Consider the following 56914-nt stretch of genomic DNA (forward strand, 5'->3'; position numbering starts at 1 on the left):
GGTGACGTTGACCTTGTCGCCAGCGACTTCGACCTTGGAGGCGAAGGTGCCCTGGGCGTAGCCGGTCAGCGCCGCCAGCATCTGGCCGGTCTGGTTGTTGTCGCTGTCGATGGCCTGCTTGCCGAGGATGACCAGCTGCGGCTGCTCTTTGTCGACCAGAGCCTTCAGGGCCTTGGCGATGGCCAGGGAGCTCAGTTCTTCATTGGTTTCAACCAGGATGGCGCGATCAGCACCCAGAGCCAGCGCGGTACGCAGTTGCTCCTGGGCAGCGGTCGGGCCGACGGAGACCGCAACGATCTCACTGGCGACGCCTTTCTCTTTCAGGCGCACGGCTTCTTCCACGGCGATTTCGCAGAAGGGGTTCATGGACATCTTGACGTTGGCCAGATCGACGCCGGAGTGGTCCGCCTTGACGCGGACCTTGACGTTGTAATCGACCACGCGTTTTACCGCGACCAGTACTTTCATTCGGTTGTTTCCTTGGCTGGCGCCGGTTTACATCGGCGCGGCGGTTGGGGAGGTTCGCGAGCAAGCTCGCTCCTACAGACAGCCGGCCTGCTCAGGCGCGCTTTTCGTAGGAGCGAGCTTGCTCGCGAACGGACTCATGCCAGGCCGTAGGGCGCATAACCGCTTGCGGTTATCCGCCGTCATTCGGGCCATCGGCGGATAACGCTGGCGCGTTATGCGCCCTACGATCTGGCGGAGATTGCGCCCATCAGGGTTTGCCCAGCTGCTCGATCACACCCTCGGCCTTGAGCGCGGCCAGGCGCGCGTCGTCGAGCCCCAGGCGGCGCTTGAGCACCTCGTCGGTGTGTTCGCCGAGCATCGGCGCCGGGCGCTGGTACTCCACCGGAGTGTCGGACAGCTTCAGCGGGCTGCCGACCATGCGGAACGCGGGGTTCTGCGCGTGGGGAATCTCCACCAGCATGTCGCGGGCGACCACCTGCGGCTCATCCAGCGCACGGCCGATGTCGTTGATCACGCCGACCGGCACCTTCATCGCGTGGATGCGCTTCACCCAGTTGTCAGCGGTGTCGCCCTGGAAGTGCTCGGCCAGCTTGCCGACGATCACGTCGCGGTTGCGCACGCGGTCGGCATTGCGGGTGAAGCGCGCATCCTTCGGCAGTTCGGGCAGGCCGATGGCGTCGCACAGCGAGACGAACTGGCTGTCGTTGCCGCAGGCGATGATGAAGTCCATGTCCTGCGCGCTGAACACCTGGTACGGCACGATGTTGACGTGGGCGTTGCCCTGGCGGCCCGGCGAGCGGCCGGTGGCGAGGTAGTTCTGGCTCTGGTTGCCGAGCATGGCGACCTGCACGTCGAGCAGCGCCATGTCGCAGTGCTGGCCGCGGCCGGTCTTCTCCCGTGCCAGCAGCGCGGCCTGGATGGCGACCACCGAGTACAGGCCGGTCATCACGTCGGACACGGCGACACCGACCTTCTGCGGGCTGGCGCCGGGCACGCCGTCCTTCTCGCCGGTGATGCTCATCAGCCCGCCCATGCCCTGGATGATGAAGTCGTAGCCGGGCTCCTCGGCACGCGGGCCGGTCTGGCCGAAGCCGGTGATGGAGCAGTAGACCAGGCGCGGATTCACCTTCGACAGGCTCTCGTAGTCCAGCCCGTACTTGGCCAGCGAGCCGGCCTTGTAGTTCTCGATCAGCACGTCGCACTCGCAGGCCAGCGCACGCACCAGCGCCTGGCCTTCGGGCGTTGCCAGGTTCAGCGCCACCGACAGCTTGTTGCGGTTGGTCGACTGGTAGTACGCCGCCTCGCTGCTGTCCGAGCCGTCGGCAGACTTCATGTAGGGCGGGCCCCAGCCGCGGGTGTCGTCACCCACGCCGGGCCGTTCGATCTTGATCACTTCCGCGCCCAGGTCAGCCAGTATCTGGCCGCACCAGGGGCCGGCCAGCACGCGGCTGAGGTCGAGTACGCGGTATCCGCTCAAAGCACCCATCTTCAATTCCTCGCAGGCGCGCTCACGCGCGTTCGATAACCATGGCGAGCCCCTGGCCCACGCCGATGCACAGGCTGATCACCGCATAGCGTTGACCACTGCGCTGCAGTTGTCGCGCCACGCTCAGTGCCAGCCGCGCGCCGGAAGCGCCCAGCGGATGGCCGACGGCAATGGCGCCGCCATTGGGGTTGACCCGCGCATCGTCGAAGTCCACGCCCAGGCCGTGCAGGCAGCCGAGCACCTGGGAGGCGAAGGCTTCGTTGATCTCGATGATGTCCATGTCGGCCAGGGTCAGTTCGGCGCGGGCGAGCGCCTTGTTGATCGCCTCCACCGGGCCGACGCCCATGATGCGCGGCTCCACGCCGACCGCCGCGGCCGAGAGAATCCGCGCCAGCGGCCTGAGGCCGTGGCGTTCGCCCGCCGCTGCGGAGCCGATCAGCAAGGCGGCTGCGCCGTCGTTGACGCCGGAAGCATTGCCGGCGGTGACCACGCCGCCTTCGGACAGCGGCTTCAGGCGCGCCAGCGCAGCCTCGTCGGACGACGGACGCGGATGTTCATCCTGCTCGACGATGTTCGGCGGGGTCTTGCGGCCAGTGGGCACGCTGACCGCAAGGATTTCCCCGGCGAAGAAACCGGCCTGGCGGGCGGCTTCATAGTTGGCCTGGGAACGGGCGGCGAAACGGTCGGCCTGCTCGCGGCTGATGCCGAACTCGCGGGCTACGTTGTCGCCGGTCTCCGGCATGCTGTCGTTGCCGAACCCGGCGACGATCTTCGGGTTGGGGAAGCGCGCGCCGATGGTGCTGTCGAACACCGTCAGGTCGCGACTGTAGGCGGCTTCGGCCTTGGCCATGACGAAGGGTGCGCGGGACATGCTTTCCACGCCGCCAGCGACGAACAGCTCGCCTTCGCCGCAGGTCACGGCGCGCGCCGCGTCGATGACGGCCGCCAGGCCGCTGGCGCACAGGCGGTTCACCGTCTGGCCCGGTACGGTCACCGGCAGGCCGGCGAGCAGCGCGGCATGGCGGGCGACGTTGCGGCTGTCTTCACCGGCCTGGTTGGTGTTGCCGAGGATCACGTCCTCGATGGCCTCGCCCGGCACGCTGGTGCGGGCCAGCAGTTCGCGGATCACCTGGGCGATCAGGTCGTCCGGGCGCACCGGGGCCAGGGCGCCGCCGTGGCGTCCGAAGGGGGTGCGCAGGCCGGCGTAGATAAAGGCATTGAGCATGAATGTCTCCTTGAATCGATTGAGCGCCGGGCCTCAGCCCAGCGCGGGCTCGGCATGGCGCAGCGACAACCCCAGCGCGGCGCGGCGGCGCAGCCAGGGGCCGGGGCGGTAGCGGGCGTCGCCGGTCAGTTCGGTCATGCGTTCGAGAATACTCAGCAGGCGCGCCGGGCCGACACTGTCGCCCCAGGCCAACGGGCCTTGCGGATAGCCCAGGCCACGGCGTACGCCTTCATCGAGGTCGTCGACGCTGGCGATGCGCTGCTGGACGATGTCGCCGGCCAGGTTGACGACCAGCGCGAGTACACGCTGGGCGACGAAGCCGACGCTGTCATTGATCACGGTGACGCCTACGCCATCAGCCGCCAGCAGCGCATGGGCGGCGTCGCGCATGGCGCTGGAAGTCGCCGGGTTCTGCATCAGGCAGCGGTGACGTTGCAGGTCCAGTAGCAGGTCGATGCACAGGGTGCGCACCGGGTCGGTGCCGAAGTTCTGGCAGGCCGTGGTGGCGTCAACGCCATAGGGAGCCAGCAGGCACAGCGCCTCGCTGCTCGGCTGGGCGCCCTGCTCCAGGTTCGCGCCGAGCTTCTTCAGCAGTTCGCCGAGCAGCTCGCGATCCTGGTCGCTCTCCACACCGATCCACACCGGCGGCAAAGCGGCCACACTGGGCACCGTTTGCGGCGCGGGCGGGTCGATCATCTTGCCGTCGGCATAGTGATAGAAACCGCGCCCGACCTTGCGACCGACGAAACCGGCCTCGAGCATCTGCCGGGTCAGCGCCGCCGGGCGATAGCGCGGCTCCTGGTAGAACTGGTTGTAGATGGACTCGATCACCGGGTGGGAAACGTCCAGCGCGGTGAGGTCGAACAGCTCCAGCGGCCCCATGCGGAAGCCCAGGCCCTCGCGCAGGATGCGGTCGATGTCGGCCGGCTCGGCGATGGCTTCCTTGAGCATCTGCAAGGCTTCGGTGCTGTAGGCGCGGCCGGCGTGGTTGATGATGAAGCCGGGGGTGTCCTTGGCGCGGATGCCGCGATGGCCCATGCGCGCGGCCAGCTCTACCAAGCTGTCGCCGACCTGCGGATCACCGGCCAGGCCGTCGATCACCTCGACCACCTTCATCAGCGGCACCGGGTTGAAGAAGTGGAAGCCCGCTACCCGCTGTGGGTGCTGGCAGCCACGGGCGATGCTGGTGACCGACAGCGACGAGGTGTTGGTGGCGAGGATGCAGCCGGCGCTGACCACCGCTTCCAGCTCGGCCAGCAGCGCCTGCTTGGCGTCCAGCCGCTCGATGATCGCTTCGACCACCAGGTCGGAATCCGACAGCTCGCTCAGGGAGCCAGCGACCAGCAGGCGCGCCAGAGTGGCGTCGGCCTCGGCGGCGGTGATCTTGCCCTTCTCCGCCAGCTTGGCGAGGGTCCGGCCGAGGTTGTCGCGTGCGGCTTGCGCAGCACCGTCGCGGGTGTCGAAGAGTTTTACCTGGATGCCGGCCTGGGCGGCGATCTGGGCGATGCCGCTGCCCATGACGCCGGTGCCGACGATGGCCATGCGCTCAATGCGCTCGATGCCGAAAGAAAGGGTCATGCTCATTCCCCCAGGAAGCTGGCTTGGCGTTTTTCGAGGAAGGCGGCGGCGCCCTCCTTCTGGTCCTGCGAATCGAACAGCAACTGGAACGCCTTGCGCTCCAGAACCAACGCGCTGTCCAACGGCAGGTCGGCACCGGCGAGCATGACTTCCTTGATCTGCGCCACCGCCAGCGGCGGCAGCGCGGCGATCTCGGCGGCCAACTCCAGCGCGCGGGGCAGCGTGCGCGCGTCTTCCACCACTTCGCTGAGCATGCCGATGGCCAAGGCTTCCGGCGCCTTGATCAGGCAGCCGGTCAGGGCGATGCGCATGGCCTGGAACTTGCCCACGGCGCGGATCAGCCGTTGGGTGCCACCAGCGCCAGGCATCAGGCCGAGCTTCACTTCCGGCTGGCCAAAGCGCGCCGATTCACCGGCGACGATGATGTCGCAGTGCATCGCCAGCTCGCAGCCGCCGCCCAGGGCGAAGCCATTCACGGCAGCGATCACCGGCTTCGGGCAGCGGGAGATGGCTTCCCACAGCAGTTCGGTATGCCGGCGGTACATTTCGATGGGGCTGGCCTGGGCGAACTCGCGGATGTCCGCCCCGGCGACGAAGCACGCCTCTCCCCCGGTCAGCACCACCGCGCGAACGTCGCGGTTGTCGCTCAGGGCACGAAAGTGCTCGGCCAGTTGCTGGCGCACGGCGGCGTTCAGGGCATTCCTGGCTTCCGGACGGTCGATGCGGACGACCGCCACACCATCGGCCTGGATATCGAGATGAACCACGCGGGTATTCATGGGAGCTTTGACCTCATACTTGTTTCGTCTGACGAAACTACATTCCGTATTTCGATTTCATCATAGTGATACCGAATCCGGCCTGTAAACGGTGAAGATCGAGATACCCACTCAAAGCCTTTAAATACGAGGCTTTGAATATTTTTAAGGGCACTCCTGTACTAACTGATCCAGACCCATTACAATTTCGCCTGACGAAACTGTATTTTATTTTATTGATTTTCCGTGAATAGGGGTTCTACCATGCGCCGCAACAAGACGGAGATGGACTCGGCTGCGTCGAGCAAAAACGAAGGCGAAATCGGCCTGCTGGAACGGGGACTGTATGACCCCGCCACGGCGCTGAGCGAAGAGGAGAACAGCGGCCAGTTCGTGACGGCCCTGGCTCGCGGCCTGGAGATCCTGCGTTGCTTCACGCCACGGGAAAACGTGCTGAGCAACCAGGACCTGGCGCGCAAGACCGACCTGCCCAAGCCGACCGTGACGCGCCTGACCAACACCCTGATGCGCCTGGGTTGCCTCAAGCGCGAGGTGCACTCGGGCAAGTACCAGCTGGACGTCGGCGTGCTGGGTTTCGGCTACGCGATGCTGTCGAACCTGTCGATCCGCGCGGTGGCCCATCCGCTGATGGAGGAGCTGGCCAACCACGCCCAGGCGGCGGTGGCCATGGCCGCACGCGACCGCCTGCAGATGGTCTATGTGGACGTCGTGCAGGGCCAGGGAAACATGACGATGCGCCGGCAGATCGGCAGTTATCTGCCGCTGGCGGCGAGTTCGGTAGGCCGCGCGTGCCTCGCGGCGATGCCGGAGAACGAGCGGGAATTCCTGCTCGACCACGTTCGCCAACGCGAACCGGAAAACTGGCCGGCCATCCGCAAGGGTCTGGACCGCGCCTTCAGGGACTTCACCGATTACGGCTACTGCCTGTCGATCGGCGAATGGCACCGCGACGTCAACTCCGTCGCCGTGCCCTTGGTACATCCGCAGTACGGGCTGCTGGCCTTCAACTGCGGCGGCCCGAGCTTCCAGCTGACACGCGAGAAGCTCGAGGACGACATCGGGCCCCGCCTGATCAACATGGTCAACAACATAGGTGCCGCCGCTCGCTGAATCTCGGGTGACGGTGCCTCGCCAGACAGGCCCGCTCGCGGGCCTTTTGAGGAGTGCACATGATCCGAGACCCAGAAACGCTGCAGATACTTCTGGATTCCATCCACCAGTTCGTCGGCGAAGTACTGATCCCGCGGGAAAACGAGGTCGCCGAGACCGACGCCATCCCGCAGGACATCGTCTCGCAGATGCGCGAGATGGGCCTGTTCGGCCTGACCATCCCCGAAGAGTTCGGCGGCCTGGGCGTGACCATGGAAGAAGAGGTGAACATCACCTTCGAACTCGGCCGCACCTCCCCCGCCTTCCGCTCCTATATCGGCACCAACAACGGCATCGGCTCGATCGGCATCCTCATCGACGGCACGCCGGAGCAGAAAGCTCACTACCTGCCCAAGCTTGCCAGCGGCGAACTGCTCAGCGCCTTCTGCCTGACCGAGCCGGACTCGGGCTCCGATGCCGCCTCGCTGAAGACCACCGCCGTGCGCGATGGCGACTTCTATGTGCTCAACGGCACCAAGCGCTTCATCACCAACGCCCCGCACGCCGGCATCTATACCGTGATGGCCCGCACCAACCCGGCGATCAAGGGTTCCGGCGGCATCAGTGCATTCATCGTCGAGCGCGGCACTCCGGGTATTTCCCTGGGCAAGCCGGACCACAAGATGGGCCAGAAAGGCGCGCACACCAGCGACGTGATCTTCGACAACGTGCGCATCCCGGCCAGCCAACTGATCGGCGGCGTCGAGGGCGTGGGCTTCAAGACCGCCATGAAGGTGCTCGACAAGGGTCGCCTGCACATTGCCGCACTGAGTGTCGGCGCCGCCGAGCGCATGCTCGATGACGCACTGCACTACGCCCTGGAGCGCAAGCAGTTCGGCCAGCCGATCGCCGAGTTCCAGCTGATCCAGGCGATGCTCGCCGACAGCAAGGCCGAGATTTACGCCGCCCGCTGCATGGTGCTGGACGCCGCACGCAAGCGCGATGAGGGCCGCAACGTCAGCACCGAAGCCTCCTGCGCGAAGATGTTCGCCACCGAGATGTGCGGCCGCGTTGCCGACCGCTGTGTGCAGATTCACGGCGGCGCCGGCTACGTCAGCGAATACGCCATCGAGCGCTTCTACCGCGACGTCCGCCTGTTCCGACTCTACGAGGGCACCACCCAGATCCAGCAGGTGATCATCGCCCGCAACATGATCCGCGAAGCCCAGTCCTGACCTCTCCAGACGGCAGGCGCGTGGCCACGCACCACGCGCCCGCCGGCAGGATTCGCACGCACGCTTACCGAGGGTCGGCACGCCGCCCCGCCAACAACTACAACAGGTAATTCGTTCATGGAAAACACTGCTTCCGCACCGGCTGCAACCGCCGCCGCCCAGGACAAGACCTGGGTTCTGGTCTTCGCCTTCTGCTTCATCGGCCTGCTGATCGATGGCGCCGACCTGATGCTTCTTTCCTACAGCCTCACCAGCCTCAAGGCCGAGTTCGGCCTGAGCAATCTCCAGGCCGGCAGCCTGGGCAGCGTCACCCTGGCCGGCATGGCCGTGGGCGGTATCTACGGTGGCTGGGCCTGCGACCGTTTCGGCCGGGTCAAGACGGTGGTCTGGACCATCGTGCTGTTCTCCGTCGGCACTGCCATCCTGGGGCTGACCCACAACTACTGGCAGTTCGCCGCCGCGCGCTTCGTCGCCTCGCTCGGCCTCGGCGCCCTGTACGTGGCCTGCAACACGCTGATGGCCGAATACGTGCCGACCAAGTACCGCACCACCGTGCTCGGCACCTTGCAGGCCGGCTGGTCGGTCGGCTACATCGTCGCCACGCTGCTGGCCGGCTGGATCCTGCCGGACCACGGCTGGCGCTACCTGTTCTACATCGCCATCATCCCAGTGGTGCTGGCCGTGGCGATGCGCAAGCTGATCCCCGAGCCCGCCGCCTGGGTCCAGGCCCAGGCCGAACGCCAGCAGCGCAAGGCCGAAGGTTCCTCCAGCCGCGCGGCTACCGCCCCTCGGCAGAATGCCTTCAAGCAGATTTTCAGCGACCCGCAAGCCAGCCGCATGTTTATGTTCTGGGCGCTGACTGCCGGCTTCCTGCAGTTCGGCTACTACGGCGTGAACAACTGGATGCCGTCGTACCTGGAAACCGAGATGGGCATGAACTTCAAGGCCATGACCGCCTACCTCGTCGGCACCTATGCGGCGATGATTCTCGGCAAGGTGCTGGCCGGCGTTGCTGCCGACTGGCTGGGCCGCCGCGTGGTGTTCTCCTTCGGCGCCCTGGGTACTGCGGTGTTCCTGCCGGTGATCGTGCTGTTCCACAGCCCCGAGAACATTCTCTGGATGCTGGTGGTGTTCGGCTTCCTCTACGGCATCCCCTACGGCGTCAACGCGACCTACATGACCGAGAGCTTCGCCGCCGTCTTCCGCGGCACGGCAGTGGGCGGTGCGTACAACATCGGCCGTATTGGCGCGGCCATCGCCCCGGCGGTGATCGGCTTCCTCGCCACCCAGATGTCCATCGGCGTGGGCTTCCTGGTGATGGGCGCCGCGTACTTCATCTGCGGTGTGATTCCCGCCCTGCTGATCCGCGACAAGCAGTTCGATCCCCAGCAGGAATGACCTGAGCGCACAGCGCCACCCCATGAAAAACGCCCGGTGCAGTGCACCGGGCGTTTTTTATTGCGCGACCGCTAATGCCACAACGCCACGAATCCGGGCGCCGGGCAAAACCGGCAGGCAAAAAAAAAGCCCCGCCGAAGCGGGGCTTTCTCGTCAGCGATGTCGATTAGACAGCGCGAACTTGTTCAGCTTGCGGGCCTTTCTGGCCGGCAGTCACAACGAAGCTGACCTTCTGGCCTTCGTCGAGGGACTTGTAGCCGTTGCCTTCGATCTGACGGAAGTGAACGAATACGTCCGGGCCGCTTTCCGGGGTGATGAAGCCGAAGCCCTTCTCAGCGTTGAACCACTTGACGATGCCGTTTTGACGATCGGACATGATGTTGTCTCCAAAAATAATGCTAAAGGCCGGCCGAATGCCGACCGGCGATGAGCTGAATGCGTAGTGAAGAGGTGCCGAGGAGATGGAACATCGTGTAGAAGAACATCAAGTCGCGGAACTCGTTACTGGGCAGGCAGCCCATGCAGAATACAGACTCTGGCGACGATTCATAGCTTTTTTTCACGACCAGTGGTGATTTTGACAAATGGTCGAGCTATCCCGGCGCGATCCGGAAAAGACGTGTAGTCTGGCCGGGCCGGTTTGGCGCCCCCACGCATAGGTGACTTCATGACTGATTCACAGCTGGTTCGCGAACGTTCGGAGCTCGATGAGAAGATTGCCGCCTTCCTCTCCCAGGGTGGCGAAATCCAGGAAATTCCCGTTGGCCAGTTGGCGGTGAAGATCGAGAAAAAGTCGCAGTGGGCGAAGTCCGAAGGCAGGAAACCGGCGCCCGAGTCCGGGCCAACCTCTTGAACAGTCACAGAAAACCCCGCCTCGGCGGGGTTTTTTGTTTGTCCCTCAGTGACTGAGGTAATGATTCGACAGCCAGTTCAGCGCCCTCCCCGGCCGCGTCAGCGCATCGATGAAACTCGGCCCCCAGAAACGGATGTCATTGGCCTCCAGCACCGCATACATGTCGCGGTGCCGGGCCTGGCGCTCCTTGAGCGGCATGCGCAGGGCCTGCTGCATGGCTTCGGCCAGGGCGTCGCGGTCGTGGGGGTTGATGATCAGCGCGCCACCCAGCTCGGCGGCAGCGCCGGCGAACTGGGAGAGGATCAGCACGCCGGGATCGTCCGGGTCCTGCGCGGCGACGAACTCCTTGGCGACCAGGTTCATCCCGTCCCGCAGCGGCGTGACCAGGCCGATCCGCGCGTGGCGCATGACCATGGCGATGTCCGCCCGCTGGTGGTTGCGCGCCACGTAGCGCAGGGGCACCCAGGACACCGCGCCGAAGCGTCCGTTGATATGGCCGACGCGAGCGCTGACGGCGGCATCGATGTCGGCGTATTCGGGGATGTCCTGGCGGCTGCCGGGTGATATCTGCAGGCAGGTCACCCGGTTGTGCCAGTCCGGATTGCGCTCGAGGAAACGCTCGTAGCCATCCAGGCGATTGACGATGCCCTTGGAGTAATCGAGCCGGTCCACTCCCACCATCAGCGCGCGGCCGCCCAGGCTTTCGCGCAGGTCCTCGGCAGCCTGGCTCTGCGCGGCCTCCTCGGCCAGGCGGCGAAAACCAGCGGCATCCACCCCCACCGGGAACACGCCGACGCGGAAATGCTGGTTCTCCAGGTGATAGCGACGGCCATCAGGAGTCGCCGCGCCCACCACACGGGTGAGGTAGCGGGCGAAGTTGCTGGCGTCATTCTCGGTCTGGAAGCCGATCAGGTTGTATTCGGTCAGCGCGCGAAACAGTTCGGCGTGGTGCGGCAGCGCAGTGATGAGGTCCGCCGGTGGCATCGGGATGTGCAGGAAGAAGCCGATGCGATTGCCGTGCCCGCGCTGCCTCAGCGCCATGGCCAGGGGAATCAGATGGTAGTCGTGGACCCAGAGGACGTCGTCGTCCTCCAGCAACGGGCTCAGGCGCTCGGCAAAGAACTCGTTGACCCGCAGGTAACCACCGAACTCGGCCTCGTTGAACTCGGCCAGGTCCACCCGGTAATGCAGGATTGGCCAGAGCACCCGGTTGGCGAAGCCGTTGTAGTACTCGTCGAAATCCTGCGGGTGCAGGTCGGTGAGGACGTACTGCAGGTTGTCGCGCTGGGCCGTGGTCGGCGGGCCCGGCTCCTCGGCCTTCTCACCGCTCCAGCCGAACCAGATGCCCTCGCGGTTGCGCATGGCCGCGTCCACCGCCACCGCCAGCCCTCCCGGCGCGGGCCCGTTCTCGCCGGGTATGCCCACCCGGTTGGAGATCACCACGAGGCGCGACATAGACCCTCCTCCCAGCCGATGGAGAGACGCATGGCCGAGTTGATCAGCCCGGCCATGGAGTAGGTCTGCGGGATGTTGCCCCACAGTTCGCCGGTATGCGGATGCAAATCTTCGGAGAGCAGCCCGTAGCGGTTGCGCGCGGCGATCAGTTGCTCGAACAGTTGGCGAGCCTCGTCCGTGCGGCCGATGGCGGCGAGCGCATCGAGGTACCAGAACTTGACCACCAGGAAGGCGGTTTCCGGCACGCCGAAATCATCCGCCGCGGCGTAGCGCAGCATCTGCCCGTTGACATTGAGTTCACGGCCGATGCACTCGACGGTGGCGATGAAGCGCGGATCGTCAGCCTCGATGATCCCCAGCTCGTTCATCAACAGCACGCTGGCATCGAGGTCATCATGGCCAAAGGCGCCGCTGAAGCACTGCGTCTTCTCGCTCCAGGCCTGGACGAGGATGCGTTCGCGCAAGCGGTCGGCCTTCGCCATCCAGTCATTGGCCTGCTCTGTCCGCCCGAGCCGCCGGGCGATGCGCCCGACCCGGTCGCAGGCGACCCAGCAGAGCAGCGCCGAGTGGGTATGGATGCGCGTACGCCCCCGGTATTCCCAGATGCCGGCGTCCGGCTCAAAAGCGGCGTGCACGGCCTTGGCGGCAAGACTCTCCAGCAGGTGCAGCATGCCTTCACTGCTGGGATTGGGCAGGCGCTCATCGACGAAGCTCTGCAGCACCGCCAGGGCCACGGAGCCGAACACGTCGTGCTGGTTCTGCTCCACCGCCTGGTTGCCGACCCGCACCGGAGCGTGGTTGAGGAAGCCGGCGAGGTCCGGCTCGATGCGCTCGGTAAGATCCTGGTTGGGGATGATTCCGTACAGCGGCTTGAGCTCGGCATCACCGCTGGCCACGGTGGTGATGAAGTCAATGAAGCCCTCCATGGTCCGCGTGGCGCCCAAGCGGTTGAGGGCGAGGATCACGAAGTAGGCGTCGCGCAGCCAGCAATAGCGATAATCCCAGTTGCGCTGGGAGCCCGGCGCCTCGGGCACCGAGGTAGTGGCGGCGGCGATGATCGCGCCGGTGTCCTCGAAGTTGCACAGTTTCAGGGTAATGGCCGAGCGGATCACCACCGCCTGCCATTCGAAGCAGATGGCCAGGCCGCGCACCCAATCGTGCCAGTGGTTCTGGGTGCGCTTGAGGTAGTCGCGGATGACTTCGCCGGGAGCGTTGTCCAACGGCTCGTCGAGGCCTATCACCAGACTGACCGGGTGACGCAGGGCGAACGGCGTTTCGTGCTGGATGTAGGCCAGCGGCGCGTCAGTGGTCAGGCGCAGCGGCTCGTCACCCTCCAGGTAGCGGATATGGCTGGAGCCGGCCACGCCGATGCTGGGCTTGCCGTAGCCATGGGTCGGACGCACTCGCAAGGTGATCTTCGGCACACCTTCGATGGGTTCGATCAAGCGGCATAGCTGCGCCGGACGATAGATATGCCCGTGTTGCAGGAAGCGCGGGGCAAAGTCGGTGATGCGCACCGCACCTCCCCTGTCGTCGCGCAGCACAGTGGTGATGATCGCCGTGTTGCGCTGGTAATCGGACGTACTGCTGGTCTGGTGCTCCAGCACCACGTCGGCAAAGCCTTTCTCGTCGTCGCCGGCCAGTAGCCGGGAGAACGCCGGATCGCTGTCGAAATTCGGATAGCACCACCAGACCAGGCGCGCTTGCGGGTTGACCAGTGCAGCCACCCGGCAGTTGCCGATCAGGCCCAGTTCCAGTGCACCTTCGTGCCGATTCGTCATCGGTGATGTCCTCCTGCTGCTTGCATGAGCGCGTCACGGACTTGCTCCGCGTCGCTGAACACCGCACTGGCACCGGGCATCGCCCGCCCGACGGACAAGCCGAGGCCGCCCAGGGTGCGCATCAGTGCGATGGCGGGTTCGTCGGTGACGTCGTCGCCGATGTACAGCGGCAGGCGCCCGGTAAAGCCCGGCGTGGCCATCAGCCGCTGGACCGCCCGGGCCTTGTCGACTCCTTCGCCGATGACTTCGTAGACCTGCTTGCCCTTGAGCAATTGCAGGCCGGCGCCTTCGGGTGCACGCAGCAATGCCTGCAATTCGACACGCAGTTCGGCAGCGAGCGAGGGCGCGCAGCGGTAATGCAGCGCGTAGCTGCTGCCCTTGTCCTCGGCGAGGATGCCGACATGCCGGTTCGCCAGGGCGTTCAACTGCACCCGCACACAGGCGGGCAGATCCCTGGTAGCGCGGCGCAACGGGCTGTCGCCGGTCTCGCGCCAGTGGGCGCCGTGGCCGCCGCTGGCGGCAAGGCGCAAGGGTTGCAAGAGCCGGTCGAGTTCTTCGACCGGGCGGCCGCTGATCAGGGCCAGGGCACCGTCGAGTCTGCGATGCAGTTGCTTGAGCGCATCGAGCAACCCGGGCGGCACGATGACCGCGTCGGGGGATTCGGCGATGTCCAGGAGGGTTCCGTCGACATCCAGGAACACTGCGGTCTGCTGAGGACGGCTGAGCCAGAGGTTCAGCAGTGCAGTGGCTGAGACCTCGCTATGCGGGGCCATGGCTGTGTCGACAGGTCCTCGTGGTACGGGACGTGACATGAGCCATTCTCCATGTTCAGGGCGTGCCGCGCGGCCGTGGAGAGCTGGCGCGAACGTGAAAGGGAGCTCAAGGACCCTAACATGTGGGACCACAAGGGTCGACCCTGGGTTTCACCGGGTTGTTCCACCGGGAAGACGCAGGCCAGAGCGGGCGGGGCTTGGCGCGGGGGCTGAAGCTGGCAACAGGGCGACCGGAAAAACCGGCGGGAGAGAAAGCACTGCGCCCGCCGGGTCAGGGCGGGCGCAGTGCGGAACGAAGGCCTTACAGCACCAGATGGCCCGTCCACAGGCCGAGCAGGCCGGCCAGGGCCATGGCAATCACGGCGAGGCAGACGATCCATTCCACCGCACTGAGTTTCGCCCGCTGCTCGCGTTTGCCGAGGATGAACAGGGGCAGGCCGACAGCCCAGACCACTGCGGCCAGCAGCACGTATTTCAGCCCTGCGCCGTAGAGCATGAACAGCACGAAGCTGACGGCGAAGGCCGACAAGGCCATTTCGCGGTAACGCCCGCGGGCGTTGGCCCCTTCGTAGCCCCGCCCGTTGCAGGCGCATTTGAAGGAATACATCGACGACAGCAGATAGGGAATCAGCGCCAGCGAGGTCGAGAACGACAGCAGCGCAAGGTAGCCGGCATGACTCAGGCCGGCCACCAACATCATGGCCTGGGCGATACCGGTGGTCAGCCACATGGCATTACGCGGCGCACCGTTGGCGTTGAGACGGCCAAGCCAGCTGCTGGAGCTATGACCACGTCCGGAAAGCATCACTTCCTCGGCGCTCAGGGCGACCCAGGCGATCAGCGCACCCACCACCGAGACGATCAGGCACAGGTTGATCAGCGTGCCGCCCCACGGACCGACCATCGCGGCCATCAGTCCGGCCATGGACGGCTGGTGCAGCTGGGTGATCTGCGCGGCGGGCAGGATGCCCAGCGCCAGCACCGAAGTCCCCACCAGCAGCAGCGAAACGATGATCGCCCCAAGGGTGGACGCCTTGGCGACGTCCGACAATTTGCGCGCACGAGTGGCATAGATGGTCCCGGACTCCAGGCCGATCAGCGTCCACATGGCTGCCAGCAGGACCGTCTTGCTCTGCTCGAAGATCGAGGCGCCGTGGCTCTGGCCACGGAAATCGGTCATGAACACGCGGCTGTCGAAGTGATAGACCGCCAGCCCGAGGAACAGCACGATGGGCACCACCTTGGCGACGGTGGCGATGTTGTTCACCGTGGTGCTGGTTTTCACCCCGCGCAGCACCAGCGCATTGATGATCCAGAGCAATGCCGACGCGGCGAAGATGGCCGGCCAGGTGGTGCCATCGCCGAACCAGGAGAAGATCCCGAAGGCGCCCAGCGCACTGAAGATCACCACCAGGTAGGAAGCGTTGCCGATGGCATCGCCGGCGCCATGACCGTATGCGCCGATGAAGCCGCCGATGTGCCCGAAGCCGGCCTTGGACCAGCCGTAGATACCATCGTCGATGCCCGGCTGGCGCAGGGTGAGGTTACGGTAGACCGACACCAGCGAGAGCATACCGAAGGCGACGATGGTCCACCCGCAGAGGATGCCGAGAGCGCCGGCGCCGCCGGTGAGCGTGGCGGGCAAGGCGAAGATGCCCGAGCCGATGGCGCTGCCGACGATGAGCGAGGTCAGGCCGAACAGGCCGACCTTGCCGTCGCCTGCTGCGCCCTCCACGTGACGAAGATGTTTCATGATCAGACTCCTTCCTAAGTGGCCCTGGCGGGTCGGTGATTCCGTTGTAGTTCCGCAGTGCCGACGTGAACCTGACCTGAGGCAGGCACGAACCTGTCCAACCCTCGTACTTGTTCGAGGTTTGTCGCTGCCCTGTTGACTCGCCCTGCAACCACGCGCGGAAGGTCACGCCCCCCGGAAAAGGACGCATTGCCTAAGAGTCCGATTTGTCTGACAGAGGAACTGGAATCTTCCGCCTCACAGCGGCGGCAAGGTTTTCGAAAATGCGCCTGGCCAACTTCCCATGAGAACTCGCCATGCCCCCCCTTTCCGCGCTGGTGCTCCAGGCTTCCGGTCTACACCGTTCGACTGCCGTCACCGCGCTGCACCACCTGGGTTACAGCTTCCTGTCGGAAGTCTCCAGCAATGCCTTCGCGCTGGACCGGCTGCGTAGCCAGGGCGGCGTCCATCTGCTGATCTGCGATGTACGCATCGACCCGGTGCCTCGCCTGGAGTTTCTCCAGACCGTGGCCCGCGAGCGGCTGGCCGGTGGCGTGGTGGTCAGCGGGGAAATGGCGCCGGGTACCTGGAGCGCCCTTTCCCACCTGCTGCAATTGCAGGGCATGAAGGTGTTCTGGCTGGGCAACGAGGCGGCGACCCTGGAGCGCCTGCGGGCACTGCTGGCCGACTTCCAGCCGGTGAGCGGGAAAAACGGCCCGCCCTTGGCCGAGACCGGTACGGGCGATGACGGTGAAAGCGCAGCCCTGCCCGCGCACGGCCAGTTGCGCGCCTACCTGCAACCCAAGGTGCACGTCGCCACGGCGCAGGTGTATGGGTTCGAGGTACTCGCACGCTGGCAACTGGAAGACGGCTCGGTGCTGCTGCCCAGTGAATTCATCCCGGCGATGCGCCGCGCAGGCAAGCTCGACAGGATGCTGTTCGAGCTGATGCCCCAGGCTGTTGAAGCACTGCGCGCCCATGGCAAGGACGAGCTGAAGCTCTCGTTCAACCTGGAAGCCGAGCAGATTGCCCAGACCGACTTCGCCGCCAGTGTGGAACGCAACCTGCGCGGGCTGAACGTAGACCCCGGACGCATCACCTTCGAGCTGACCGAATCCTCGCCACTGCATGCGCCGGCGCTGAGCCTGGAGAACGTACTGCGCCTGCGCCTGCTGGGTTGCGGCCTGGCCATCGACGATTTCGGATGTGGCCACTCCACCCTGCAGCGCCTGGTGGAATTACCCTTTACCGAAATGAAGCTGGACCGCCATCTCGTCGCCGACGTGAACAACGGCGACCCACGCCGCCTCATCGTGCTGCGCAATGCCCTGGCACTGGCCCGTGAACTGGGGCTGAAGGTGATTGCCGAGGGCGTGAAAAACGCCGCCCAGCTTCGTCAGTTGCAGCAACTGGACTGCGACTGTGCGCAAGGCTATCTGTTCGGCAGGCCGATGGATGCCGGCCAGGTCGCCAGCTTCCTGCGCGGCGCACCGATGCGCCTGCAGAAGCTGGAAGCCATTCCCGCCGTTCGCCCGGCGCAATGACGGGCGGAAAAGAAAACGGCTGTTGCGGGCTTCCTGCCCGCAACAGCCGTCTGGATTGTCCTCAGCAAAGGACCCAGAGATTGTAGGCCAATTGCCATCAGCATTTCTTCCCATTTATCCCGCATGCATGACGAAATGTCTCAAACACGGCAAACAGTTGCGACTTACTCGGTCGATCCAGGCAATTTCGCGGCACATTCGCCCCTATAGCGTCAGTTGTACAGCGCGATTCCGGTGCCTGTCCCAGCTCGACCAACTGCCACAACGTGAAGCCGTTCCTGAGTCTTTTCCTAGCCCGGCAGTAACCGTCTGGTTAACATCGTCGGTCGTACGCCGGACGCCAGGAACAGGCGCCTGCGCCAATCCATCTCCTGTTTTGGCTGCCGACACATGCCCTCGACGCCCGCCCCTTCGCTCCGCCGCTCTGCGCTTGGCCTGATCCTGAAGACCACCAGCCTCGTCGTAGTCGCTGCCATCGGCTTCTTCGTCTGGCAGGGCTTCTACCCGGTGCAGAGCGCCGATGGCTGGTCCTGCGCGGTGCTCCACCGTGACGTGGAGAAAGCGGCTTCGTTGGTGCCGCTGCCTGATGGCGGCCTGCTGGTCAGCCAGGAGCTGAAGGACGACAAGGGCAACATCCTGCACATCGCCGCCGACGGCAAACGCCGGGTGATGATCGATGGCCTGTCCAAGCCCGACGGCATGATCGCCGCGCAAGGCGGCTGGGTGTTCAGCCAGGAAAACGACGGCAAGCCGGTGCAACTGCTCAAGGACGGCAAGGTCAGCACGCTGTTCATGGGCAACTCGGTGCAAGGCCTGTGGAATGACGGCGACGACCTCTATGCCATCGAGGACAGCCACCAGAACGGCCGCCTGCTGCGCTACCGCTGGAGCGATGGCCAACTGACCGTACTGCGCGAGCACCTGCAGGAAACCGAATCCATCACCCGCTGCACCGACGGCAGCCTTCTCTACTCCGAGAAGGAAAAAGGCCTGGTGCACCGCTTCACCGAAGACGGCAAGGACCCGGTGCTGCTCGCCGGGCTGAACAAGCCCACCTTCCTGATGTGCGACGAGCGCGGCCTGTGGATCAGCGAAGACTCCACCCATCGCGCCCGCCTGCTGCTGTGGAACGGCCAGGGCGAGCCGCGCACCATCCTGTCGTTCCTCAAGGCACCGCAGTCCATCGTGCCCGACGGCAAGGGCGGCTACCTGCTCGCCGAAGGCGGCCGCGACCGCGTACTGCAACTGACCCCGACGCACTGACATCGCCGGGCGGCCGCAGGGCCGCCCTACTCCTGCTCCCCCGGCATCATCAGGCCGGGCATCACCTCGACCAGCGCATCGATCGCCAGGCGCACCTTGCGCGGCAACTGGGTGGTCTGCAGCCAAGTCGCATGGACGTCGTAGAGGAAGCCCGGCTGCTGCGGCAGCAACTCCTCCAGCGCCCCACCCTCGATGACTTCGCGCACCAGCCAGTAAGGCAACCATGCCAGCCCCATGCCGCGTACCACCGCGTCGGCAATGGCGGCGAGGTCGTCGAAACGCAGCCGGGAGCTCGGCGCGAACTCCGCCGGCTCCTGTCCTTCGCGGGGGAACAACCAGGGATTGATTCGCCCGGAGCGGTGGTAGACCAGAGCCCGGTGCGCGGTCAGTTCCTCGATGCTCTCCGGCCGCCCGTGCTCCTCCAGGTACGCTGGCGCAGCGCAGACCACCATGCGCTGCCGGCCGATGCGCCGGGCGATGATGCCGTCCCTGGGCTGCGGCTCTCCGGTACGAATCGCCAGGTCGATCTGTTCTTCCGCCAGGTCCGTCAGACGGTCGCTGAAGCGCAGGTCCAGCTCCAGTTGCGGATAGCGCTGTGCCAGTTCCAGCAGGACCGGCGCCACGCAGCGCCGACCAAAATGCACCGGCATCGCCACCCGCAGCCGGCCGCGGGGCTCGGCGACCTCGCCAGCGGCAAGGATGTCCGCCGCTTCCGCATCGGCCAGCAACGCGCGACAGCGTTCGTAGTAGATCCGCCCGGCTTCGGTCAGGCTCTGCCGGCGCGTGCTGCGCATCAGCAATTGGGCACCCAGGCGTTCTTCGAGAAAACGCACGTGCTTGCCCACCATGGGTGCGGACATTTCCAGGGCATCTGCCGCTGCCGCGAAGGACCCGAGGTCCACCGCGCGGACAAAGACTTCCATGCTGGTCAGACGATCCATTCGAAACTCCTGATTTCGACTAACCGCTTCTATACGCCATTTATTGGATGAATCCCATGACTGATAGTCGCTTTACGTCAAATCAATTTCGTATGGGAGCATCACATGGAAAGCACCAAGACCCGCGCCGTTCGTTTCCACCAGTTCGGCGGCCCGGAAGTCCTGCGCATCGAGCCGGTGGACGTTCGCCAACCCGGCGCGGATGAAGTGAGCATCCGGGTCAAGGCCCTGGGGTTGAATCGCGCCGAATCGCTGCTGCGCACCGATCGCTACATCGAAAGCCCGCAGTTCCCCTCCGGGCTGGGGCTGGAAGCCACGGGCGTGGTCGAGACCGTGGGCAGCGCGGTGCGCGGGTTCGCTCCGGGGGATGCGGTGAGCGTCCTGCCACCGACCTCGATGCACGAGGCCCCGACCCACGCCGAGCGCCTGGTGGTCCCGCAAGCTCGCCTGGTGAAGAACCCGCCGGGGCAGGCCTGGAACGACGCCGCCGCCACCTGGATGCAGTACCTGACCGCCTATGGCGCGCTGGTTCAGGTCGCCGGGCTGCGCGAAGGGGACTTCGTCGTCATCACCGCCGCGTCGAGCAGCGTCGGCCTGGCCGCCATCCAGATTGCCCGCCATGTGGGCGCGGTGCCCATCGCAGTGACCCGCACCTCGGCCAAACGCGAAGCCCTGCTGCGGGCCGGAGCCGCCGAAGTGATCGCCAGCGAAGAGGAGAACCTGCGCTCGCGCCTGCTCGAGATCACCGGCAAGGCCGGCGCACGGGTGGTGTTCGATCCGGTGGGCGGCCCGATCTTCGAAGCGCTGACCGCCGCCATGGGCGAAGGCGCAATCCTCATCGAGTACGGCGGCCTGAGCCCCGAGCCCACGCCCTTCCCGCTGTTCGAGGTACTGAGCCGTTCGCTGATCCTGCGGGGCTATCGCGTCTACGAAGTGCTGGAAGATCCGAAGCGCCTGCGCGAAGCCGCGGAGTTCATTTACGCAGGCCTCGCAGACGGCTCGCTGCGCCCAGTGATCGCCCGCACCTTCGCCTTCGAGGACGTCGTGGAGGCGTACCGCTACCTGGAGTCGAACCAGCAGTTCGGCAAAGTCGTGGTCACCCTGTAGCCATCGGATACAATGCCCCGGCGCGGCTCCCCGCCGCGCTGGATGCAGCGGAGCCGAGATGCCAAGGGAAAACTTCAACGACCTGATCGCCTTCGTCACTGTGGCGCGCGAAGGCAGTTTCACCAAGGCAGCGGCGCAGCTGGGGGTTTCCCAGTCGGCGCTGAGCCACACCATCCGCGCCCTGGAAACCCGCCTGGGCCTGCGTCTGCTCAGCCGCACCACCCGCAGCGTCTCCCCCACCGAAGCCGGCGAACGCCTGATGCTGACTCTGGCGCCGCGCTTCGAGGAGATCGAAGCGGAGCTGGCGGCCCTCAGCGACTTCCGCGACAAGCCGGTCGGCACCCTGCGCATCACCGCCGCCGAGCACGCGGCCAGCACCGTGCTCTGGCCGAAGCTGGCGAAAGTGCTGCCGGATTACCCGGACATCAAGGTCGAGGTGAGCATCGACTACGGCCTGACCGACATCGCCGCCGAACGTTTCGACGCCGGCGTGCGCCTGGGCGACCAGGTGGCCAAGGACATGATCGCCGTGCGCATTGCCCCGGACCTGCGCATGGCGGTGGTGGCCAGCCCCGCCTACCTCGCCCGAAAGGACCGCCCGCTGGACGTACCGGCACTGGCCCAACACGACTGCCTGAACCTGCGCTTGCCAACCTACGGCGGGCTGATGGCCTGGGAGTTCGCCAAGGACGGGCATGAAGTGAAGGCGCGAGTCGAAGGCCAGCTGACCTTCAACAGCAGCCCGCACATCCTCCGCGCCGCCCTGGACGGCTTCGGCCTCGCCTACCTGCCCGCAGACATGGTCACCGAGCACGTCACCGCCGGGCGCCTGGAAAAGGTGCTGGAAGACTGGTGCCCGACCTTCCCCGGCTACCACCTCTACTACCCGAGTCGACGGCAGAAATCCCGCGCCTTCACGGTGCTGGTGGACGCGCTGCGCCACCAGCAGTGAAAGCCGGGCGCAGGGCGCGCCCGGCCTGCGACCTCAGCTCAGCGTCGCCAGATCGATAACGAAGCGGTAGCGCACGTCGGAACGCTCCATGCGCTCGAAGGCGTGGTTGATCTCGTCCATGCGGATCATCTCGCACTCCGGCAGGATGTTCTTCTTGCCGCAGAAATCGAGCATCTCCTGGGTCTCGGCGATGCCGCCGATAGGCGAGCCAGCAATGCGCCGACGACCGAGCAGCAGCGGGACGCTACTGATCTCGTCGATGGGCCCGACCTGCCCGACCATCACCAGGGTGCCGTCGATATCCAGCAGCGGCATGTAGGGCTTGAGGTCGTGCTTCACCGGCACGGTGTCGATGATCAGGTCGAAGCTGTTGGCGGCGGCCTTCATCGCTTGCGCATCGGACGACACCAGCAGCGCATCGGCGCCCAGCTCCATGGCATCGCTGCGCTTGTCCGCCGTGCGGCTGAGCACCGTGACGGTGGCGCCCAGGCCGATGGCGAGTTTCACCGCCATGTGCCCCAGCCCGCCGAGACCGACCACGCCGACACGACTGCCCGGCCCGACGTTCCAGGTACGCAGCGGCGAATAGGTGGTGATGCCGGCGCACAGCAGCGGCGCGGCCTTGCTCAGGTCCAGGCCATCCGGCACGCGCAGGACGAACTCCTCACGCACCACCAACTGCTTCGAGTACCCGCCCTGGGTTGCTTCGCGGGTCACCCGATCAACACCGTTATAGGTCTGGGTGTTGCCCTGCCGGCACAGTTGCTCCTCGCCCTTGCGGCACTGATCGCACTCCTGGCAGGAGTCCACCATGCAGCCCACCGCCACGGCATCACCGACCTTGTAGCGGGTCACCTTCGCGCCGACCGCCGTGACCCGACCGACGATCTCGTGACCCGGCACCATCGGGTAACGGCTGAAGCCCCAGTCGTTGCGGGCCTGGTGCAGGTCGGAGTGGCAGACGCCGCAGTAGAGGACGTCCATCGCCACGTCGTTGTCGCGCAGCGAGCGGCGCTCGAAGGTAAAGGGTCCGAGCGGGTCCTGCGGGTTCTGCGCGGCGTATCCAAGGGTCTTCATCGGTATGGCTCCTTGAGGTGTCAACGGCGGGCCGGGCGGCCTTCGACGGGATAGGCGGGATCACTGTAGCCGGGGGTGGAGGCATGGCCGGGCGGCACCAGGCTGTCGACGAAGGCTTCATCCTCGACCGTCAGCTGGAGGTCCAGCGCCGGCAGGTAGCCGTCCCAGTGCTCCTCGGTGCGCGGGCCAGCAATGAGCGAGCTGACCAGCGGGTTGTTCAGCACCCAGGCCAGCGCGAACGCAGCCGGCGTGGTGCCACGGGCGATAGCATGCTCGGCGATGCGCTGGGCGATCTGCAGGGATTCGGGCCGCCATTCGGTCTGCTGGATGCGCTTGTCGCCACGGCCGACGCGGGAGTCCGCTGGCGGCTCGGCGCCGGGTCGGTACTTGCCGGTGAGTACACCTCTGGCCAGCGGGCTGTAGGGCACCACGCCGATGCCGAAGTGGCCGGCGACAGGCAGTTGCTCGACCTCGGCGGTGCGGTCTACCAGGTTGTACAGCGGCTCGCTGCAGACCGGCCGGTCCATGCCCAACTGGTCAGCCAGGCGCACCACCTCGGCGATGCGCCAGCCACGGAAGTTGGACAGGCCGTAATAGCGCACCTTGCCCTGGCGAATCAGCTCGCCCACCGCGCGCAAGCCCTCTTCCAGCGGCGCATCGACGTCGGTGCGGTGGAAGTAGAGGATGTCCAGGTAGTCGGTGCCCAGCCGGCGCAGGCTGTCCTCCACCGCATGGTAGATCCACTTGCGCGACTGGCCGCGGTGGTTCGGGCCATCGCCCAGGGCGTTGCCGAACTTGCTGGCGATCACCCAGTCATCGCGCCGGGCAGCCACCGCACGGCCTACCACTTCCTCGGAGCGCCCCTTGTGATAGACGTCGGCGGTGTCGATGAAATTGACGCCCTGCTCGAAGGCCTTGTCGATGATCCGGTGCGAGGTCGGCTCGTCGGTCTCGCCGCCGAACATCATCGCGCCCAGGCACAGGGGCGAGACTTTCAGGGCGCTACGGCCCAGGTAACGGTATTCCATGGAATGCTCCTCAGGCGGCATCGCGCTCGGCGAACACGCGGCGGGCGACGCCCAGCGCGGTGGAGGCCGTGGGCCAGCCGGAATAGAAAGCCAGGTGGGTGATGGCCTCGATCAGCTCCTCGCGGGTCAGGCCGTTGTCCAGCGCCTTGCCCAGGTGGAAGTAGAGTTCATTGGCCTGGTAGCGCGCCACCAGGCTGGAAACGGTGACCAGGCTGCGGTCACGCGGCGAGAGGCCGGGGCGCTCCCAGACATCGCCGAACAGCACCTGGTCGGTGTAGTCGGCCAGCGCCGGGGCGATGTCGCCGAAAGCCTTGTGGGCGGTGGAAGCGGGTTCGCTCATGGTGTTCTCCCCTTCGCTATTGAACTGGTGGACCATGCTAGGCCGCGTCGGGCCTGCGATTAAGAGGCGAAACGCGTTTGGACCTATGAGGCAGCCTCATGAATGGCCCGCCATAACCCATGAGCCAGGCTCATAGGCGAATGCGGTTTCAACTGTCTAATCACGACGAAAGTCCTTGAGTAAAGTCCATTCCAGACGTTTCGCCGGGCATTCCTGCCCTTCCCGCTTCAGGACTGACTTTCGATTGGAGAGACTTCGATGGACAAGCGCACACTGGGCCACAACGGCCTGCAGGTATCGACACTGGGCCTGGGCTGCATGGGCCTGAGCTACGGCTACGGACCGGCGGTGGACCGCTACGACGGCATCCGCTTGTTACGCACCGCCTTCGACCGCGGCGTGACCTTCTTCGACACCGCCGAGGCCTACGGCCCCTTCGCCAACGAGGAACTGCTCGGCGAAGCCCTGGCGCCGGTGCGCGACCAGGTGGTGATCGCCACCAAGTTCGGCTTCAGAGACGGTGACGTCGCCCAGGGCCTGGACAGCCGCCCGGAGAACATCCGCGCGGTCGCCGAAGCTTCGCTCAAGCGCCTGAAGACCGACCGCATCGACCTCTTCTACCAGCACCGGGTCGACCCGAACGTGCCCATGGAAGACGTCGCCGGCACCGTCAGCGAACTGATCCGCGAGGGCAAGGTGAAGCACTTCGGTCTCTCCGAAGCCGGCCCGCAATCCATCCGCCGCGCCCACGCGGTGCAGCCGGTAGCAGCGCTGCAAAGCGAGTACTCGTTGTGGTGGCGCGAACCGGAGAAGGAAATCCTCCCGCTGCTGGCCGAACTGGGCATCGGCTTCGTGCCCTTCAGCCCGCTGGGCAAGGGCTTCCTCACCGGCGCCATCGACGAGCGCACGCAGTTCTCGGCCAATGATTTCCGCAATGTCGTGCCGCGCTTCTCCGAGGAGAACCGCAAGGCCAACGCCGGGCTGATCGACGTGCTCGGCCGCCTCGCCGAGAGCAAGGGCGCGACCTGCGCGCAGATCGCCATCGCCTGGCTGCTGGCCCAGCAGCCGTGGATCGTACCGATCCCCGGCACCACCAAGCTGCATCGCCTGGAAGAAAACCTCGGCGCGGCCTCGCTGATGCTGCACGCTACCGACCTCGCCGCCATCGAAGCGGCACTGCGGGAGATCGAGATCGTCGGCGAGCGCTACCCGGCGCACCTGCAACAACGGGTGGGGCGCTGAGCGACTTCTACGCCTGACACCGAATTCAACCTGTAGGAGATTCTATGTCTACCCCAGCACCGGTCTCGCCGACGGACCTTCAACGTAGGATGTGGTGGAGCGAAGCGATACCCATGCTGTCGGTGCCCGGAATCGATGGGTATCGCTGCGCTCCACGCCATCCTACGACGTGTTCCTCCTGACGCTTGTGTGAAAGGCGATACCCTTCAATCAAACGCCACAATCGCCTCCAGCTCGTGTAGTGCGTAGGGCGCATAACGCGTCAGCGTTTATCCGCCGCGAGGCAACTGGCGGATAACCCGTTCCGGGTTATGCGCCCTACGTCTAAGCGCTTTTCGTAGGATGGCGTGGAGCGAAGCGATACCCATCCTACGTCTGACATCGGGTTCAACCTATAGGATGGGCAGGCGCCCATGGCGCGCTCCTACAGGGGGCGTTGGCGCAGGGGCTTTCACGCGGAAATGCCCGACAGCCTCGCAGTTCCTGAAAGCCGGCACGCCAATCCGGTAAAGCCGCTGCGGGCTGCATGGGAAGGCCCTTACACTTTTCCGGCGTTGCGGTCCTACGAGCCCACTGCTTAGCGTTCTGCCCTGCCACAGCGTCATCGTGGCCAGGCGTAGAAACCTGATCTCATCTCGATATCGCTTTAGCAGGGGCAATCCGGCACCACCTCGGTGCCGGGTTCGCTTTGCTGTCTATGGCGGGCCGTGTAAGGCGGGCTTCGGCCCGGCTGGCGTTCGAGATGAGCCGGTTTTCTACCCTTGCACGGTCCGCCTCCCTCTTCGGTAGTTTCGGGCGGCGGCTTCTTGATTGAGCAAGGAGCTACAGCATGAACCTTTCGACTTCCCCGGCCGATGACGGCCTGATCCCGACCCACTTCGTCCGCTACAACCGGCCACTGCGCGCCCTGCTGATCGAGCAGCAGGCGTGGTTTCTGGTGCGCGACCTGAGCAAGTTGGTCAACCGCCCCATCGAGGCCCAACTCATCTCCCGGCTGGACCACGACCAGTCGCGCCAGGAGCGCCTTGCTGGCATTCCCGGGCCGGAACTGCTGGTCAGCGAAAGCGGCCTCTACGCCCTGCTGCTGATCTACTGCCCCCACCCGGAAAACCGCAGCCTGCGCCAATGGCTAACCAACGAAGTGGTGCCCACCCTGCGCGACGCCTCCAACCTCGACGCCCGCCTGCCGCGCCGGCGCATGCAGCACCTGCTGGGCGAGTCGCTACCGGTGATGGACTGGCAGGGCAACCTCTGGCTGCGCTGGCGCGATGCCGTGGGCCTGCTGGAAAACCACCTGCGCACCTGACGCCGGACCCGCCTTTGTAGGACCGAGGGGCGCGCCTCGCCCTTGCTCGCGAACCCGCCCAGCTCCGGTGCCGCCGGGAAGCCTGTTCGCGAGCAAGCTCGCTCCTACGAAAAGCACAGCCTGCCGGCTTTGGTAGGGCGCATAACGCGCCAGCGTTTATCCGCCGCGAGGCAACTGGCGGATAACCCGTTCCGGGTTATGCGCCCTACGTCTAAGCGCTTTTCGTAGGATGGCGTGCCTCGGCTGACACCGGATTCAACCTGTAGGAGCGAGCTTGCTCGCGAACAAGCGGCCCACCGAAGCCCATTCCTACAGGGTGTCCAACGCCATCGGACGGTACAGCGGCTCGCTGGCCAGCACCTTGATGCCGGCTGGCGAGCTTTCCAGCAGGCGGCGCTCGCTGTCGGCCACCTGCAACTCCAGGTCGAAATCCTGCCCGCCCAGGCTCTCGGCGATGGCGCGCACGGCGTCTCGGGCCCAGGGCAGATCGGAATCGAAATGGCCGAGCAACTGGCCGTGGCGCTGGATGATCAGGCGGTACTTCTGCATGGCGGGCTCTCACGGGAATCAAACGGAAAAATACTTGGTATCGAATCGAAACATTGACAGAGCCTACCGTTCTGACGGATTTTGTCCAGGTAGTTTTTGGTCGACACCATTCCCAAGCCCGAGAATCCTGCCATGAGCCTGTCAGCCGTTTCCCTCGACGCCCTCCTCACCGGCCGCGCCGTGCCCTTTACCCGGCCGGGCTCGCGTAGCGCCATCGCCAAACAGGCGTGCCAGAGCACGCTGGCGGTGACGACGCTGGGCCTTCAGAGCGACGAACAAGGCGATCTGCGCGTCCACGGCGGCGTCGAAAAAGCCATTCACCACTACCCCCGCGAGCACTATGCAGACTGGGCCGCCGAGCTGGGCGAGCACCCGCTACTGGGCCAGCCTGGCGCGTTCGGCGAGAACTTCAGCACCCGCGGCTGGACGGAAGCGGACCTCTGCCTGGGCGACCGCATCCGCGCCGGTACGGCCTTGCTGGAGGTGTCCCAGGGGCGCATGCCCTGCTGGAAGCTCAATGACCGTTTCGACGTGGCGCAGATGGCCCTGCGGGTGCAGGAGTCCGGGCGCACCGGCTGGTACTACCGGGTGCTGGAGGAAGGTTCGGTGGCTGCCGGAGCGACGCTGCAACTGGTCGAGCGGCCCTATGCCGACTGGTCGCTGCAACGGCTCTCCGCCGTGCTGTTCGACAAGCGCGTGGACGCCGACGTGCTGCGCGAATGCCTGGAGTTGCCGCTGCCGCCGAACTGGCGCCGCACCCTGTCGCGGCGTCTCGAGAACGGCGCGGTAGAGGACTGGAGCCCGCGCCTGGAAGGCAGCCCGAAGGCCTGACTCAGGACTCCACGGCGCGCGCCGGAGCCTCTGCCGGAGCACGGTGCAGGCCGATGGCCCAGAGCACGCCGACAGTCAGCAGCAGGATAGCCAGCGATTCCACCGGGCCGGGCAGGCGCTGCTCGTTGATGTAGGCGTAGGCACAGGCGAACAGCGTCTCGAAGACGATCAATTGGCCGCCGAGGCTCATCGGCAGGCGGCGCGTCGCGGCGTTCCACAGGCCATTGGCGACCCACGAGCCGAAGATGGCGAGGAACAGCGACACCCAGAGGAACACCATCCAGCGCTCCGAGGAAATGTCCGTCGGCACGGCCTGAGGCGCGATCAGCACACCCACCCCCGCCAGCACCACGGCCATGACGCCAGTGACCACGCCGGTCAGGGTCGACCACTCGTGGCTGTTGAAGTGGCTGGCCTTCAGGTAGCGCGCGTTGGCGGTGGCGAACCAGGACCAGCAGACCACCGCCGAGAAGCCGCAGACGATGCCGAGGATGCGCTCGCCCGGCGTGCTGCCGGCTGCCATCAGCGCGCTCGGGTCAAGGTTGATGCAGAGGATGCCCAGCGCGACCAGCGCCAGCGGCATCTTCATCCGCGACAGCGGCAGCGAGTCATGCTCCGAACGGCTGCGGTAGCTGATCGCCAGCGGCATGATGCCGTTGATCAGCGAGGCCGCCGCCACCCCGGCGAACTGCACCGCCGCCGACAGCAGCGCGAAGTACAGCAGGTTGCCGGCCAGGGACAGGCGAATCAGCATCGACAGGTCCTCGCGGCTGACCCGGCGCAGCAGGCCGAGGGCCACCGGCAAGGCGATCAGCAGCGAGATGGCGCCATACAGCGCGAAACGCACGGAACTGATCAGTAGCGGGTTGAATTCCGGCACCAGCGACGGCGCCAGGATCACCCCGCCCCAGATTGCCCCTGCCATGCCTGCGTAGACCACCCCGCGTTTCATCTCCAACAACCTCGATACTTCAGTGAATGCCCATAAAGAGCCGCCACGGTAGCGGTTGTGGTAGGTTCTGACCAAGGATAAATCCGCACCGAGACATTCCCACCAGGAATGCCTCAGACCTTTCAACGGAGAGCCGTCATCAGCCGTTACCTGCGCACCCTGCCGCCCCTGGAAACCCTCATCACCTTCGAGGCCGTGGGCCGCTACGGCAGCTTCACCCAGGCCGCCACCGAGCTGTTCCTCACCCAGAGCGCGGTGAGCAAGCAGATGCGCGCGCTGGAAGACAGCCTCAAGGTGCCGCTGTTCGAGCGCAAACCACGCGGCGTCACCCTCACCGCTGCCGGCGCCGAACTGCTGACCACCGTGGACATGCTGCTCGATCGCCTGCAACACAGCGTGCGGCGCATCCGCAACGTGCACCAGAGCAACGCCGTGTCGGTGCTGGCGACCCACGCGCTGGCGCAGTTCTGGCTGTTCCCCAAGCTGATCGAGTTCAACAAGGCGCACCCCGGCATCGCCGTGCATGTGCATGCGATCAACGAGATCGACGAAGCCAGTCTGGTGGATTTCGACCTCGGCATCCTCTACGGCGCCGGCGACTGGACCACGCTGAACAGCCGTTTCGTGCTGCCGGAAGTGGTCTATCCCGTCGCCCGGCCGGACTTCGACGCCTCCCGCATCACCACCCTCGATCAGCTCGCCACCGCGCCGCTGGTGCAGCTGGATACTTCGGCCTGGAGTTGCCTGGATTGGCACGACTGGTTCGGTCACTTCGGCAAGGACTACCAGCCAGCGGAAGGCGATCCGGTGTTCAACCAGCTCACCCTCGCTTACCGCGCCGTGCAGCAAGGCATGGGCATCGGCCTGGCCTGGGGCTTCATGGCCGACGAAGCGGTGGCCAATGGCGAGATGCAGCGGGTCACCGACCTGGCCATGGTCACCGAACGCGGCGAGTACCTGGTGTCCCTGCGCCATCGCCAGCTATCGCCAGCGGCGCAGCTGTTCCATGACTGGTTGCTGGAGTCACTGGGGCTGGGCGAAACGGTCGCGTAACCGCTCGATCACTTCCGCAATGGACGGCCCGCGCACCATCGGTGGCGTCGGCGCTTCGCCGAATTCGCGCCAGACGAACAGGGTCAGTTCGGCACCATCGGTCTGGGTCGCCGCGTCATCAACATGGGCGAACTGGCTGAGCGTGCGATAGCGCGCATCGGCCCAGAACGCATCCTCGACCCAGGCGTACACCGGGATGAAATGGAAGTGGATCGGCAAGCCCGGTGAGTGACCGAAGCGGCCGATATACAGCCACTTGGGTTGCAGGGTTTGTTCGAGGATGCGTTGCACCTTCGCCATCAGCACGCCCATTTCCGCCAGCGCGGTTTCCGGCAGGTCGGCCAGGGATTCCACCGGCTGCTTCGAGCCGAGCATCAGGTACCCCGGCAACGCGGACGCCAGATGGTGGTTGAGCAGCCAGTGCTCGGACTGATGGATGACGTGGGTGGCGGGAATCTGCATCGACGGGCGTCCAGCGCAAAACGGGATGCCAGACTAGCAGAGGGGCCGCTGGGCGAGCCTACCTGCCACTGGCGCTGCGAGGGAAATGGGCGACAATGGCGCTCACGCGCCCTTTTCCGCCTCGCCGCGAGCCCCTGACCATGAACGATCTTTCCATCCAACTGGTGCAGACCGGCCCTGAACACCGGGACCTGATCCGCAACCTCTACCAGTACTACGCCTACGAGTCGTCGGACTGGGAAGACGAGGACGTGGAGGCCGACGGTCGCTTCTACATCCACGAAGAGCACCTGGCGCGCTACTGGAGCGAACCGGAGTGGAGCGCCAACCTGATCCTCGCCGATGGTTTCATCGCCGGCTTCCTGCTGGTGGAAGGCAGCGAGCTGCCGGGCATCGACGCGCTGGAGCTGTCGGACCTGTTCGTGCTGAAGAAGTACCGGCGCATGGGGATTGGCCGCGCTCTGGCTAACCAGGTGCTGCTGGGCAATCCCGGCCCCTGGCTGGTGCGTTTCTACGCCCAGGACGAGGTCGCCGCGGCCTTCTGGAAAGCCGTGTTCGCCGACCTCCCGCGCCCGGTGCAGAACATCGAGCCAGGGGATGACCCGCAGCTGGTGAGTTACCTGGTCAGCCCGGTCGCCCACTGAAGGCCTGTGCTGGAGGATCAGTCTTCTGTCATTTGCGATCATTGAGCGACTTGCCGAACCGGTCGTATCGTCCTGAGTGAACAACAAGCACTCTCAGGAGGTATTCCCGTGACCGCTCTGAACCTGCATCCCCAGGCCGCCGCTTCGCTGACCAGCTGGCACCAGATGGTAGCCGCCAAGAACCTCTCCAACCTGCCGCAACTGCTGGCGCCCAACGCGGTGTTCCGCTCGCCCATGGCGCACTCGCCCTACCCCGGCGCGCCAGTGGTCTCGACCATCCTCAACACCGTGCTGCAGGTGTTCGAGAACTTCACCTACCACCGCGAGCTGGCCACCGGCGACGGCCTGAACGTGGTGCTGGAGTTCAGCGCGACGGTGAACGGCAAGGACCTCAAGGGCATCGACATGATCCGCTTCGACGAGAACGGCAAGATCGTCGAGTTCGAGGTGATGGTCCGCCCGCTCAGCGGCCTGCAGGCCCTGGGCGAGGAAATGGGCCGCCGCCTGGCGCCCTACCTGGCAGCCGCCAAGGCGCAGACCGCCAAGAGCTGATTGCCCACCAAGGGGATTTCTGCTGGGATGGGCCATCACCCGCTTCAAGGAAATCCCCATGGCCTCTTACGAGGAACTCTTCTCCATCGGCGAGGGCTTCGACGCCTTCGTCGCCCACGGCCTGCCCGGCGAGATCGCCGGCGTGCGCAAGGTCCAGCAGCAACTGGCCGAGCCCGGCACGATCAGCGCCGACACCCTGCGCCGCATCCAGGCCGTCGAGGGCCGCTACCGGCTGCTGATCGCCGGCGAGATGTGGTGCCCGGATTGCCAGATCAATGTCACCGTGATGGACCATCTGCAGCGCCTGCAACCGCGCGTGGAGCTGGCCGTGATCACCAAGGGCCGCGCCGAGGATGACCTGCGCGAACGCATGGCGCTGGAGCGCATCCTGATTCCGGTGGTGCTGGTGCTGAATGGCGATTTCCAGCCGGTGGGGCGCTTTATCGAACGGCCGCAGGACGTGGTGGCCGGTGGGGATGCGCTCAAGCCTGCTTACCGAGCCGGCGAGTATCTGGAAAGCACGCTGCGGGACCTGCTGGAGCTGTTCGAGAAGGCTGAAGGCCGCGCCTGAACACGATACGTAGGGCGGATAACGCTGGCGCGTTATGCGCCCTACGGCCCTGGCGACCGCGCGTGACCTTCCCTGTAGGAGCGAGCTTGCTCGCGAATCACCCAACACTGGAGCTGCCGGCAAATTGTTCGCGAGCAAGCTCGCTCCTACGAAGAGCCAAAAAGAAAGCCCCGCGATGCGGGGCTTTTTCGTTCAGGCCAGGCCGATCACATCGAGTACTTCACCGTGAACATCAGGTTGCGCGGCTCGCCGTAGTTCAGGTTGCCGAAGCTGATGCCGCTGTAATAGTACTTGTCGAAGATGTTGTTGAAGTTCACCCGGGTGTCGATGTTCTCGTTGACCTTGTAGCCGAGCATGGCGTTGGTCACCGTGTAGCCACCCTGCTGGAAGCCGGTGGAGGTGTCCTCGGTCTGGCTCTGGGTCACCAGGTTGCCGCCCACCCGCCATTGATGCAGCTCGCCCGGCAGGGTGTAGCTGGTGGCGAGCTTGAACAGGTGGCGCGGCTTGCTGGGGTCGAACTGCTTGCCGACGTTGTCTTCGTTGCTGTCGTGCTTGTACTTGGCGTCAACGTAGGTGTAGCCCGCCATCGCCTGCCAGTTCTCGGTCAGCGCGCCGCTGACTTCCATGTCCACACCCTGGCTGCGCACCTTGCCCGAAGCCCGCGAGCAGTAGATCGCGGTCGGCGAACTGGGGCACGGCGAGGGGCCACTGGTGTCGTCGGTGGCGCGGTTCTCCTGGTCGATCTGGAACAGCGCGAGCTGGGTGTTCAGCGTGCCGCCGAAGTGCTCGCCCTTCAGGCCGATCTCGTAGTTCTTGCCAGTGATCGGGTCGAGCAGGCTGCCGCTGGAATCGAAGTTGCTCTGCGGCTTGAAGATGTCGGTATAGCTGGCATAGACCGAGTAGACGTCGTTCAGGTCGTAGACCACGCCGGCGTAGCGGGTGACGTTGCGGGTGACCTTCTGGGTGCCGGTGTCGTTGTGCGGGTCGGCTTCGTACCAGTCCAGGCGGCCGCCGAGGATGACCTTGAGCGGGTCGGCCACGTTCAGGCGAGTGGTGAGGTAGGCGCCCTTCTGCTCCTGGTCGAGCTTCATGTTCCAGAGGTTCATGTCGATGTTCGGCTTCTGCACCGAGCTCGGGTCCCACTTCGTCGGGTCGAACGGGGTCACCGGCGAGCCATCGTTGTAGGCCAGGTCGCCCCAGCCGCCGTGGCCGTCGAAACGCTCTTCGCGGTAGCTGCCGCCGAACACCAGTTCGTGCTCGCGGCCGAAGGCCTGGAACGGACCGTTGGCGAAGGCGTCGTAGCTCTGGTGATCGTCGGTGTAGGCGTACTGGCCAGGGCCCTGAACCATGGTCGGGCAGCCTTCGGTGTAGTAGCAGCTGTTGTACAGGCCGAGCATGTCGATGCGCGCCCACAGCTTGTCGGCGGCGACTTTCATCTGCCAGCCGTTGTCGAAGCGGTGCACCACGTCGCCGAACAGGTGGGTGGTGGTGGTATCCCAGTAGGACCAGTCGGCGCCGTAGTAGTCGGAGCGCTTGAGGTCCAGGTGACGACCGCCCAGCGGCGCCGGCAGGCCCACCCAGTTGTCGTTCTTGTTGTCGTTCTGGTAGGACGCGCCCAGGGTCAGGGTGGTGTCCGGGTTGAGGTCGGCCTCGGTGATGCCGTAGAGCACGCCGCGCTCGCCGCTGACCACATCCTGGAAGCTGTCGCGGGTCTCGTAGGCGGCCACCGCGCGGCCGCGCAGGGTGCCTTCGCTGTTCAGCGGGCCGGACACGTCGACCTGGCTGCGGTAGCGGTCCCAGGTGCCGGCACTGCCTTCCAGGCTCATGTGGAAGTCCTGGGTCGGCCGCTTGCGCACCATGTTGACGGCGGCGGCCGGGTTGCCGGCGCCCTGCATCAGGCCGGTGGCGCCGCGCACCACTTCGACGCGGTCGAACATCGCCAGGTCGGCGGCGGAAATCACGTCCTGGGTATAGGTGGAAATGCTGGTGGCCAGGCCGTCGTACATGATGTTGTCGACGTCGAAGCCGCGCGCGGCGTAGCTCACGCGCGCCGGGCCGTATTGCTGGACGGTCATGCCGGTGACGCCGCGGATCGCGTCGTCGAGGTCCTGCATGTTCTGGTCTTCCATCTGCTGGCGGGTCACCACGCTGACCGACTGCGGCGTTTCGCGGACGGTCATGTTCAGCTTGGTGGAAGTCTGCATCACGCCGGTGGTGTAGGAGCCGGTGCCTTCGGTAGTGCCCGGCGCCACAGTAGCTGCGCCGACGACTTCGGTGGCGCCCAGATCGACGCTGTCATTGCCCGATGCGCCGCCGCGCACAGCACCGCTGACCTGTGCGCTGTTGCCGTTCACCGTGCCCTGCAGGCCGCTGTCCGCCAGCAGACGATCGAGTGCCTCGCCCGGCTCCATGTTGCCCTTGAGTGCCGGCGCGCCAACCTTGGCGACCTGGGCACGGTCATAGGAAATCCGCATTCCGGTTGCGGACTGCAATTGCTCCAGGGAAGCGGCCAGGGGCTGCTTGGGCAGGTCGATGGCCACGGGGGCGGCGACTGCGGAGAGAGCAAAGGTGGAGAGACTGAGCAGGAGCGCGCCCGAGGCTACGTCTTTCATCTGCAGGAAGAATCCTTTGGTGCGAGGTTTGCGCTCTGTCGGCGCAATGACTCGGGTTGGCGAATGCCGGCGTGGGGGACGCCGACGGGGAGCCAAAGTGTATGCAGATGTAAATTCTTTGTAAATGCGAATACTTCGTATCTTGTTTCTTGAAAACAAGACACAGTGCGAAACTTCGGTGCGGCGTAGGAGCGGGCTCCGTCCGCGATCCGATGAGCGCCGCGCCGGTCGGCCAGGGAGTTGGGCGTAGCCATCGCGGACAGAGTCCGCTCCTACGTGAAGTCTCGTACCTGGCCTCGCTCTCTCCCCGCCCTATCCCTGAAGGGAGAGGGAGCTGCCCGTGCCGGCTGACGCCTTGGTTTCAACCTGCACCATCCGGTTCCCTCTCCCTTCATGGGGGGACGCCTAGTCAGGGGGTTAGGGAGAGGGAAACACGGCACAGACTTTCAGAAGAAGACAGTTGCTCCTACGCCTAGGTTGAGCTTGCCTCCAGCATGAACTCGATGAAGGCCCGCACCCGCGACGGCACATGGCGCGCGTGGGGGTAGATGAGCAGGAATGGCCGCGTCGTCTGCCCGTAGTCCTTCAGCACTTCCACCAGCTCGCCGCGCTCCAGTTCTTCCTGCACGGTGAAGCGATAGGCCTGCATCAACCCGCCGCCGCACTTGGCCAGGGTCGCGGTGGCCAGGTAGTCCTCCAGCACCGTGAGGCTGCCGGCCGTCTCGATCTCCACCGGCTTGCCGTTGACCCGGAAGGACCAGGGCACGCGCCGGCCGGTGCTGGGCAACTCGAACTGGATGCACTCGTGCGCGGCGAGATCGTCCGGCGTCTGCGGCGTGCCGGCACGCGCCAGGTACTCGGGCGTGGCGACCACCACGTTCTCCGCTTCTTCCAGGCGCCGTGCCACCAGGCTGGAGTCCGCCGGGTCGCGGCCACGGATCGCCAGGTCGTATCCCTCGTTGGCGAAGTCGATATTGCGGTTGCTGACATGCACCTCCACCTGTACCTGCGGGTAGCGCCGGCGGAACTCCGGCAGCCGCGGGAACAACCGGTAATGCGCGTAGGGCGTGGGCACGCTGATGCGCAGGCGCCCGGAGGCGATGCTCTGGCCGCCGCTGACGGCGCGCTCGGCATCCACCAGCTGGGTCAGCGCCTGCCGGCATTGCTCGTAGTAGTTGCGGCCATCATCGGTCAGGCGCATCTGCCGCGTGGTGCGGACGAACAGGCGCACGCCCAGGCGCTCTTCCAGCCGCGCCACCGAGCGGCTCACCGCGGCCGGCGTGATGCCTGCCTCGTTGGCGGCGGCGGTGAAGCTGCCGGTCTCCGCGGCCAGGCAGAACAGCTCGATGCTGCCCAGTTGCAGGTCGTCGAAATGGCGGGTCATGGCGCGGCTCGATTGATTACATGAGGTATCAATTCAAATGCCATCGACCTTATTTTTCAATCCCAGCTTGCAGCCTAGATTGACCACCAAGACGCGGGCACCCCGCCCCGCCCCACTCTCGGAGATACCACCATGAGCAAGACCGTCATCGTCACCGGCGCTTCCAGCGGCCTCGGCTTCGCCATCGCCCGCGCCTACCTGGAACGCGGCTACAACGTGGTCGGCAACGCCCGCACCCAGGCCCGCCTGGAGGAAGCCGCCGCCAGGCTGGGCAACCCGCACAACTTCCTCGCCGTCGCCGGCGACATCGCCAAACCGGACACCGCCAAACGCCTGTTCGCCCAGGCCATCGAGGCCTTCGGCCAGGTGGACATCCTGATCAACAACGCCGGCATCTTCATCGCCAAGCCGGTGGGTGACTACACCGAGGAAGAACTCGAAGCCATCGTCGACACCAACCTCAAGGGCTTCTTCTACCCCTCCCAGGCCGCCGCGCAGCACATGGCCGCCAATGGCTCGGGGCACATCGTCAGCATTACCGCCTCCATCGCCCTGCAGCCCAACGTGAAGGTCCCGGCGCTGCTGCCGGTGCTGATCAAGGGCGGCCTGAACAGCGCGGTGCGCGGCCTGGCCCTGGAGCTGGCAGCGTCCAACGTGCAGGTCAACGCCGTGGCGCCGGGGATCATCGAAACCCCGTTGCATTCCGATGACGAAGGCACCCGCGCCTTCCTGCGCGGCCTCTCGCCCAGTGGCAGGATCGGCAATGCGCAGGATATCGTCGACGCGGTGCTCTACCTGACCGATTCGAACTTCGTCAGCGGAGCCATCCTCAATGTCGACGGTGGCTCCACTACCGGCGTCTGGTAAGCCAACCTTTACAACAACAACGGAGAACCGCCATGCCCTACGTGAACATCCAGGTCACCGACGAAGGCGTGACCGCCGACGAGCGCCGCCAGCTCATCGAAGGCGTCACCGAACTGCTGGAGCGCGTCCTGCGCAAGCCCCCCGCCAGCACCTTCGTGGTGATCCAGGAAATTCCCACCGACAGCTGGGGCGTGGGCGGCGAGACGGTCAAGGCGCTGCGTGCCAGGGAGAAACCAGCGACCTGACGCAGCGGGCACGCCGGGGGTTCGCCAGGGCCTCCGGCGCTTGCCATGCCCCAAGCGGGTGCTGCTAGCATCAAGCCCACCCCGCTACCCCACCGCCGAGGCAAGGAATGCTCGCCGCGCTCAAACGCTATCCGCTACAGGTCAACCTGCTGCTCTGCGGTACCTTCCTGCTGACCATGGGCCGGGCCATCACCCTGCCCTACCTGGTGATCTACCTCTCGACCCAGTTCGACCTGCCCGTCAGCCGCATCGGCCTGATCATGGGCGGCGCGCTGTTCGGCGGCTCGCTGCTGAGCCTCTATGGCGGCTTCCTGATCGACCGCCTGCCGGGCTTCCGCCTGATAATCGGCTTCGGCAGCTGCTTCGTCGCGGCCTTCGCCGGCATGCTGCTGACCCACCAGCTGTGGCTGTTCTTCCTGTTCCTGCTGGGTTTCAACTTCGCCTACTCGGTCACCGACGTGGTGGTGAAGACCCTCTTCGGCCGCCTGCTGCCAGCCGGCGAACAGGGCCGCGCCTTCTCCATCCGCTACACCCTGATCAACCTCGCCTACGCCATCGGCCCCTTCATCGGCGCCGCCCTGGCGCACTGGAGCCAACAGTTGCCCTTCGTGCTCTCGGCGAGCCTGGGCGCGCTCTTCCTGCTGGCCTTCCTGCGCTACGGCGACCGTGACATGCGCCCGGCAGAAGGCGTGGCGCCGCCTTCGTTCTTCTCGGTAGTGGGGGTGCTGAGCAAGGATCACCGGCTGATGTACTTCACCATCGGCGGCGTGCTCACCGCCGTGGTGTTCGGCCAGTTCTCCGCCTACCTCTCGCAGTACCTGGTGGCCACCGGCACGGCGGAGTACGCCTACCAGGTGATCCAGACGCTGCTCGGGGTCAACGCGGTGACGGTGATCGCGCTGCAATACCTGCTCGGCAAGCGCATCGGCAACGAGCACCTGCAACGCTGGCTGATCGTCGGCCTGGGCCTGTTCGTGCTCGGCATCGTCGGCTTCGGCCTGTCGCAGACGCTGCTGCACTGGGGCCTGGCGATGGTGGTGTTCACCCTGGGCGAGATCATCGTGATCCCCGCCGAGTACATGTTCATCGACCGCATCGCCCCGCCGCACCTGCGCGGCGTGTACTACGGCACGCAGAACCTGGCCAACCTCGGCGGCGCCTTCGGGCCGATCCTGGTGGGGTACTTCCTCGCGCTGTTCGCGCCGCACTGGGTGTTCGCCATGCTCGGCGCCTTCATCGTCGGCGGCGGCGTGTTCTATGTGCTGGGCTCCAGGCTGAGCCAGCGCATCGCCCGCGAGGCTTGACCTCAAGTCCACTTGAGCCGGGATGCTGGTTCCATCGACCCACTCGAAGGAACCAGCCATGCCGCTCTCAACTCTCCTCCCCACTATCGCCATCGGTATCGGCGCCACCTTGCTGATGGACGGCTGGACCGTCCTGCGCCGACGGCTGCTCGGCGTGCCTTCGCTGGACTATGCCCTCGTCGGCCGCTGGGTCGGCCACATGCCGCGCGGCCGGTTCCACCACCTCGCCATCGGCAAGGCCGCCCCGGTAGCCGGTGAACGCCCGTTGGGCTGGGCGATCCACTACCTCACCGGCATCGTTTTCGCCCTCGCCCTGGTCTCGCTGACCGGCAGCGAATGGGTGTGCCAGCCGAGGCTGCTGCCCGCCCTGCTGTTCGGCGTAGTGACCGTGGCCATGCCCTTCCTGCTGATGCAACCGGCGCTCGGCCTGGGCATCGCCGCGAGCCGGACCGCGAACCCGCCCAAGGCCCGCCTGCACAGCCTGATCACCCACGCGATCTTCGGCTGCGGGCTCTACCTGGCCGCCAGGTTGCTGCTACCCCTGACCTGCGCCGGATGATCTCCAGCCAACTGGGCTAACCTTGCTGCACAGCCAAGCGCAGGAAGCCCCAGGATGAGCCGTATCGCCATTGCCGACCCGCAACCCTTCATGCTCGCCGCCTTGCGCCAGCGCCTGGTGGCGGCCGGGCACGAGGTGGTCGGCGAAGTCGGCGATGGCCGGGAAGCGCTGGACCTGGTGAAGCGCCTGCATCCGGACCTGCTGATCCTCGAGCTGGACTTGCCTCGCCTGGGCGGCGTCGAACTGCTGCGGCGGCTGCACCGCGACTGGCCGCAACAGAAGACCCTGGTCTTCACCCACCTGCCCGCCGCCCACTACCAGGGGCTCTGCCTGGAAGCCGGCGCGCGGGGCTTCGCACACAAGGGCGATCAGCCCGAGGAGGTGGACGACGCCGTGCGCCTGGTGCTCAGCGGGCGCAAGGTCTTCCCCGCGCAGGAGCCGCATCCGGGCGGCGAGGCGCCGGGCGCGGACGAGCACATCACCCCGCGCGAGCTGACCGTCCTGCGCTACCTGTCGCAGGGCTACCGGGTCAAGGACATCGCCGAGGAACTGGCGATCAGCGACCGCACCGTCAGCACCTACAAGGCACGCCTGCTGGAAAAGACCCAGACCGATTCGCTGGTGGACCTGGTGGAAGCCGCCAAGGTGAAGGGCCTGCTGAACAACAGCGTGGTGGAAAGCCTGGCCCTGGCGCCGAGCGAGCCGTCGAACAAATCCCGCGATCTGGTGCGCCTGTTCGACATCCTGCCCAACCCCATCAGCCTGTGGAGCCGGCAGGGTGAACTGCTGGCCTGCAACCGCTACTTCACCGACGTCTACCGCATGACCGAGGACCAATTGCTGGGCAGGCACATCTTCGAACTGGGCGCCGTCGCCGCCGAAGACATTCCAGGGCTGCACCAGCAGTTCCTCGACGGGGCGACGGGCGAGCACCCCTTCTCGCTGGTGGCACACATCACCCTGAGCGGCGAGCAGCGCACCCTGCGGCTGATCGGCGTGCCACTACAGGAAGACACCGGCGAGTCCATCGGCGTGGTCTGCTCCTACGTCGACATCACCGAACACGAGCGCGAAGTGGAGCACCTGCAGCAGGCCAAGGCCTACCTGGACGGATTGCGCGCGACCCGCACCCGCTACCTGCAGTACTGCTTCGACGACATGTTCGTCGATACCCAGTCCCTCCGGCAGCTTCTCGATGCCAGTCGCGATGCCCTGCCAGACGGCCATCCGCTGCTCGGCATGGAGGTCGACATCGAGCGGATCGAGGAAAAGATCGAGATCCTGCGCGAGGTGCTGCACCTGGAAAAAGGCCTGGAGCCTCCGGTGCCCCAGGTGAACGAGCTGAACCGCCTGACCGCGCAGTACCTGCGTGAACTGGAACCGCGGCTGGCGTTCCAGCGCTTCCCGTCGGACCAGCAGGCCTGGGTCGATCTCGCCCGTTATCGCAACCTGCTCAAGACACTGCTGTTCGCCTTCGATCGCTCGTCCTTGCCCATCCAGCAGGTCAGCGCCAGCGCGGAGTCCCTGCCCCATGGCGAACTCCTCTGGCGCCTGGCTTTCCAGGCCGAGCCGGCTCCAGGCCTCGCGGCGAAGCTGGCCGACCTGGAGAAGCGCCCCAGCCTGCAACTGGTGCGCCTGGTCTGCGAACTGTTCAGCGGCGAATTCAAGGTCGGCAACGGCGAGGACCAGGCCCTCGCCGGATTGATCCAGCTCAAACTCGTGCGCAGTAGTTCCCCGCACTAGTGCACCCACTACAGCGCTTTCAGGCGCCCATGATGGGGGCGTCTGCGACCTGATCCGATGCTTGCCCCATAGCCCTCTCGCTATGGAGCAGCATCATGAATTGCCTACCCTTGCATACCCCTTTCCACGGCTCATGCCCCAGTCGCCTGCGCGTCCTGTGCATCGCCGTGGCGCTCGCCAGCGCCGGCGTGCCACTCACGGTCCTGGCCGGCGACGCCCTGCCCCAGGGCGGCAGCGTCATCTCCGGCAGCGGCAGCATCAGCCAGAACGGCGCCGACATGACGGTTAACACCAACAGCGCGCGCACCGCGATCAACTGGCAGCGCTTCAACGTCGGTGCCGACAACAAGATCACCTTCAACCAGCCTGACGGTAAGTCCGTCACCTTGAACCGGGTGATCGGCAACGACCCGTCGAAGATCTATGGCGCGGTGACCTCCAACGGCCAACTGATCCTGGTGAACCCCAACGGCGTGTGGATCGGCCCGAAGGCGCACATCAGCTCCAGCGCGTTGGTCGCCAGCGCCGGCTTCCTCACCGAGGAACAGGCGAAACAGTTCGCCGAGAGCGGCAAGCTGGACATCCAGCTCACCGGCAACGTGAGCAACCAGGGTCGCATCACCGTGCATGACGACGGCATGGTCGCCCTGCTCGGCGCCCAGGTGAGCAACGCCGGGGTGATCCAGGCGCGCAAGGGCATGGTGCAACTGGCGACCGGCCCGCAGGCGACCCTGGACTTCCACGGTGATGGCCTGCTGAACATCGCCGTGAACGGCACGCCCGGCGAGAAAGACAGCGTCAACTCGGACGTAACCGGTGGTGTGCACAACAGCGGCGAAATAGATGTTGGCAATGGCACCGTGGCCATGAGCGCGGCCCGCGCGGCCAAGCACCTGGACTCGGTGATCAACGTCGGCGGCAACGTCGTCGCCGACTCCGTCTCGACCGATGGCGGTACCGTGGTGCTGGGCAGCTCGGCGAAGACCAACGTCACCGGCACCATCAGCGCCACCGGCGTCAACGGTGGGCAGATCAAGGTGCTGGGCGACGAGGTGAATGTCGCAGGCTCCGCGAAGCTCGATGCCAGTGGCACCCAGGGTGCCGGCGGCAAGGTGCTGGTCGGTGGCAGCTACCAGGGCAAAGGCACCGAGCCGGCTGCCAAGAACACCACCGTGGCCAAGGGCGCCCAGCTGAAAGCCGACGGCAAGACCGATGGCGGCCAGGTGGTGGTCTGGAGCGACGGCAGCACCCACTTTGCCGGCAGCGCCAGTGCCCAGGGCGGGCAGAAAGGCGGCGTGGTGGAGACTTCCGGCAAGCAACTGCGAGTCACCAGCGAGGCCAAGGTCAACACCAGCGGCCCGGTCAAAGGCACCTGGCTGCTGGACCCCGAGACCGTGAATATCGTCAACGATGCGCAGGCCGACGCCGGAGTTACCAATGGCTCGGCCAGTGGGCCCTCGAGCGCCGATCTGTGGAACGTCGCCGTCAGCGCCATCGTCAACGGTTTGGCCAACGGCAACGTGGAGGTCTCCGCGAGCCAGCGCATCAATGTCAACACGGCGATAGTCGCCACCAACATCGGCCAGGATGGCAACGGCAATGCCAGCACCCTGGCGCTGATCGCCACCGGCAACCCGGTGCAGGGCCAGTCCTATGCAGACAGCGACCTTTCCAGCGACAGCGGCTCGGTCTACATCAACGCGCCTATCCTGCTCAAGGACGGCAACCTGTTCATCGCCGCCACCGGCGACATCCGCCTGAACAACACGGGTGCCGACTATGGCCAGCGCGCCATCATCGACGTGGGCAACGGCATCGCCTGGTTGCGGACTTCCAACGTCGCCTCGATCGTCCAGCAGCAGGGCACCGCCCTGATGGGCAAACAGGTCGCCCTGGAAGGCGCCAGCGTGCGGATGGAGAATGACCTCAACTACGCCGGCACCCTCGCCGGAAAGGCCAGCAACGGCGTATTCCGCTTCAACCAGACCAACGCCAGCGGCACCACCACCACTGGGACCGTGACCGCACCCTACTCCGGCGAAAGCCTCAGCGGCGTGACGGCCCAGCAGCTGGTTTACCGTGGCTACCAGGACATAGTCGCCAACCCATCACAGACCTCCGGCGCGAACTCCCGCACAGTCACGCTGACGACCCAGGACGGCTCATCCTTCGACTATCTGGTATTCGAGGCCACCGGGTTCGTCACCCCTGACGGCAACGGTGGCTACCGGGAGATCGACCCCGCCGTCCTGTTGAACTATCTCGACAGCTCGGACTATCTGGTCAGCGGCCTGACGTTCACGGACAAGTCAGGCGTTACCTGGAAGATCGCCCCCGATGCCACGAACGCGAGCCTCGCGAAAGTCACGCGTGTCGAACCTGATGGTTCCCAGTCCAGCGCCTCCCTGCCAGTGGGCTTCTCATTCGACGCCAATGGCGGGCTGCAAGTGGTTTCCACACTCCACGAGCACGGCTGGGGGGTTGAGCCTTACACCTACATCCACGGTGCCGCCGACCAGAAGGAAATCCAGCACAACGCCCAGGATGGCAGCAGCCAGCAACTGGTGGTCAGCCTCGGCGGGAAGTACGACTCGGTCGAAGCGATCATTTCCAACCTGATCAACGACACGCCCTGGCTGCAGAAGGCGGACAGCAAAGGGCCAACCCTCGCCTCTGGCGAACAGGCACTCGAGCGCGCCCGAGTCCACTTCTACGAGACGGTGGACAAGACCGGCGAGCCCGGAGTGATCATCCACAATGCCGCTCCGGCGACCGTCACGGTCACCGCCGATGACAAGGCGCGCGAATACGGCGACGCCAACCCGGCCCTCACCCAGACCACGACCTATGACAACCACGCCCAGGCCGTGAAGGGAGTGGACGACTACGTGAACCAACAACTGGGCCGCGACGGCATCCAGGTTGGCGCACCGACGACTTCCGCCACGGCTGCCAGCGATGTGAAAGCCGGGGGCTACGACATCAGCAACCCGATCAGCAGCGATGAACGCTCCCAGGGACGCTACAAGGTCGAGGACCGAAAAGGCACGCTGGCTGTCCAGCAGGCCGAGCTGAAGGTCGAAGCCGACCCGCAGAGCAAGGTCTACGGCGACCAGGACCCGGCGCTGAGCTACCAGGTCAGTGGACAGAAATTCGGCGAGAGCGCCACCTCGCTGGTCGCGGGCGACGCAGCCCGAACCGCTGGCGAGAACGTCGGCAGCTACGCCATCCAGCAGGGTGGCGTGAACAGCCTGTCCGGCAACTACCGGATCAGCTTCGTCGGCAACCTGCTGCAGATCACTCCGACCACCCTGGAGGTAACCGCCCAGAATCAGAGCAAGGTCTACGGCACTGCCGACCCGACCCTGAGCTACTCGGTCAGCGGACTGCGCAACAGCGACAGTGAGAGTGGCGTGCTCAGCGGCGGCAAGCTGGCACGCGAAGCTGGCGAGAATGTCCGGCCGCAAGGCTACGGCATCACCCAGGGCGACCTGGTACTGACCAGCAACAACTACACCCTGGTCTTCAAGGACGGCAACCTGCAGATCACTCCTGCCGAGCTGGTCGTGACGGCGGACAGCCACAGCAAGACCGTCGGCCAGGCCGATCCATCGCTGACCTACCAGGTCAGTGGCCTGCAGAACGGCGACAGTGCCGACATCGCCAAGGGCTCGCTGCACCGTGCATCGGGCGAAGAGATCGGCAGCTATGCGATCGACGAGGACACCGGGTTCCAGGCCGGGGCCAACTACAAAGTGACGTTCCGTGACGGCGCCCTGACCATCACCGGTCCGGTGGCACCGATCGAACCCATCGTGCCTGTGGACCCCGTTGTCCCGATCGATCCGGCAGTGCCCGTGACGCCGGTCACTCCCGTGGGTCCCGCAACCGCGTCGATGACCGTGCCGGTTACCGCTCAATCGCCAGGTAATACCCGCTGCGACGCGCTCGAGTCACCCAGTGCGGTCTCCGCCAACTACAGCGTTTCTCCGGCCATCACGCGTACCTACAGCGTTCAACTGATCTGCAAACCCCGCTCCTACGCCGGACAGCAGAGCAGCACGCCGGACATTCGCGACGTGATCACCTACGCCAACAGCCTGTTCAAGGACGGCAAACCCTTCGTCCCCGAGGCCAACCGCAGCGTGATTCCCCACGACCTGAAACCCACTACCCCCACTATCAAAGGAGGGAAATAGCCATGAGCGCCTTTCCTTCGTCCCCGCACCTCCTGGCGGTAGCCCTGTGCTCCGCCCTGCTGCTGATCCAGGCCCCGGCCTATGCCGGGCCCAAGGCCCAGCTCGACCCCGGTCGGGTGGAAATCCCCCGCGCCGACGGCAGCCGTGAAAACCCCACGCGGATGCCCTCGACCCTGCAACTGCCGGACACCGTAGTCGTCCCCGAAACCGAAGGCCCGCCGGCCGAGATGGTGGTCAACCCCAACGACACCACGCGCTTCCAGGTCGACAAGGTGATCATTCGCGGCACCACGCTTTACGCTCCCGAGGCCTTCGCGCCGCTGACGGCGAAGATCGAAGGCCACCGCGTCACCCTCGGCGAGGTCAACGCGGTGGTCACGCAGATCACCCAGCGCTATCGCCAAGCCGGCTTCCTGCTGGCTCGCGCCTACCTGCCCGAACAGCGCCTGGAGAACGGCGAACTGTTGATCCAGGTGTTCGAGGGCCGGGTCAACGAGGTGAAGCTGCAAGGTGACAGCAACAAGGCCGTGCAACGCTACGCCGACAACATCCGCCGCGAGGTTCCGCCAAAAAGCGCCACGATCGAACGCAACCTGCTGCTGATGAACGACCTGTCCGGCCAGCAGAGCCGCGCCACCCTCGCCGCCTCGCCGGTGGAACAGGGCACCGACCTGATCGTCGAGAACCAGATCCGCAAGTACGAAGGCTTCTTCGGCTTCGACAACCGCGACAGCCGCTACTTCGGACCCTGGCAGGTCTACGGCGGGGTTGGCGTCAACGACCTCACCGGCCGTGGCGACCACCTGAGCATCCGCGCCGGTCAGTCGGTGGAAGGCGACAAGATGACCTTCTTCGAGGGCCAGTACGACCTGCCGGTAGGCGCCCAGGGCGATGTGGTGAGCTTCCTCGCCCAGCACAACGACGGCCGCGCCGACACCTACTCCTTCCTCAATGCCAACAGCTCCGGCGACACCTTCGCGGTGCGTATCACCCGACCGTGGATCCGCCAGCGCGACCAGACCTTCAAGACCTCGGCGGCCTTCACCTGGTACAACGGCCAGTCCGAGTACCTGGACGATCCGCACAACCCGCCCTCCAGCGACGACCGCATCCGCGCCATTCGCCTGGGCGCCAGCTACGACTTCTTCGACGGTTTCGGCGGCAAGAACCTGGTCAAGGCCGAACTGAGCAAGGGCCTGAAGATCATGGGCGCCAGCCAGGAAGACCGCGCCAACCCCTCCCGCGAGGGCGGCGAGACCGACTTCACCAAGCTGCAGGTGGACGCCCAGCGGCTGCAGGACCTTTCGAAGATCATCGACGGCATGAACTTGTACATTGCCGGTACCGCGCAGACCTCGTTCGGCCAGGCGCTGCTCTCGCCCGAGCAGTTCGGCGTCGGCGGCAGTGAGTTCGGCCGTGGCTACGACCCGTCGGAGATCACCGGCGACAAGGGCTTCGCGATGAAAACCGAGCTGCAGTACAACCACCTCCACACCTTCAGGGACCACGCCGTGCCAACCCAGTACTACGCGTTCTGGGACTTCGGCAAGGTATGGAGTGAAGACCCGAGCTGGGTCAGCAGTGAAAGCCTGTCTTCCACCGGCTTCGGCGCCCACCTGCAGGTGTTCAAGGACACCTACGTCTCACCGGAGGTCGCCTTCCCGCTTACCCGCTCGGTCTCGGCCAAGGAGCTGGACGACGACAACGGCAAGGCACCGCGCTTCTACCTCAACTTCCTCAAGCTGTTCTGATTGCTCGATCCGATGCTGATTACGCCGCGCGGCCGCACAGTCGGCCGCCCGCCCCGGAGGTTTCCATGACCCGCCAGAATCTGCGCACGCTGCGCAATGTCCGCTCCACCGCCTTCAACAACGAAATCGCCGCCGAGCTTCTGCGCGAGCTGGCCCCGCTGATCGCCAACCAGGAACTCAACCGGCGCATGCGCTGTGCGGCCCGCCAGTTGCTGCTGGACGCCGAAGCCCTGGAAGACGTCTACCAGCAGATGAACCACCCGCGCCACTGAACCCCTCAGACGACCAGGGGCAGGTCGAACTCCAGCCGCAACAGACCTTCGCCCCGGTCGCCTTCCAGCCACTGCGTCTCGCCCTGGAAGGCGATCAGCATTCGCTGCACCCGCGCCCGCGCCCAGAGAGCGTGCTCATCGAGCTCCTCGAAACTCTCTGCGGGAATCCAGGGCGATACCTCTATCCTCAGCCGCAACAGCCCCGTCAGGTATCGCCAGTTGCTCAGATGCAGCCGCACCTGGTCGGGGCCAGGAGATTCGCGCACCGTTTCCAGCAGGCCTTCAAGCAGTTGCCGGTAGTGGCCAGCATCGATCCAGACGCGCTTCAGGCTATTTAGCCCCGGCCCCAGGTCCAGACCGATACCCGCCGTCTCCAATGTGCCGTAAAACGGCCGGAGGATACTCTCGGTCAAGGGCCCAAGCTCGTGAGCCTCGCTGACTCGCTCAGGCGCGTGATGAGCGAGGTCCAGCAACTCATCCAGTCGCTGCACACTAAGCATCATCGTCTCGACCTGCTCCCAGGCTCGCTCCAGCTCATGCCGCGGCCCCGTGGCGCCAATCCCTTGGCTAGCCCCGGCCAGGCTGCTACGCAAGCCGGTCAGGTGCTGGCGAAAATCTCTGCCGACCTTCAGCAGCAGGTTGGTCTTGAGATGATTTCGATAGTTCGCCTCGTACTGAGCACTGCGCATCTGCGCCAACTGTCGGTCACGCTCGGCCAGCGACAGCATGCCGCCGATCATCGCCACCAGTCGCCCATCCGGCGATCGATGGGGCACACACCAGGCGAAATAGGTCCCAGCCATCGGGGCCCCCTCCACCGATATCTCCTCGGTGATCGGCTCCTGGCGCAAGACCGCTTCCTGAAACCGCTGCGCCGCCTGCTGGCGTACGGCCGGCGACAACCAGTGCGCCTGCGCGAAACCGCCGCCACGGAGCTCATCGAAGGATTTCCCCGCACGCTTGAGGAAAGGCTGATTGCACAGCAACAGGTGGCCCTCGGTATCCCGCACGAACATCGGGTTGGGTGAAGCATCGAGCACCGCCCGAAGCAGGTGCAGTTCCTGCTCCAGCTCCGGGTCGAGGGCTGCCACGGCACCTGCATCGGCCGCCACCAGGCCCAGGGCTTGCGCCACCTGGAGCAGCTGAATGTCACTGCTGACATTGAGCTTCTGGTGCAGGCGCATCTTGTAGGTGCTGATGGTCTTGTAGCTCAGGCTCAACTGCTCGGAGATTTCCTTGTTGGAGAGTCCGCGGCCGAGCATCTCCAGTACTGTCAGCTCGCGACCGGACAGGCGCTCAAGCTCGGCCCGGGCATCCTGCTCCTCGCCGCCGGGCTTCGGCAGTTGGGTGGCGCCGCGTGGAAAGTAGCTGCGCCCCCGCAACACCGCCGCCAGCGCCTTCTCCACCTCCGTAGCGGGCTCGCCCTTGCTGACGAAGGCATCCGCTCCCGCCTGCAGGGCGCGGCCGGCGTAGACCTCACTCTCCTGCGAACTGAACACCAGCAGCCGCACCTCGGCCATGGCAGCGCGCAGTCGACGCAACACATCCAGCCCACCCAGGCGCGGGATCGCCAACTCGAGGACGACCACATCCGGGCGCAATTCACGACACAGCGTCAGCGCATCCTGACCGTTATCCGCCTCGCCGACCACTTGATGCCCGGCTCGCACGATCAGGGCGCGCACTCCATCACGCAGAACCGGTTGGCTATCGACCAGCACAATTGTGCTCATTCCCTGTCTCCTGCTTTCTTGCCCCGCTACCAGCGTAGACCAGCCCTGCAGACGGGAATCAATCCTACAAGCACTCGACAGCGGCTCCGACATTCAGCTCCGGAAGCCACGAGGAGACTGGCAGCCATCCAATTCCCGCCTCTCGGAGGCTGCCATGAAAACCCATCAGCCCTTTCTGTCCGACCTGAGCCACTCCCGGCTGGCCCAGGCCATCAGCCTCGTCCTGGCCAGCATGTTCGGCCTGCGGATCATCCGCGCCGACGCCGAAGACAACGTCACCGAGACCGACACCGAGGACCTCAATCAGCCCTCCGAGGCCGGCGTCACCTTCGATCCGCCGCATCCGGAATACCTCGATATCGCCCTGCAGGCCGTGCATGACGCGCCCCAGGCATTCTCCGGCGCCTCCTTGCTGGGCGCGCCGCCGCCCATCAGCGTCATCGTTGCCGGGGGCGTGGGTATCAACGCGGGCTCCCATGCCGAGGCCACGGTCAAGCTCGCCGCCACCAACACCAGCGGAATCAAGACCAGCGGTAACGGCACCCTGACCTTTGCCGACGGCCGTATCGAGAGCAGCGCAGTCACTGCCGCCGCCGCGAAGGGGCAGACCGGCGTGCGCGTCGAAACCGGCGATACGCTGCTGGTGAGCGGTAGCAGCATCATCCTGGACCCGAAGACGGCCGCCGGTGCGGCCATCACCACCAACGACCTGACCGCCGTGAAGGTCGATGCCAATGGCGAACTGCGCCTGACCGGCAGCGACGTACTGGTCGGCGGTGGCGCCAAAGGCAGCAACAACCGCGGGATAGTGGTCGAGCAAGGGCTGCTGGAAATGTCCGGCGGTTCCGTCACCACCCAATCCTGGGGTTCGGTGGGCATCCAGGTCGAAAAAGGCGGCAGTGCCGTCCTCGATAACGGCCTGAGCGTTTCCACCAGCGGTGCGCGCAGCACTACCAGCGGGGGCGCCCACGGGGTGCGCGTAACGGGTAACGGCAGTTCCCTGCGGGGCAGCGATATCTCCGTCAGCACCGTCGGAGGCTCCGCCTATGGCGTTCGCGCCGACGATGGCGCCCAGGTCAGCCTGGCAAACAGCAACGTCAGTACCACCGGCGGCAATGGCCACGCTGTTCTAGCCGATGATGCCGGCACCCACGTCAGCATCGATGGCGGCGCGTTGACTACCAGCGGCAAGGGCTCGGTGGGCATCTGGGCGCGCGACGGCGCACAGGTAGAAATCGCCGATACGACCATCCGCACCAGCGGCGCAGCGGTTTCCAGCGCGGCCCCGGTGGACGATGAAAAAACCCTCAGCCTGAGCCATGGCCTGCTGGCCAGCGGAGCGGGCAGCCAGATCGATGCCAGCGGCGCCCTCCTGGATATTGCCGGCGGCAGTGCCAGCGCCGCCCGCGCCGAGGATGGCGGCAGGATCAGCCTGACCGACAGCGACATTGCCGTCAGCGGCGTAGCGACCAGTACCACCACCACAGCGGCACTGCATGCCACCAGCGGTGGCAGCATCGAAGCCTCCGGCAACCAGATCGTCAGCAGCGGCAACAACGTTGGCGGCGCCCGCGCCGAGGGACCCGGCAGCAGCATCAGCCTGGCGGACGGCAGCATCACCGTTCGTGGCGCGGGCAGCGTTGCCAACCCCGCGGCCGGCGCCCGTGCCATGGCCGGCGCCAGCGTTAGCCTCAGCGATATCACACTCGACGTGCACGGCCTGACCTACGGGCATGGCGTGTCCGTCGAGGGCGCTGGCTCAACCGCCACGGTCGATCATTCCAGCATCGCCGTGGACGGCAACCGTGCCATCGGCGTGAACATCAGCGCTGGCGGCCACGCCAAGGTCGACAACAGCAGCATCGCGGTCGATGCCCAGGCCGGCGGCGCTGGACCCTGGTCGCCCGGCGTGCTGGTCGAGGGCGCGGGTTCGGGACTGGAGATGACCGACAGCGACGTTCGCACCTCGCAGAAAGCCAGCTATGGGCTGCAAGTGCGCGAAGGCGCGACTGCCGAAGTCACCGGCGGCAAGATCAGTACCGCGGGCAACTACTCCACCGCCGCAGCCGCCGGGAGCTCCAGCACTGCTGCGCCCGGCTCCAGCCTGACCCTGAACCAGGTGACCGTACACACCAGCGGCAACGACAATGCCATGGGCGTGATTGCCGACCTGGGCGCCACCGTGACCGTCCACGGTGGCTCGGTCACCACCACCGGCAGCGGCTCGCCAGCCGCCGGCAACCTCACCTTCCCCCACGGCCTCGCCGCCCGTAACCCCGGCGCCCTGCTGGTGGCAGACGGCACCAGCGTGCTGACTCAGGGCTCGCAGGCCTACGGCGCCGCCGTGGACGATGGCGGCAGCATGGTCCTGGACAACCTCAGCGTGAAGACCGAGGGCGAGTACTCCGTGGGCCTCTATGCCGGGATCGGCTCCGCCAAGCCGGGAGCGGTCAGCCTCAGCGCCGACCACGTCACGGTGCAAACCCTGGGCGACCACGCCACCGGCGCACTGGTCAGCCGGCAATACAAGGACGAGAGCGCCACACTGGACCTGAGCAACACCAGCATCGCCACCACAGGCGCCCAGTCCCATGGGCTGCGGGCGGAGTCCGGCGGTACGCTCAGCGCTCTGAACAGCACGGTATCGGTCAGCGGCGAACAGGCCCTGGGCGTACTCGCCAATAACACCGCCAGCGCGCGGCTGGACAATGTCAGCGTCGGCACCTCTGGTGCACTGGGCCACGGTGTGGTCGCCAAAAACGCCGGCAGCGTGGAAGCCGACCGCCTCGTGGTCAACGCCAGCGGCGACCAGTCCGCCGCGCTCTACGCCCAGGGCACCGACGCGCAACCCGGCCGGATCCGCATCGACCACGGCTCGCTGAGCAACCGCGACGGCGCCACCATTGCCACCGCCGGGGCCGCCGAGATCGCTCTCAGCCACAGCCTGGCCGGCGGCAGCGGGCAATGGCTGAACGTCGACGAATCCGTCGCCAACGATGGCAGCGTCATCCCCGACATGGGCACCGGCCAGTGGCAAGGCGTGGGCAGCAGCGTGGCGGCCGCAGGCAAGGCGCGCATCGACCTGAGCACCTCCATCGTCAGCGGCTCAGCGAAAACCGCCGCCGGCAGCCAGTCGGACGTCACCCTTCGGGACAGCAGCCTGTGGCAGCTCACCGGCAACTCCAACCTGAGCAGCCTGAGCAACACTGCCAGCCTGATCGATTTCAGCGCCGACGGTGGTTACAAGACCCTCACCACCAACGATTATCACGGCGCCAATGGCACCCTGGCCCTGAATACCTACCTGTACAAGGACGACTCGCCGTCCGACCAGTTGGTGATCGACGGCGGCGAGGCCAGCGGTGAGAGCAACCTGCTGATCAAGAACACCGGCGGCCCTGGCGCCCTGACCCAGGGCAACGGCATCAAGGTGGTGGACGCGGTGAACGGCGGCACCACCGAAACCGAAGCCTTCCGCCTGCTCAACCGGGTCAAGGCCGGCCCCTACGAGTACACCCTGCACCGCGCCAGCCTGGACGACAGCAACGGCGAAGCCTGGTACCTGCGTTCCACCCAGGATGCGGCGCCGGTAGACCCCGTGGACCCTGTCGATCCGGTCGATCCGGTCAATCCGGTCGATCCCGTGGACCCGGTAACGCCAGTTGATCCGGGCGATCCGCTCGGCCCGGTCCCCCCCAGCGGCCCGACAACTCCTGTCATACCGGATACACCGCGCCCCACCCCGGCACCGCAGAGAGCCAACTACCGCGCCGAGACCTCGCTCTACAGCGCCCTCCCCGCCATGGCCCTGAACTACAGCCGCGCACTGGTCGACACCCTGCACGAGCGCGTCGGCGAGGAACGGCGCAATGTCACCGACCCGCTACCCGCTGAAGAGGTGGACACCTATGGCCCGTCCCTGGGCTGGGGCCGGCTGATCAACCAGAAAGGCAGCGCCAGCCTGGGCAATGGAGCTGACTACGACTACCGCATCCAGGCCTTCCAGGTCGGCGCAGACCTCTACCGCAACGAAGACATCGATGGCAGCACCGACCAGGCCGGGCTCTCGCTGCAGGCTGGGCGTATCAAGGGCAACGTCGACCACGCCGACGGCCGGGACGCCGGCGACGACACCCTGCGCTCCTACGGCATCGGTGGTTACTGGACCCACTTCGGGCCCAAGGGCTGGTACCTGGACGGTGTGCTGCAGTTCAACCGCTTCGACATCCAGGCGCGGCCCAATGACGCCGACTCACTGAAAACCCGCGGGCACGGTATCACCGCCTCACTGGAAGGCGGCTACCCGCTGAAGCTCGACTCCGACAAGAACCTGCACGTCGAGCCGCAAGCCCAGCTGATCGTCAGCAAGCTGAAACTCGATGACAGCCACGACGATGCCGCCGACGTGCGCTTCGAGGATGTCGACTCGCTGACCGGCCGTCTGGGCGTGCGCGTCGACAAGGACTGGTTCCGCGAGGACGACAAGGGCAAGCAGCAGCGCACCAGCATCTGGGTCCGTCCGAGCGTGTGGCACGAGTTCAAGGGCAAGGCCAAGACCGAATTTTCCTCGGCGGACGGCTACATCCCCTTCGGCACCGACATGGACGGCAGCTGGGGCGAACTCAACATCGGCGTCGACTACCAGCTCAACGACCGCACCAGCGTCACCGGCTCGCTGGGTTACCAGCGGGCGCTGGACGGTGACGGCCGCAGCTACGAGGGAATCCTCGGCTTCAAGGTGAAGTTCTGAGCCTCAGCCCCGACGGCGCGGCCTGTCGCGCCGTCTTTCCTTTCCTTTCCTTTCCACGTACCGGAGATCGCCATGCAACCCCCTGACATCCGCGCACTGCGCACCGTCCGCTCCACCTCGTACAACAACGAAATCGCCGCCGAACTGCTGTGCGAACTGTCGTCCTGCAACGTCAGCGAAGAACAGGCCCGCCGCATCCGCTGCGCCGCCCGCCAACTGCTGCGCGATGCCGATGCGCTGGAAGGCGCCTACCAGCAGATGGCTTCGCCGCACCATTGAGCCCGCACCTGCGGTTTTACATCGGAATGAAATAGCCCCGCTTACGCGGGGCTTTTTGCTTTCGCAGGAGCGACCGGCGCTCAGGCGTGCTGCGCGCCCGCCCGCTTGAGCAACTGCTTGCAGCGCTCGGACAGGTGCACCACCCGCAGGTGCTTGCCGGCCTTGCTGTAGCGCTCGCGCAGGGTCATCAGCGCGGCGATGGCCGAGTAGTCGACGAAGCTCAGGTGCGCACAGTCCAGGGTAACCTGCTGCGGGTCACCCGCCGGGTCGAACTGGTTGAGGAACGCTGTGGTGGAAGCGAAGAACAGCGTGCCGTGGACGCGGTACAGCTTGCTGCCATCGGCCTCGTCATGGATGTCCGCGTATAGCTCGCGGGCATGCTTCCAGGCGAAATCCAGCGCGGCCACGACGATGCCGCAGAACACCGCCACGGCGAGGTCCGTCGCCACGGTGATCGCGGTCACCGCGATGATCACCAGCACATCGCTGCGCGGCACCTTGTTGATGACTCGCAGCGAAGCCCAGGCGAAAGTCTGCTGCGACACCACGAACATCACCCCCACCAGCGCGGCCAGCGGGATACGCTCGATCAGCGGGGCGAGGAACAGCACGAAGAGCAGGATCATCACCCCGGCCACCACGCCGGAGAGCCGGCCGCGGCCGCCGGAGCTGAGGTTGATCACGGTCTGCCCGATCATCGCGCAACCTCCCATGCCGCCAAACAGCCCGGAAACGATGTTGGCACCACCCAGCGCCACGCACTCGCGGTCCGGGAAGCCACGGGTCTCGGTGATTTCGTCAGTGAGGTTGAGCGTCAGCAGGGTTTCCAGGATGCCGACCATGGCCATGAGGAAGGCGTAGGGCGCAATGATCCGCAGGGTTTCCAGGTTCCAGGGAATGTCCGGCCACGCGAACTGCGGCAGGCCGCCAGCGATGTGCGCCATGTCGCCCAGGGTGCGGGTCGGCAGGCCGAGCAGGTAGACCGCCAGCCCGACGCCGAGGATCGCCACCAGCGCCGGCGGCACCGCGCGGGTCAGCTTCGGCAGCAGATAGACCACCGCCATGGTCAGCGCCACCAGCCCCAGCATCACGTACAGCGGGATGCCGCTGAGCCAATGCTCGCCGTCCTTGAAGTGCTCCAACTGAGCCAGGGCGATAACGATCGCCAGGCCGTTGACGAAGCCCAGCATCACCGGGTGCGGCACCATGCGCACCAGCTTGCCCAGGCGCAGCAGGCCGAACAGGATCATCACCACCCCGCCCAGCAACACGGTGGCCAGCAGGTACTGCACGCCGTGCTGGACGACCAGCGCGACGATCACCACCGCCATTGAACCGGCGGCGCCGGAAACCATGCCGGGACGGCCGCCGAACAGCGCGGTGAGGGTGCAGAGGATGAAGGCGCCGTACAACCCCATCAGCGGATTGAGGTGGGCGACCAGGGCGAAGGCGATGCACTCGGGCACCAGCGCGAAGGACGTGGTGAGTCCGGCCAGGACATCGGCACGCAGGCGGGCGGGTTTCATTTTTCTACTCGGAAGCGGGGATCACGAAGGGCCGGCAATGGTACGGAAATCCGCCGCGCCCGGCCAGCCGCTGGCCCCGCACGGCACCATCAGGGCTGGGGCTGTACCAGTGCACCGTTGAGGAACAACTGCTCCAGCACCTGAGCGGAGCTGGAGCTGGCCGCGCGGCCATAGCGCTCGGCATCGACCATGCCGTAGAGCATCGAGAGGAAGAGTTCGGTGAACACCGCGGCGGTGATGTCGATGCGCAGCACACCGCTCTGCTGGCCGCGCAGGAAGAAGGCATCCACCGCCTCGGTGTAGTAGCTCCAGCGCTCGGTCGTCGCCTCCATGTCGAAGTTCTCGGCGCGGTACTGGAACAGCAGGAAGTTCAGCATGTCGCGGTGCTTGAGGTGCTCGGCGATCAGCCGGCGCAGCGCCTCCAGCGGCTCGGCCTGCTGCAGCCCGGAGGCTTCGAGGATCTGCCGGATCACCACGTGGCCGTAGTCCTCCAGCATCGTCATCAGCCCGTCGCGGGTGCCGCAGAAACGGTGCAGCGTCGCCTTGCTCACCCCCGCCGACTCCGCCAGCTCCTTCAACGTCGCCCGTGGGCGGTCGACGATGGCGACGGCCAGCGCCTTGAGCAGACGTTCATCATGGGCGGAGAGAGTCATTCGGAGCCTCGTGTCAGGTGGCGGATCGTCTCATTGTGCAGAAAAAGACCTCTCTTTTGAAAGGTCATGACACATTTTATACACCACAGAAGCAAATGAGACATTATTGACTCATTTCGGATTTAAAAGGATCATACGCACCTTTCCAGATAGACAGACCCCGGGTGAAACATGGGCAGGTTGCGTGCAGTAGGGACAATCAGTGCGCTGGTAACAGCGCTGGCACTGGCGGGTTGCGGACCATCCGGCGAGCCGCAGGCGGCCGCGGAGATGGCACGCCCGGTGGATGTGGTGGCGGTCGCGACCGAGCCTCTCACCCTGACCTCGGAGTTGCCGGGGCGTATCGAGCCGATGCGTGTCGCCGAGGTGCGGGCGCGGGTGGCGGGCATCGTCATGCAGAAGCGCTTCGAGGAAGGCGCCGACGTCAAGGCCGGCGAACTGCTGTTCCAGATCGACCCGGCGCCGCTGAAGGCCGCCGTGTCCCGCGCCGAAGGCGAACTGGCGCGCGCCCAGGCCGCGCAGCAGGAAGCCCAGGCGCGGGTGAAGCGCTACGAGCCGCTGGTGAAGATCGAAGCGGTCAGCCAGCAGGACTTCGACACCGCCACCGCCGACCTGCGCAGCGCCCAGGCTTCGGTGCGCTCGGCCCAGGCAGACCTGGAAACCGCGCGGCTGAACCTGGGCTACGCCTCGGTCAAGGCGCCGATCTCCGGGCGCATTGGCCGCGCACTGGTCACCGAAGGTGCGCTGGTCGGCCAGGGCGACGCCACGCTG

Annotated in this window: 48 protein-coding genes (1 of these 48 cut by a window edge); 26 read left to right on the top strand and 22 right to left on the bottom strand. The window is 65.8% G+C overall.

Features of this window, described 5'->3' with window-relative positions; translation table 11 throughout:
• The 5 genes from CTR55_RS17295 to CTR55_RS17315 form a co-directional block, all read right to left on the bottom strand.
• On the bottom strand, positions 1 to 468 hold a 468-nt coding region (locus CTR55_RS17295), incomplete at its 3' end, for an electron transfer flavoprotein subunit beta/FixA family protein (protein WP_296288057.1).
• 247 nt (positions 469 to 715) lie between these two features.
• Positions 716 to 1954: a CaiB/BaiF CoA-transferase family protein gene (locus CTR55_RS17300; protein WP_296288058.1), complete on the bottom strand. Its 1239-nt coding sequence runs from the start codon at positions 1952 to 1954 to the stop codon at positions 716 to 718.
• Between the two features lie 22 nt (positions 1955 to 1976).
• Positions 1977 to 3179, bottom strand: coding sequence for a 3-oxoadipyl-CoA thiolase (locus tag CTR55_RS17305; RefSeq protein ID WP_296288059.1), 1203 nt, complete (start codon positions 3177 to 3179; stop codon positions 1977 to 1979).
• Between the two features lie 33 nt (positions 3180 to 3212).
• Positions 3213 to 4763 (bottom strand): 3-hydroxyacyl-CoA dehydrogenase, encoded by a 1551-nt coding sequence (locus CTR55_RS17310; RefSeq protein ID WP_296288060.1) that lies wholly within the window; start codon positions 4761 to 4763, stop codon positions 3213 to 3215.
• The gene (locus CTR55_RS17315; RefSeq protein WP_296288061.1) at positions 4760 to 5536 is read right to left on the bottom strand and encodes an enoyl-CoA hydratase; all 777 of its coding nucleotides are present in this window, start codon (positions 5534 to 5536) and stop codon (positions 4760 to 4762) included. Before CTR55_RS17315 ends, CTR55_RS17310 begins: the two co-directional genes overlap by 4 nt.
• Positions 5537 to 5779: 243 nt before the next feature.
• Between CTR55_RS17315 and CTR55_RS17320 the strand changes: the two genes are divergently transcribed.
• The 3 genes from CTR55_RS17320 (at position 5780) to CTR55_RS17330 (ending at position 9258) form a co-directional block, all read left to right on the top strand.
• Positions 5780 to 6646, top strand: coding sequence for an IclR family transcriptional regulator (locus CTR55_RS17320; protein WP_296288062.1), 867 nt, complete (start codon positions 5780 to 5782; stop codon positions 6644 to 6646).
• 59 nt (positions 6647 to 6705) lie between these two features.
• Entirely contained in the window at positions 6706 to 7860 is a 1155-nt protein-coding gene (locus CTR55_RS17325) for an acyl-CoA dehydrogenase family protein (protein ID WP_296288063.1), read from the top strand.
• A gap of 117 nt (positions 7861 to 7977) precedes the next feature.
• Positions 7978 to 9258, top strand: a complete 1281-nt coding sequence (locus tag CTR55_RS17330; protein ID WP_296288064.1) for an MFS transporter — start codon at positions 7978 to 7980, stop codon at positions 9256 to 9258.
• A 166-nt stretch (positions 9259 to 9424) separates the two neighbouring features.
• Here the strand turns inward: CTR55_RS17330 and CTR55_RS17335 are convergent, their stop codons facing one another.
• Positions 9425 to 9634, bottom strand: coding sequence for a cold-shock protein (locus CTR55_RS17335; protein WP_017518411.1), 210 nt, complete (start codon positions 9632 to 9634; stop codon positions 9425 to 9427).
• A 291-nt stretch (positions 9635 to 9925) separates the two neighbouring features.
• On the opposite strand from CTR55_RS17335, the gene CTR55_RS17340 reads away from it, so the two are divergent.
• A complete protein-coding gene (locus CTR55_RS17340; protein ID WP_296288065.1) occupies positions 9926 to 10111 on the top strand; it encodes a hypothetical protein in 186 nt (61 codons plus the stop codon).
• Positions 10112 to 10156: 45 nt separating this feature from the next.
• Here the strand turns inward: CTR55_RS17340 and otsA are convergent, their stop codons facing one another.
• The 4 genes from otsA to CTR55_RS17360 form a co-directional block, all read right to left on the bottom strand.
• Positions 10157 to 11566: an alpha,alpha-trehalose-phosphate synthase (UDP-forming) gene (gene otsA / locus CTR55_RS17345; protein ID WP_296288066.1), complete on the bottom strand. Its 1410-nt coding sequence runs from the start codon at positions 11564 to 11566 to the stop codon at positions 10157 to 10159.
• Positions 11548 to 13347 carry a glycoside hydrolase family 15 protein gene (locus CTR55_RS17350; RefSeq protein ID WP_296288067.1) on the bottom strand — a complete coding sequence of 600 codons (1800 nt, stop codon included), beginning with the start codon at positions 13345 to 13347 and terminating at the stop codon, positions 11548 to 11550. The genes otsA and CTR55_RS17350 overlap by 19 nt, the downstream gene beginning before the upstream one ends.
• Complete coding sequence (otsB, locus tag CTR55_RS17355; protein WP_296288068.1) at positions 13344 to 14120, bottom strand: trehalose-phosphatase; 777 nt, start codon at positions 14118 to 14120, stop codon at positions 13344 to 13346. Before otsB ends, CTR55_RS17350 begins: the two co-directional genes overlap by 4 nt.
• 301 nt (positions 14121 to 14421) lie before the next feature.
• Positions 14422 to 15873, bottom strand: a complete 1452-nt coding sequence (locus CTR55_RS17360) for an amino acid permease (protein WP_296288069.1) — start codon at positions 15871 to 15873, stop codon at positions 14422 to 14424.
• 296 nt (positions 15874 to 16169) lie between these two features.
• Between CTR55_RS17360 and CTR55_RS17365 the strand changes: the two genes are divergently transcribed.
• The gene (locus CTR55_RS17365) at positions 16170 to 17396 is read left to right on the top strand and encodes an EAL domain-containing response regulator (RefSeq protein WP_296288070.1); all 1227 of its coding nucleotides are present in this window, start codon (positions 16170 to 16172) and stop codon (positions 17394 to 17396) included.
• A gap of 390 nt (positions 17397 to 17786) precedes the next feature.
• Positions 17787 to 18659: a hypothetical protein gene (locus CTR55_RS17370; protein WP_296288071.1), complete on the top strand. Its 873-nt coding sequence runs from the start codon at positions 17787 to 17789 to the stop codon at positions 18657 to 18659.
• Positions 18660 to 18685: 26 nt separating this feature from the next.
• On the opposite strand, the gene CTR55_RS17375 is transcribed toward CTR55_RS17370, so the two are convergent.
• The gene (locus tag CTR55_RS17375) at positions 18686 to 19600 is read right to left on the bottom strand and encodes a LysR family transcriptional regulator (RefSeq protein ID WP_296288072.1); all 915 of its coding nucleotides are present in this window, start codon (positions 19598 to 19600) and stop codon (positions 18686 to 18688) included.
• Between the two features lie 105 nt (positions 19601 to 19705).
• Here CTR55_RS17375 and CTR55_RS17380 point away from each other — a divergent pair, with 105 nt between their 5' ends.
• Positions 19706 to 20707 carry a zinc-dependent alcohol dehydrogenase family protein gene (locus tag CTR55_RS17380; protein ID WP_296288073.1) on the top strand — a complete coding sequence of 334 codons (1002 nt, stop codon included), beginning with the start codon at positions 19706 to 19708 and terminating at the stop codon, positions 20705 to 20707.
• A gap of 58 nt (positions 20708 to 20765) precedes the next feature.
• Entirely contained in the window at positions 20766 to 21659 is an 894-nt protein-coding gene (locus CTR55_RS17385; protein ID WP_296288074.1) for a LysR family transcriptional regulator, read from the top strand.
• Between the two features lie 33 nt (positions 21660 to 21692).
• Here the strand turns inward: CTR55_RS17385 and CTR55_RS17390 are convergent, their stop codons facing one another.
• The 3 genes from CTR55_RS17390 to CTR55_RS17400 are packed head-to-tail and all read right to left on the bottom strand — an operon-like array spanning position 21693 to position 24104.
• Positions 21693 to 22736 carry an NAD(P)-dependent alcohol dehydrogenase gene (locus CTR55_RS17390; RefSeq protein ID WP_296288075.1) on the bottom strand — a complete coding sequence of 348 codons (1044 nt, stop codon included), beginning with the start codon at positions 22734 to 22736 and terminating at the stop codon, positions 21693 to 21695.
• 20 nt (positions 22737 to 22756) lie between these two features.
• Complete coding sequence (locus tag CTR55_RS17395; protein WP_296288076.1) at positions 22757 to 23764, bottom strand: aldo/keto reductase; 1008 nt, start codon at positions 23762 to 23764, stop codon at positions 22757 to 22759.
• A gap of 10 nt (positions 23765 to 23774) precedes the next feature.
• The gene (locus CTR55_RS17400; protein ID WP_081520836.1) at positions 23775 to 24104 is read right to left on the bottom strand and encodes a carboxymuconolactone decarboxylase family protein; all 330 of its coding nucleotides are present in this window, start codon (positions 24102 to 24104) and stop codon (positions 23775 to 23777) included.
• 258 nt (positions 24105 to 24362) lie between these two features.
• Here CTR55_RS17400 and CTR55_RS17405 point away from each other — a divergent pair, with 258 nt between their 5' ends.
• On the top strand, positions 24363 to 25346 hold the full coding sequence (locus CTR55_RS17405) for an aldo/keto reductase (protein WP_296288077.1): 984 nt from the start codon (positions 24363 to 24365) through the stop codon (positions 25344 to 25346).
• An 829-nt stretch (positions 25347 to 26175) separates the two neighbouring features.
• Positions 26176 to 26652, top strand: a complete 477-nt coding sequence (locus tag CTR55_RS17410; RefSeq protein WP_296288078.1) for a phage antirepressor — start codon at positions 26176 to 26178, stop codon at positions 26650 to 26652.
• 309 nt (positions 26653 to 26961) lie between these two features.
• Here CTR55_RS17410 and CTR55_RS17415 read toward each other — a convergent pair whose 3' ends face one another.
• Positions 26962 to 27201, bottom strand: a complete 240-nt coding sequence (locus tag CTR55_RS17415; protein ID WP_296288079.1) for a cytoplasmic protein — start codon at positions 27199 to 27201, stop codon at positions 26962 to 26964.
• 132 nt (positions 27202 to 27333) lie between these two features.
• Here CTR55_RS17415 and CTR55_RS17420 point away from each other — a divergent pair, with 132 nt between their 5' ends.
• A complete protein-coding gene (locus CTR55_RS17420) occupies positions 27334 to 28032 on the top strand; it encodes an MOSC domain-containing protein (RefSeq protein WP_296288080.1) in 699 nt (232 codons plus the stop codon).
• A gap of 1 nt (position 28033) precedes the next feature.
• Here CTR55_RS17420 and CTR55_RS17425 read toward each other — a convergent pair whose 3' ends face one another.
• Positions 28034 to 28984 carry a DMT family transporter gene (locus tag CTR55_RS17425; protein ID WP_296288081.1) on the bottom strand — a complete coding sequence of 317 codons (951 nt, stop codon included), beginning with the start codon at positions 28982 to 28984 and terminating at the stop codon, positions 28034 to 28036.
• 108 nt (positions 28985 to 29092) lie between these two features.
• On the opposite strand from CTR55_RS17425, the gene CTR55_RS17430 reads away from it, so the two are divergent.
• Positions 29093 to 30037 (top strand): LysR substrate-binding domain-containing protein, encoded by a 945-nt coding sequence (locus CTR55_RS17430; RefSeq protein WP_296288082.1) that lies wholly within the window; start codon positions 29093 to 29095, stop codon positions 30035 to 30037.
• Here CTR55_RS17430 and CTR55_RS17435 read toward each other — a convergent pair.
• Positions 30008 to 30499, bottom strand: a complete 492-nt coding sequence (locus CTR55_RS17435; RefSeq protein WP_296288083.1) for an HIT family protein — start codon at positions 30497 to 30499, stop codon at positions 30008 to 30010. The genes CTR55_RS17430 and CTR55_RS17435 overlap by 30 nt on opposite strands.
• 140 nt (positions 30500 to 30639) lie before the next feature.
• Between CTR55_RS17435 and CTR55_RS17440 the strand changes: the two genes are divergently transcribed.
• The 3 genes from CTR55_RS17440 to CTR55_RS17450 all read left to right on the top strand — a co-directional run bounded on the left by CTR55_RS17440 (position 30640) and on the right by CTR55_RS17450 (position 32266).
• Entirely contained in the window at positions 30640 to 31143 is a 504-nt protein-coding gene (locus CTR55_RS17440; protein ID WP_296288084.1) for a GNAT family N-acetyltransferase, read from the top strand.
• 108 nt (positions 31144 to 31251) lie between these two features.
• On the top strand, positions 31252 to 31695 hold the full coding sequence (locus CTR55_RS17445; RefSeq protein ID WP_296288085.1) for a nuclear transport factor 2 family protein: 444 nt from the start codon (positions 31252 to 31254) through the stop codon (positions 31693 to 31695).
• Positions 31696 to 31753: 58 nt separating this feature from the next.
• Entirely contained in the window at positions 31754 to 32266 is a 513-nt protein-coding gene (locus CTR55_RS17450) for a thioredoxin family protein (protein WP_296288086.1), read from the top strand.
• Between the two features lie 206 nt (positions 32267 to 32472).
• Here CTR55_RS17450 and CTR55_RS17455 read toward each other — a convergent pair whose 3' ends face one another.
• Both CTR55_RS17455 and CTR55_RS17460 read right to left on the bottom strand, forming a co-directional pair.
• Positions 32473 to 34878, bottom strand: coding sequence for a TonB-dependent siderophore receptor (locus tag CTR55_RS17455; protein WP_296288087.1), 2406 nt, complete (start codon positions 34876 to 34878; stop codon positions 32473 to 32475).
• Positions 34879 to 35350: 472 nt separating this feature from the next.
• Complete coding sequence (locus CTR55_RS17460; RefSeq protein WP_296288088.1) at positions 35351 to 36262, bottom strand: LysR family transcriptional regulator; 912 nt, start codon at positions 36260 to 36262, stop codon at positions 35351 to 35353.
• Between the two features lie 132 nt (positions 36263 to 36394).
• On the opposite strand from CTR55_RS17460, the gene CTR55_RS17465 reads away from it, so the two are divergent.
• From CTR55_RS17465 to CTR55_RS17500, 8 genes are all read left to right on the top strand, one after another.
• On the top strand, positions 36395 to 37129 hold the full coding sequence (locus tag CTR55_RS17465) for an SDR family oxidoreductase (RefSeq protein ID WP_296288089.1): 735 nt from the start codon (positions 36395 to 36397) through the stop codon (positions 37127 to 37129).
• Positions 37130 to 37161: 32 nt separating this feature from the next.
• Positions 37162 to 37374, top strand: a complete 213-nt coding sequence (locus CTR55_RS17470) for a 4-oxalocrotonate tautomerase family protein (RefSeq protein WP_296288090.1) — start codon at positions 37162 to 37164, stop codon at positions 37372 to 37374.
• 107 nt (positions 37375 to 37481) lie between these two features.
• Positions 37482 to 38678 (top strand): MFS transporter, encoded by a 1197-nt coding sequence (locus CTR55_RS17475; RefSeq protein WP_296288091.1) that lies wholly within the window; start codon positions 37482 to 37484, stop codon positions 38676 to 38678.
• Positions 38679 to 38736: 58 nt separating this feature from the next.
• Positions 38737 to 39237: a DUF2938 domain-containing protein gene (locus tag CTR55_RS17480; RefSeq protein ID WP_296288092.1), complete on the top strand. Its 501-nt coding sequence runs from the start codon at positions 38737 to 38739 to the stop codon at positions 39235 to 39237.
• 54 nt (positions 39238 to 39291) lie between these two features.
• Positions 39292 to 40980, top strand: a complete 1689-nt coding sequence (locus tag CTR55_RS17485; protein ID WP_296288093.1) for a response regulator — start codon at positions 39292 to 39294, stop codon at positions 40978 to 40980.
• A gap of 95 nt (positions 40981 to 41075) precedes the next feature.
• Positions 41076 to 45179 carry an MBG domain-containing protein gene (locus CTR55_RS17490; RefSeq protein WP_296288094.1) on the top strand — a complete coding sequence of 1368 codons (4104 nt, stop codon included), beginning with the start codon at positions 41076 to 41078 and terminating at the stop codon, positions 45177 to 45179.
• A gap of 2 nt (positions 45180 to 45181) precedes the next feature.
• Positions 45182 to 46930 (top strand): ShlB/FhaC/HecB family hemolysin secretion/activation protein, encoded by a 1749-nt coding sequence (locus CTR55_RS17495; RefSeq protein ID WP_296288095.1) that lies wholly within the window; start codon positions 45182 to 45184, stop codon positions 46928 to 46930.
• Between the two features lie 65 nt (positions 46931 to 46995).
• A complete protein-coding gene (locus tag CTR55_RS17500) occupies positions 46996 to 47202 on the top strand; it encodes a hypothetical protein (protein ID WP_296288096.1) in 207 nt (68 codons plus the stop codon).
• 5 nt (positions 47203 to 47207) lie between these two features.
• On the opposite strand, the gene CTR55_RS17505 is transcribed toward CTR55_RS17500, so the two are convergent.
• The gene (locus CTR55_RS17505) at positions 47208 to 48935 is read right to left on the bottom strand and encodes a response regulator (RefSeq protein ID WP_296288097.1); all 1728 of its coding nucleotides are present in this window, start codon (positions 48933 to 48935) and stop codon (positions 47208 to 47210) included.
• A 154-nt stretch (positions 48936 to 49089) separates the two neighbouring features.
• Between CTR55_RS17505 and CTR55_RS17510 the strand changes: the two genes are divergently transcribed.
• Positions 49090 to 53685, top strand: a complete 4596-nt coding sequence (locus CTR55_RS17510) for an autotransporter outer membrane beta-barrel domain-containing protein (RefSeq protein WP_296288098.1) — start codon at positions 49090 to 49092, stop codon at positions 53683 to 53685.
• 72 nt (positions 53686 to 53757) lie between these two features.
• Positions 53758 to 53964, top strand: a complete 207-nt coding sequence (locus tag CTR55_RS17515) for a hypothetical protein (protein ID WP_296288099.1) — start codon at positions 53758 to 53760, stop codon at positions 53962 to 53964.
• 80 nt (positions 53965 to 54044) lie between these two features.
• On the opposite strand, the gene CTR55_RS17520 is transcribed toward CTR55_RS17515, so the two are convergent.
• Both CTR55_RS17520 and CTR55_RS17525 read right to left on the bottom strand, forming a co-directional pair.
• Complete coding sequence (locus tag CTR55_RS17520; protein WP_296288100.1) at positions 54045 to 55490, bottom strand: SulP family inorganic anion transporter; 1446 nt, start codon at positions 55488 to 55490, stop codon at positions 54045 to 54047.
• Between the two features lie 89 nt (positions 55491 to 55579).
• The gene (locus tag CTR55_RS17525; RefSeq protein ID WP_296288101.1) at positions 55580 to 56143 is read right to left on the bottom strand and encodes a transcriptional regulator; all 564 of its coding nucleotides are present in this window, start codon (positions 56141 to 56143) and stop codon (positions 55580 to 55582) included.
• 171 nt (positions 56144 to 56314) lie between these two features.
• On the opposite strand from CTR55_RS17525, the gene CTR55_RS17530 reads away from it, so the two are divergent.
• Positions 56315 to 56914: the 5' portion of a MexC family multidrug efflux RND transporter periplasmic adaptor subunit gene (locus tag CTR55_RS17530; protein WP_296288102.1), read on the top strand. Its footprint extends 558 nt past the window's final position; the window shows 600 of its 1158 coding nt (coding positions 1-600); the start codon lies at positions 56315 to 56317; its stop codon lies off the right edge, out of view.

The sequence above is a fragment of the Pseudomonas sp. genome, from assembly GCF_002796985.1.
Classification (GTDB): Bacteria; Pseudomonadota; Gammaproteobacteria; order Pseudomonadales; family Pseudomonadaceae; genus Pseudomonas.

Excerpts from the sequence above, each read along its gene's own strand:
- CTR55_RS17400 (WP_081520836.1), bottom strand. The coding sequence starts at position 24,104 with ATGAGCGAACCCGCTTCCACCGCCCACAAGGCTTTCGGCGACATCGCC.
- otsA (WP_296288066.1), bottom strand. The coding sequence starts at position 11,566 with ATGTCGCGCCTCGTGGTGATCTCCAACCGGGTGGGCATACCCGGCGAG.
- otsB (WP_296288068.1), bottom strand. The coding sequence starts at position 14,120 with ATGGCCCCGCATAGCGAGGTCTCAGCCACTGCACTGCTGAACCTCTGG.
- CTR55_RS17510 (WP_296288098.1), top strand. The coding sequence starts at position 49,090 with ATGAAAACCCATCAGCCCTTTCTGTCCGACCTGAGCCACTCCCGGCTG.
- CTR55_RS17465 (WP_296288089.1), top strand. The coding sequence starts at position 36,395 with ATGAGCAAGACCGTCATCGTCACCGGCGCTTCCAGCGGCCTCGGCTTC.
- CTR55_RS17470 (WP_296288090.1), top strand. The coding sequence starts at position 37,162 with ATGCCCTACGTGAACATCCAGGTCACCGACGAAGGCGTGACCGCCGAC.
- CTR55_RS17340 (WP_296288065.1), top strand. The coding sequence starts at position 9,926 with ATGACTGATTCACAGCTGGTTCGCGAACGTTCGGAGCTCGATGAGAAG.
- CTR55_RS17365 (WP_296288070.1), top strand. The coding sequence starts at position 16,170 with ATGCCCCCCCTTTCCGCGCTGGTGCTCCAGGCTTCCGGTCTACACCGT.
- CTR55_RS17310 (WP_296288060.1), bottom strand. The coding sequence starts at position 4,763 with ATGAGCATGACCCTTTCTTTCGGCATCGAGCGCATTGAGCGCATGGCC.
- CTR55_RS17485 (WP_296288093.1), top strand. The coding sequence starts at position 39,292 with ATGAGCCGTATCGCCATTGCCGACCCGCAACCCTTCATGCTCGCCGCC.
- CTR55_RS17320 (WP_296288062.1), top strand. The coding sequence starts at position 5,780 with ATGCGCCGCAACAAGACGGAGATGGACTCGGCTGCGTCGAGCAAAAAC.
- CTR55_RS17390 (WP_296288075.1), bottom strand. The coding sequence starts at position 22,736 with ATGAAGACCCTTGGATACGCCGCGCAGAACCCGCAGGACCCGCTCGGA.
- CTR55_RS17425 (WP_296288081.1), bottom strand. The coding sequence starts at position 28,984 with ATGAAACGCGGGGTGGTCTACGCAGGCATGGCAGGGGCAATCTGGGGC.
- CTR55_RS17405 (WP_296288077.1), top strand. The coding sequence starts at position 24,363 with ATGGACAAGCGCACACTGGGCCACAACGGCCTGCAGGTATCGACACTG.
- CTR55_RS17385 (WP_296288074.1), top strand. The coding sequence starts at position 20,766 with ATGCCAAGGGAAAACTTCAACGACCTGATCGCCTTCGTCACTGTGGCG.
- CTR55_RS17525 (WP_296288101.1), bottom strand. The coding sequence starts at position 56,143 with ATGACTCTCTCCGCCCATGATGAACGTCTGCTCAAGGCGCTGGCCGTC.
- CTR55_RS17500 (WP_296288096.1), top strand. The coding sequence starts at position 46,996 with ATGACCCGCCAGAATCTGCGCACGCTGCGCAATGTCCGCTCCACCGCC.
- CTR55_RS17505 (WP_296288097.1), bottom strand. The coding sequence starts at position 48,935 with ATGAGCACAATTGTGCTGGTCGATAGCCAACCGGTTCTGCGTGATGGA.
- CTR55_RS17520 (WP_296288100.1), bottom strand. The coding sequence starts at position 55,490 with ATGAAACCCGCCCGCCTGCGTGCCGATGTCCTGGCCGGACTCACCACG.
- CTR55_RS17515 (WP_296288099.1), top strand. The coding sequence starts at position 53,758 with ATGCAACCCCCTGACATCCGCGCACTGCGCACCGTCCGCTCCACCTCG.
- CTR55_RS17415 (WP_296288079.1), bottom strand. The coding sequence starts at position 27,201 with ATGCAGAAGTACCGCCTGATCATCCAGCGCCACGGCCAGTTGCTCGGC.
- CTR55_RS17305 (WP_296288059.1), bottom strand. The coding sequence starts at position 3,179 with ATGCTCAATGCCTTTATCTACGCCGGCCTGCGCACCCCCTTCGGACGC.
- CTR55_RS17430 (WP_296288082.1), top strand. The coding sequence starts at position 29,093 with ATGCCTCAGACCTTTCAACGGAGAGCCGTCATCAGCCGTTACCTGCGC.
- CTR55_RS17300 (WP_296288058.1), bottom strand. The coding sequence starts at position 1,954 with ATGGGTGCTTTGAGCGGATACCGCGTACTCGACCTCAGCCGCGTGCTG.
- CTR55_RS17370 (WP_296288071.1), top strand. The coding sequence starts at position 17,787 with ATGCCCTCGACGCCCGCCCCTTCGCTCCGCCGCTCTGCGCTTGGCCTG.
- CTR55_RS17395 (WP_296288076.1), bottom strand. The coding sequence starts at position 23,764 with ATGGAATACCGTTACCTGGGCCGTAGCGCCCTGAAAGTCTCGCCCCTG.
- CTR55_RS17410 (WP_296288078.1), top strand. The coding sequence starts at position 26,176 with ATGAACCTTTCGACTTCCCCGGCCGATGACGGCCTGATCCCGACCCAC.
- CTR55_RS17480 (WP_296288092.1), top strand. The coding sequence starts at position 38,737 with ATGCCGCTCTCAACTCTCCTCCCCACTATCGCCATCGGTATCGGCGCC.
- CTR55_RS17315 (WP_296288061.1), bottom strand. The coding sequence starts at position 5,536 with ATGAATACCCGCGTGGTTCATCTCGATATCCAGGCCGATGGTGTGGCG.
- CTR55_RS17495 (WP_296288095.1), top strand. The coding sequence starts at position 45,182 with ATGAGCGCCTTTCCTTCGTCCCCGCACCTCCTGGCGGTAGCCCTGTGC.
- CTR55_RS17350 (WP_296288067.1), bottom strand. The coding sequence starts at position 13,347 with ATGACGAATCGGCACGAAGGTGCACTGGAACTGGGCCTGATCGGCAAC.
- CTR55_RS17475 (WP_296288091.1), top strand. The coding sequence starts at position 37,482 with ATGCTCGCCGCGCTCAAACGCTATCCGCTACAGGTCAACCTGCTGCTC.
- CTR55_RS17325 (WP_296288063.1), top strand. The coding sequence starts at position 6,706 with ATGATCCGAGACCCAGAAACGCTGCAGATACTTCTGGATTCCATCCAC.
- CTR55_RS17330 (WP_296288064.1), top strand. The coding sequence starts at position 7,978 with ATGGAAAACACTGCTTCCGCACCGGCTGCAACCGCCGCCGCCCAGGAC.
- CTR55_RS17435 (WP_296288083.1), bottom strand. The coding sequence starts at position 30,499 with ATGCAGATTCCCGCCACCCACGTCATCCATCAGTCCGAGCACTGGCTG.
- CTR55_RS17440 (WP_296288084.1), top strand. The coding sequence starts at position 30,640 with ATGAACGATCTTTCCATCCAACTGGTGCAGACCGGCCCTGAACACCGG.
- CTR55_RS17460 (WP_296288088.1), bottom strand. The coding sequence starts at position 36,262 with ATGACCCGCCATTTCGACGACCTGCAACTGGGCAGCATCGAGCTGTTC.
- CTR55_RS17450 (WP_296288086.1), top strand. The coding sequence starts at position 31,754 with ATGGCCTCTTACGAGGAACTCTTCTCCATCGGCGAGGGCTTCGACGCC.
- CTR55_RS17360 (WP_296288069.1), bottom strand. The coding sequence starts at position 15,873 with ATGAAACATCTTCGTCACGTGGAGGGCGCAGCAGGCGACGGCAAGGTC.
- CTR55_RS17490 (WP_296288094.1), top strand. The coding sequence starts at position 41,076 with ATGAATTGCCTACCCTTGCATACCCCTTTCCACGGCTCATGCCCCAGT.
- CTR55_RS17455 (WP_296288087.1), bottom strand. The coding sequence starts at position 34,878 with ATGAAAGACGTAGCCTCGGGCGCGCTCCTGCTCAGTCTCTCCACCTTT.
- CTR55_RS17380 (WP_296288073.1), top strand. The coding sequence starts at position 19,706 with ATGGAAAGCACCAAGACCCGCGCCGTTCGTTTCCACCAGTTCGGCGGC.
- CTR55_RS17375 (WP_296288072.1), bottom strand. The coding sequence starts at position 19,600 with ATGGATCGTCTGACCAGCATGGAAGTCTTTGTCCGCGCGGTGGACCTC.
- CTR55_RS17335 (WP_017518411.1), bottom strand. The coding sequence starts at position 9,634 with ATGTCCGATCGTCAAAACGGCATCGTCAAGTGGTTCAACGCTGAGAAG.
- CTR55_RS17420 (WP_296288080.1), top strand. The coding sequence starts at position 27,334 with ATGAGCCTGTCAGCCGTTTCCCTCGACGCCCTCCTCACCGGCCGCGCC.